The 54,921-nt window shown below is 62.1% G+C and carries 53 protein-coding genes (2 of these 53 running past the window's edge); 29 read left to right on the top strand and 24 right to left on the bottom strand.

Translation table 11 applies throughout. The features are described from left to right. Both ABWV89_RS07555 and ABWV89_RS07560 read left to right on the top strand, forming a co-directional pair. Positions 1 to 175, top strand: partial view of a zinc ribbon domain-containing protein YjdM gene (locus ABWV89_RS07555; protein ID WP_353395615.1) — the 3' portion only. 173 nt of this gene lie to the left of the window's left edge; 175 of the gene's 348 nt are visible here — the last part of the coding sequence; the start codon falls outside the window, past its left edge; the stop codon is at positions 173 to 175. Positions 176 to 302: 127 nt separating this feature from the next. Further along, positions 303 to 728: a hypothetical protein gene (locus tag ABWV89_RS07560; protein WP_353395616.1), complete on the top strand. Its 426-nt coding sequence runs from the start codon at positions 303 to 305 to the stop codon at positions 726 to 728. A gap of 3 nt (positions 729 to 731) precedes the next feature. On the opposite strand, the gene ABWV89_RS07565 is transcribed toward ABWV89_RS07560, so the two are convergent. Next, positions 732 to 1,646, bottom strand: a complete 915-nt coding sequence (locus ABWV89_RS07565) for a helix-turn-helix transcriptional regulator (protein WP_353395617.1) — start codon at positions 1,644 to 1,646, stop codon at positions 732 to 734. A 216-nt stretch (positions 1,647 to 1,862) separates the two neighbouring features. Between ABWV89_RS07565 and ABWV89_RS07570 the strand changes: the two genes are divergently transcribed. Then, positions 1,863 to 3,527: a class I adenylate-forming enzyme family protein gene (locus ABWV89_RS07570; RefSeq protein ID WP_353395618.1), complete on the top strand. Its 1,665-nt coding sequence runs from the start codon at positions 1,863 to 1,865 to the stop codon at positions 3,525 to 3,527. Here the strand turns inward: ABWV89_RS07570 and ABWV89_RS07575 are convergent. From ABWV89_RS07575 to trxB, 4 genes are all read right to left on the bottom strand, one after another. Continuing rightward, positions 3,511 to 4,065 (bottom strand): cupin domain-containing protein, encoded by a 555-nt coding sequence (locus tag ABWV89_RS07575; protein WP_353395619.1) that lies wholly within the window; start codon positions 4,063 to 4,065, stop codon positions 3,511 to 3,513. The genes ABWV89_RS07570 and ABWV89_RS07575 overlap by 17 nt on opposite strands. A 202-nt stretch (positions 4,066 to 4,267) precedes the next feature. Beyond that, positions 4,268 to 4,438, bottom strand: a complete 171-nt coding sequence (gene rpmG, locus ABWV89_RS07580; protein ID WP_353395620.1) for a 50S ribosomal protein L33 — start codon at positions 4,436 to 4,438, stop codon at positions 4,268 to 4,270. An 11-nt stretch (positions 4,439 to 4,449) separates the two neighbouring features. Then, positions 4,450 to 4,683, bottom strand: a complete 234-nt coding sequence (gene rpmB / locus ABWV89_RS07585; protein WP_353395621.1) for a 50S ribosomal protein L28 — start codon at positions 4,681 to 4,683, stop codon at positions 4,450 to 4,452. 287 nt (positions 4,684 to 4,970) lie between these two features. Continuing rightward, positions 4,971 to 5,918 (bottom strand): thioredoxin-disulfide reductase, encoded by a 948-nt coding sequence (trxB, locus tag ABWV89_RS07590; protein WP_353395622.1) that lies wholly within the window; start codon positions 5,916 to 5,918, stop codon positions 4,971 to 4,973. A gap of 170 nt (positions 5,919 to 6,088) precedes the next feature. On the opposite strand from trxB, the gene ABWV89_RS07595 reads away from it, so the two are divergent. The 9 genes from ABWV89_RS07595 (at position 6,089) to lysS (ending at position 16,812) form a co-directional block, all read left to right on the top strand. Then, a complete protein-coding gene (locus tag ABWV89_RS07595; RefSeq protein WP_353395623.1) occupies positions 6,089 to 6,763 on the top strand; it encodes a Crp/Fnr family transcriptional regulator in 675 nt (224 codons plus the stop codon). A 92-nt stretch (positions 6,764 to 6,855) separates the two neighbouring features. Next, entirely contained in the window at positions 6,856 to 9,222 is a 2,367-nt protein-coding gene (locus ABWV89_RS07600; protein ID WP_353395624.1) for a DNA translocase FtsK, read from the top strand. Positions 9,223 to 9,296: 74 nt separating this feature from the next. After that, on the top strand, positions 9,297 to 9,941 hold the full coding sequence (gene lolA / locus ABWV89_RS07605) for an outer membrane lipoprotein periplasmic chaperone LolA (RefSeq protein WP_353395626.1): 645 nt from the start codon (positions 9,297 to 9,299) through the stop codon (positions 9,939 to 9,941). 19 nt (positions 9,942 to 9,960) lie between these two features. Continuing rightward, positions 9,961 to 11,268 (top strand): replication-associated recombination protein A, encoded by a 1,308-nt coding sequence (locus ABWV89_RS07610; protein WP_353396060.1) that lies wholly within the window; start codon positions 9,961 to 9,963, stop codon positions 11,266 to 11,268. 308 nt (positions 11,269 to 11,576) lie between these two features. Next, positions 11,577 to 12,509 carry a branched-chain amino acid ABC transporter permease gene (locus ABWV89_RS07615; RefSeq protein ID WP_353395627.1) on the top strand — a complete coding sequence of 311 codons (933 nt, stop codon included), beginning with the start codon at positions 11,577 to 11,579 and terminating at the stop codon, positions 12,507 to 12,509. A gap of 19 nt (positions 12,510 to 12,528) precedes the next feature. After that, positions 12,529 to 13,614, top strand: coding sequence for a branched-chain amino acid ABC transporter permease (locus ABWV89_RS07620; protein ID WP_353395628.1), 1,086 nt, complete (start codon positions 12,529 to 12,531; stop codon positions 13,612 to 13,614). 17 nt (positions 13,615 to 13,631) lie between these two features. After that, positions 13,632 to 14,399, top strand: coding sequence for an ABC transporter ATP-binding protein (locus tag ABWV89_RS07625; RefSeq protein WP_353395629.1), 768 nt, complete (start codon positions 13,632 to 13,634; stop codon positions 14,397 to 14,399). Positions 14,400 to 14,427: 28 nt separating this feature from the next. Next, a complete protein-coding gene (locus ABWV89_RS07630) occupies positions 14,428 to 15,144 on the top strand; it encodes an ABC transporter ATP-binding protein (RefSeq protein ID WP_353395630.1) in 717 nt (238 codons plus the stop codon). 108 nt (positions 15,145 to 15,252) lie between these two features. Beyond that, a complete protein-coding gene (gene lysS, locus ABWV89_RS07635; protein ID WP_353395631.1) occupies positions 15,253 to 16,812 on the top strand; it encodes a lysine--tRNA ligase in 1,560 nt (519 codons plus the stop codon). Positions 16,813 to 16,882: 70 nt separating this feature from the next. Here lysS and ABWV89_RS07640 read toward each other — a convergent pair whose 3' ends face one another. Beyond that, positions 16,883 to 18,667, bottom strand: coding sequence for a sensor domain-containing diguanylate cyclase (locus ABWV89_RS07640; RefSeq protein WP_353395632.1), 1,785 nt, complete (start codon positions 18,665 to 18,667; stop codon positions 16,883 to 16,885). A gap of 141 nt (positions 18,668 to 18,808) precedes the next feature. Beyond that, entirely contained in the window at positions 18,809 to 19,774 is a 966-nt protein-coding gene (gene rpoH / locus ABWV89_RS07645; RefSeq protein ID WP_353395634.1) for an RNA polymerase sigma factor RpoH, read from the bottom strand. A 179-nt stretch (positions 19,775 to 19,953) separates the two neighbouring features. On the opposite strand from rpoH, the gene ABWV89_RS07650 reads away from it, so the two are divergent. The 3 genes from ABWV89_RS07650 (at position 19,954) to ABWV89_RS07660 (ending at position 21,824) form a co-directional block, all read left to right on the top strand. Then, a complete protein-coding gene (locus ABWV89_RS07650; RefSeq protein ID WP_353395635.1) occupies positions 19,954 to 20,220 on the top strand; it encodes a hypothetical protein in 267 nt (88 codons plus the stop codon). Continuing rightward, entirely contained in the window at positions 20,213 to 20,707 is a 495-nt protein-coding gene (locus ABWV89_RS07655; RefSeq protein WP_353395636.1) for an SRPBCC family protein, read from the top strand. Before ABWV89_RS07650 ends, ABWV89_RS07655 begins: the two co-directional genes overlap by 8 nt. A gap of 214 nt (positions 20,708 to 20,921) precedes the next feature. Beyond that, on the top strand, positions 20,922 to 21,824 hold the full coding sequence (locus ABWV89_RS07660; RefSeq protein WP_353395637.1) for an SDR family NAD(P)-dependent oxidoreductase: 903 nt from the start codon (positions 20,922 to 20,924) through the stop codon (positions 21,822 to 21,824). A 22-nt stretch (positions 21,825 to 21,846) separates the two neighbouring features. Here the strand turns inward: ABWV89_RS07660 and ABWV89_RS07665 are convergent, their stop codons facing one another. Further along, a complete protein-coding gene (locus tag ABWV89_RS07665; RefSeq protein WP_353395638.1) occupies positions 21,847 to 23,490 on the bottom strand; it encodes a hypothetical protein in 1,644 nt (547 codons plus the stop codon). A gap of 487 nt (positions 23,491 to 23,977) precedes the next feature. On the opposite strand from ABWV89_RS07665, the gene ABWV89_RS07670 reads away from it, so the two are divergent. Both ABWV89_RS07670 and ABWV89_RS07675 read left to right on the top strand, forming a co-directional pair. After that, positions 23,978 to 25,405 (top strand): SulP family inorganic anion transporter, encoded by a 1,428-nt coding sequence (locus ABWV89_RS07670; protein WP_353396061.1) that lies wholly within the window; start codon positions 23,978 to 23,980, stop codon positions 25,403 to 25,405. A 25-nt stretch (positions 25,406 to 25,430) separates the two neighbouring features. Then, positions 25,431 to 26,312 carry a universal stress protein gene (locus tag ABWV89_RS07675; RefSeq protein WP_353395639.1) on the top strand — a complete coding sequence of 294 codons (882 nt, stop codon included), beginning with the start codon at positions 25,431 to 25,433 and terminating at the stop codon, positions 26,310 to 26,312. Here ABWV89_RS07675 and ABWV89_RS07680 read toward each other — a convergent pair. After that, on the bottom strand, positions 26,309 to 27,241 hold the full coding sequence (locus ABWV89_RS07680) for a mechanosensitive ion channel family protein (protein ID WP_353395640.1): 933 nt from the start codon (positions 27,239 to 27,241) through the stop codon (positions 26,309 to 26,311). The genes ABWV89_RS07675 and ABWV89_RS07680 overlap by 4 nt on opposite strands. A gap of 65 nt (positions 27,242 to 27,306) precedes the next feature. Between ABWV89_RS07680 and ABWV89_RS07685 the strand changes: the two genes are divergently transcribed. The 5 genes from ABWV89_RS07685 (at position 27,307) to ABWV89_RS07705 (ending at position 31,448) form a co-directional block, all read left to right on the top strand. Then, positions 27,307 to 28,245: an NUDIX hydrolase gene (locus ABWV89_RS07685; protein ID WP_353395641.1), complete on the top strand. Its 939-nt coding sequence runs from the start codon at positions 27,307 to 27,309 to the stop codon at positions 28,243 to 28,245. A 192-nt stretch (positions 28,246 to 28,437) separates the two neighbouring features. Continuing rightward, positions 28,438 to 29,022 carry an NnrU family protein gene (locus ABWV89_RS07690; RefSeq protein ID WP_353395642.1) on the top strand — a complete coding sequence of 195 codons (585 nt, stop codon included), beginning with the start codon at positions 28,438 to 28,440 and terminating at the stop codon, positions 29,020 to 29,022. 47 nt (positions 29,023 to 29,069) lie between these two features. Then, positions 29,070 to 30,224: a PQQ-dependent sugar dehydrogenase gene (locus ABWV89_RS07695; RefSeq protein ID WP_353395643.1), complete on the top strand. Its 1,155-nt coding sequence runs from the start codon at positions 29,070 to 29,072 to the stop codon at positions 30,222 to 30,224. Continuing rightward, on the top strand, positions 30,225 to 30,866 hold the full coding sequence (locus ABWV89_RS07700; protein ID WP_353395644.1) for an FMN-binding negative transcriptional regulator: 642 nt from the start codon (positions 30,225 to 30,227) through the stop codon (positions 30,864 to 30,866). A gap of 102 nt (positions 30,867 to 30,968) precedes the next feature. Then, positions 30,969 to 31,448 carry a DUF4440 domain-containing protein gene (locus ABWV89_RS07705; protein ID WP_353395645.1) on the top strand — a complete coding sequence of 160 codons (480 nt, stop codon included), beginning with the start codon at positions 30,969 to 30,971 and terminating at the stop codon, positions 31,446 to 31,448. A 69-nt stretch (positions 31,449 to 31,517) separates the two neighbouring features. Here the strand turns inward: ABWV89_RS07705 and ABWV89_RS07710 are convergent, their stop codons facing one another. The 3 genes from ABWV89_RS07710 to ABWV89_RS07720 are packed head-to-tail and all read right to left on the bottom strand — an operon-like array spanning position 31,518 to position 35,731. Next, a complete protein-coding gene (locus ABWV89_RS07710) occupies positions 31,518 to 32,714 on the bottom strand; it encodes an FAD-dependent oxidoreductase (RefSeq protein WP_353395646.1) in 1,197 nt (398 codons plus the stop codon). A gap of 45 nt (positions 32,715 to 32,759) precedes the next feature. Then, a complete protein-coding gene (locus tag ABWV89_RS07715; protein ID WP_353395647.1) occupies positions 32,760 to 33,563 on the bottom strand; it encodes a DUF3047 domain-containing protein in 804 nt (267 codons plus the stop codon). Next, positions 33,560 to 35,731 (bottom strand): dihydrolipoyl dehydrogenase family protein, encoded by a 2,172-nt coding sequence (locus ABWV89_RS07720; protein WP_353395648.1) that lies wholly within the window; start codon positions 35,729 to 35,731, stop codon positions 33,560 to 33,562. Before ABWV89_RS07720 ends, ABWV89_RS07715 begins: the two co-directional genes overlap by 4 nt. 224 nt (positions 35,732 to 35,955) lie before the next feature. Between ABWV89_RS07720 and ABWV89_RS07725 the strand changes: the two genes are divergently transcribed. After that, positions 35,956 to 38,649 (top strand): cation-translocating P-type ATPase, encoded by a 2,694-nt coding sequence (locus ABWV89_RS07725; protein WP_353395650.1) that lies wholly within the window; start codon positions 35,956 to 35,958, stop codon positions 38,647 to 38,649. On the opposite strand, the gene ABWV89_RS07730 is transcribed toward ABWV89_RS07725, so the two are convergent. Together ABWV89_RS07730 and ABWV89_RS07735 are read right to left on the bottom strand one after the other, a co-directional pair. Then, a complete protein-coding gene (locus ABWV89_RS07730; RefSeq protein WP_353395651.1) occupies positions 38,640 to 39,566 on the bottom strand; it encodes a lysylphosphatidylglycerol synthase transmembrane domain-containing protein in 927 nt (308 codons plus the stop codon). The two genes, ABWV89_RS07725 and ABWV89_RS07730, sit on opposite strands and share 10 nt — an antisense overlap. 28 nt (positions 39,567 to 39,594) lie before the next feature. Next, entirely contained in the window at positions 39,595 to 40,035 is a 441-nt protein-coding gene (locus tag ABWV89_RS07735) for a hypothetical protein (RefSeq protein ID WP_353395652.1), read from the bottom strand. A 204-nt stretch (positions 40,036 to 40,239) separates the two neighbouring features. Here ABWV89_RS07735 and ABWV89_RS07740 point away from each other — a divergent pair, with 204 nt between their 5' ends. Together ABWV89_RS07740 and ABWV89_RS07745 are read left to right on the top strand one after the other, a co-directional pair. Then, complete coding sequence (locus ABWV89_RS07740; protein WP_353395653.1) at positions 40,240 to 40,944, top strand: response regulator transcription factor; 705 nt, start codon at positions 40,240 to 40,242, stop codon at positions 40,942 to 40,944. Positions 40,945 to 40,982: 38 nt separating this feature from the next. Beyond that, a complete protein-coding gene (locus ABWV89_RS07745; RefSeq protein ID WP_353395654.1) occupies positions 40,983 to 42,326 on the top strand; it encodes a sensor histidine kinase in 1,344 nt (447 codons plus the stop codon). Here the strand turns inward: ABWV89_RS07745 and ABWV89_RS07750 are convergent. The 9 genes from ABWV89_RS07750 to ABWV89_RS07790 form a co-directional block, all read right to left on the bottom strand. Continuing rightward, complete coding sequence (locus ABWV89_RS07750; RefSeq protein WP_353395655.1) at positions 42,318 to 42,923, bottom strand: CDP-alcohol phosphatidyltransferase family protein; 606 nt, start codon at positions 42,921 to 42,923, stop codon at positions 42,318 to 42,320. The two genes, ABWV89_RS07745 and ABWV89_RS07750, sit on opposite strands and share 9 nt — an antisense overlap. Next, positions 42,913 to 43,563 (bottom strand): ATP-binding cassette domain-containing protein, encoded by a 651-nt coding sequence (locus tag ABWV89_RS07755; protein WP_353395656.1) that lies wholly within the window; start codon positions 43,561 to 43,563, stop codon positions 42,913 to 42,915. Before ABWV89_RS07755 ends, ABWV89_RS07750 begins: the two co-directional genes overlap by 11 nt. Next, complete coding sequence (locus tag ABWV89_RS07760) at positions 43,560 to 45,191, bottom strand: ABC transporter permease (RefSeq protein ID WP_353395657.1); 1,632 nt, start codon at positions 45,189 to 45,191, stop codon at positions 43,560 to 43,562. Before ABWV89_RS07760 ends, ABWV89_RS07755 begins: the two co-directional genes overlap by 4 nt. A 23-nt stretch (positions 45,192 to 45,214) precedes the next feature. After that, positions 45,215 to 46,438, bottom strand: a complete 1,224-nt coding sequence (locus tag ABWV89_RS07765; RefSeq protein WP_353395658.1) for an ABC transporter substrate-binding protein — start codon at positions 46,436 to 46,438, stop codon at positions 45,215 to 45,217. A 91-nt stretch (positions 46,439 to 46,529) separates the two neighbouring features. Continuing rightward, positions 46,530 to 47,018: a DoxX family protein gene (locus tag ABWV89_RS07770; RefSeq protein WP_353395659.1), complete on the bottom strand. Its 489-nt coding sequence runs from the start codon at positions 47,016 to 47,018 to the stop codon at positions 46,530 to 46,532. 26 nt (positions 47,019 to 47,044) lie between these two features. Beyond that, positions 47,045 to 47,869, bottom strand: coding sequence for an HvfC/BufC family peptide modification chaperone (locus tag ABWV89_RS07775; protein WP_353395660.1), 825 nt, complete (start codon positions 47,867 to 47,869; stop codon positions 47,045 to 47,047). Next, positions 47,866 to 48,762 (bottom strand): MNIO family bufferin maturase, encoded by an 897-nt coding sequence (gene bufB, locus ABWV89_RS07780; protein WP_353395661.1) that lies wholly within the window; start codon positions 48,760 to 48,762, stop codon positions 47,866 to 47,868. The genes ABWV89_RS07775 and bufB overlap by 4 nt, the downstream gene beginning before the upstream one ends. A gap of 46 nt (positions 48,763 to 48,808) precedes the next feature. Next, complete coding sequence (locus ABWV89_RS07785; protein WP_502903170.1) at positions 48,809 to 49,090, bottom strand: BufA1 family periplasmic bufferin-type metallophore; 282 nt, start codon at positions 49,088 to 49,090, stop codon at positions 48,809 to 48,811. A 164-nt stretch (positions 49,091 to 49,254) separates the two neighbouring features. After that, on the bottom strand, positions 49,255 to 49,824 hold the full coding sequence (locus ABWV89_RS07790; RefSeq protein ID WP_353395662.1) for a TlpA family protein disulfide reductase: 570 nt from the start codon (positions 49,822 to 49,824) through the stop codon (positions 49,255 to 49,257). Between the two features lie 58 nt (positions 49,825 to 49,882). Here ABWV89_RS07790 and ABWV89_RS07795 point away from each other — a divergent pair, with 58 nt between their 5' ends. Both ABWV89_RS07795 and ABWV89_RS07800 read left to right on the top strand, forming a co-directional pair. Further along, entirely contained in the window at positions 49,883 to 50,461 is a 579-nt protein-coding gene (locus tag ABWV89_RS07795) for a sigma-70 family RNA polymerase sigma factor (RefSeq protein ID WP_353395664.1), read from the top strand. Beyond that, entirely contained in the window at positions 50,458 to 50,691 is a 234-nt protein-coding gene (locus ABWV89_RS07800) for a zf-HC2 domain-containing protein (RefSeq protein WP_353395665.1), read from the top strand. The genes ABWV89_RS07795 and ABWV89_RS07800 overlap by 4 nt, the downstream gene beginning before the upstream one ends. A 50-nt stretch (positions 50,692 to 50,741) precedes the next feature. Here ABWV89_RS07800 and ftsY read toward each other — a convergent pair whose 3' ends face one another. After that, a complete protein-coding gene (gene ftsY, locus ABWV89_RS07805) occupies positions 50,742 to 52,013 on the bottom strand; it encodes a signal recognition particle-docking protein FtsY (RefSeq protein WP_353395666.1) in 1,272 nt (423 codons plus the stop codon). Positions 52,014 to 52,042: 29 nt separating this feature from the next. Between ftsY and ABWV89_RS07810 the strand changes: the two genes are divergently transcribed. Both ABWV89_RS07810 and ABWV89_RS07815 read left to right on the top strand, forming a co-directional pair. Next, positions 52,043 to 53,536, top strand: coding sequence for a M16 family metallopeptidase (locus tag ABWV89_RS07810; protein WP_353395667.1), 1,494 nt, complete (start codon positions 52,043 to 52,045; stop codon positions 53,534 to 53,536). A 44-nt stretch (positions 53,537 to 53,580) separates the two neighbouring features. Continuing rightward, positions 53,581 to 54,921, top strand: the 5' portion of a protein-coding gene (locus ABWV89_RS07815) for a M16 family metallopeptidase (RefSeq protein ID WP_353395668.1). It continues 48 nt past the right edge of the window; 1,341 of the gene's 1,389 nt are visible here — the first part of the coding sequence; the start codon lies at positions 53,581 to 53,583; its stop codon lies off the right edge, out of view.

Consider the following 54,921-nt stretch of genomic DNA (forward strand, 5'->3'; position numbering starts at 1 on the left):
TGGGGATGACATCGTGGTCATCAAGGACCTCAAGGTCAAGGGTTCGTCACTGGTGGTGAAAATTGGCACCAAGGTCAAAGGCATTCGCCTGGTCTCGGGTGATCACAACATCGATTGCAAGGTTCCGGGCGTGGGCGCCATGAAGCTCAAATCCGAGTTCGTGAAAAAGGCCTGATCACATTTCGCTACCCCTGACGGAAGGGGGTGACGGTAAGGTCGGAGTTCCATAGCCTCAAAAGCCCACAGGTGCGAAGACGAATCCGGCCCGCTCCTGCACACTTGAATCTCCGGGGTGAATTGCCATGCAGAAAACCGTCTTGCCACTGATGTTGTCCCTGGCCATGTCGTGCTCGTCCCTGCTGATGATGGCGCGGGCCTCTGCCCAGACCGGACAACAGGAGACACAACAGCGCTTCCCCGACGTGATCGGCGTGAAGGTCAGGCCTGCTGCCGGTGGCGGCCGGCAGTTCGACTTCGATGTCACCATCTCTTCGCCCTACGACACACCAGACCGGTACGCGGATGGGTTCAGGGTCAAGGGCAAGGACGGTACCGTTTACGGTGTGCGCAAGCTCTGGCACGACCATGCGGGCGAGCAGCCGTTCACCCGGGATCTCTACGGGGTCGACATTCCGTCCGGCGTGAGCAGCGTGACCGTCGAAGCGCGCGACCAGCAGCATGGCTGGGGTGGCGAAACACTTGACGTGATCCTGCCAAAGAAGCGTTGAGCTTCAGCGCGCGCTGCTGCCCAGAGAGAGCATCCGGTAGGCCTGAGGTGGCAGGCCGGCAGCGAGTTTGAACACCCTGCTGAAATGAGCCGAGTCGGCGAAGCCACACCGGTGTGCAATGCTGGTCAGCGGCTCGTGCGTTTCGATCACGGCATCGATGCCTGCATGCAGCCGCAATGCCCGCAACAGCACTGGCCAGGTGATGCCTCGTTGCGCCAGCTTGCGCTGGAAATTGCGCGGGGACATGTGCATCATTTCTGCTGCGCGCTCGAGCCCCCAGTTGTCGTCGGGAGCTTCGCTGACACGTACGAGCAGTGGCATCAAGGGGTCCGATGCACTCAAACCATTGAGTTGCGTCAGTGCGATGGGCTGGGTGGGGCGCGCCAGCATGGCAACCCGCCCCTGTTGATCACCCGTTGATCTGTCGGTATCGGCCAATGCCTGTCCGCCCATGCGCTCAAATGCGGCAGCGATGACATGGCTGAGAAACCTCGCCACTCGGGGCGACTGGTGCGACTGGTTGGCGCCAATGCTCACGCGGATGGCGTGCGCACCGTCGAGTTGGAGTTTGGTGTGGTAGTGGCCGGGCAGGGAGTCGCTGATGAGGTTCCAGCGCCGCACAAAATCCTTCTCGTCCCGTGACGAGCCCAGCAGCCGAACCACCGGCGCCGATTCCGCCACACAGACCAGCCGCGCGGCAGCCTGCATGCCGGCGTCGCTGTCGGTCAGTCCCGGCAGCGGCGGGGCCAGGTCTTTCATGATGCGTGAGGGCTCTTGCGGCGAATGGACAGGGCTCAGTGCCTGCGTGCCCAGCCGGCACCACATGCTCAAGTCGATTGCAGCCTCTCCGTCGTCGTTAGTCGTCAACGGGTCTGCGGCCGTCCAGGGCGCCACGGCATGGAGGACGCTGTGATGCATGTCCTGCACGGCGCGGACGCGAGGGGGCTGTTGCCCTTTTGTTCGGGCAGAAGTGCTAAGGCTGGTAGGCATCAATGCGGGTTGGCGGGTTGGTTCAAGCTTGTGCCGGCATCACGTGTGAGCATAGGGCATCACGTCAAATGGCGGTCAGACTGACTGCTGTTTGGCTGTTTTTGTATTCTTTTATCTTATTCGGTGATTGTTGCGGGGGAAGGGATGCCAAGTCAACGCTGGAGACGCCGCTTTGGCCACTGGCTCGCCAAGGCCTTTCTGGCCCGGTTCAGGCTGCCAAGAGACGCCGTGCGCTGGGCGTTGCGCAGGCACGCCACCAAGCTGGCTCTCATCACACCTGATCGCAGCCTGACGTATGCCCAGCTTCAGCAGCGTGTGATGCGTCTGGCCGGAGCCCTGCAAGCTGCCGGCATCCAGCCCGGAGACAGGGTCCTGTGCCAATTGCCGGACAGCGCGGCCCTGATCGAGTTGCGCCTGGCTGCGCTGGAGATCGGTGCCGTGTTGATGACCATGCACGCGCACGCCGACAGCGAGCAGGTCTGGAAGGCCATCACGCGCGTGGGGCCCGGGCTGGTGGTAGCGGGCGAACACATGCCGCTGGCTCGTCTGGCCTTGCCTGAAGGCATCATCCGCATCGCGACAGGCGGCCCTTACGAACGATGGGTGGAAGAGGCTGAGCCACTCACTGAGCGCACGCGCTTTGAACCTGAAGCCACCGCAGCGCTGGGCATGACCTCCGGCACCACTGGCACACCCAAGCTGCTCGCTGCGACCCATCGCTCGTTGATGACCAGTCTGCAGCTGCTGATTCGTCATCTGGACCTGGAGGCGGCGACGCACGACATCGGGGTCGCGATGAGCGCCATCCCGTTGTCAGGGGCAGGTGGCGGCATGTTGCTGCCGTCCTTGTTGTCCGGGGCTTCGCTGGTGATTCCGCGCTCCTACGAAACACAGGACCTGGTCAACGCCATTGAAACCCATGGTGTCGAACGCCTGTTCCTCACCCCCAGCCAGATCAGCGATGTTCTGGACCTGTCAGCAGATGACCTGGAGCGCCTGCAATCCTTGCGCCAGATCATTTATGGCACGGAGATCATGCATTTGCCGCACCTGATCGAGGCGATACAGCTGTTCGGTCCGATTCTCCAGCAAGGCTATGGCAGCGCCGAAGTGTTGCCGCCAGTGACCTTGCTGAGCCCGACTGCACACCGCCTGGCCATGGTCAAAGGCGACTGGCATGCACTGCATTCTGTGGGCGCGGCCGTTCCCGAGGTGTCGGTGTCTGTGCGCGGGGCAAACGGACGCTCGCTGCCATCAGGACAGGTGGGCAAAGTATGGGTGACGAGCCCCACACGTTTCTCTGATCACTGGCAGACCGGCCCTGGCCAAGGCCAAGGCCATGAACCGTCAGCCGGTGGCACCATGTCGGAGCCGCTGTACATGGGCGACCTGGGCTACAAGGACGCCATGGGCCGGCTGCACATCATGGGACGGGAAGCCGATGTGATCGTCGTCGATGATGGTGCGCGTCTTTACCCGCGCGAGCTCGAAGATCACATGCTGAGCCACAGGGCCATCAAGGAAGTGGTGGTCACCCAGGGGGCGGACCGACGCGGTCCGGTGCTGGTGGTGGCAGCCTCGCTGCGGCGAAAGCACAAGGTAAAGCTGGCTGATGAGGCGCTGGCCGCTTCCTTGCGCGACCACCTCCAGACGCTCAAAGGCCTGCCACCGTGGCCGGTGGATGTCCGCTTGGTGGAGAAGCTGCCGCGATCGCCGTTGGGTAAGTTGTTGCGCAAGGATGTCCGCCAGATCGCCTTGACTGCGCCGAACGAGGCAGCTGAGTCCGGCGGCCTCAGGCTGGCGTCGTAGCAGGCACCTGGGCCTTTCCTGCGGCCTGCTCAGCCTGCGCTTCCTGTTGGGCCAGCCACAGCTGGTGGAGCAAGGGCAGGTCGATCTCTCCCACTTTCTGTCCGCTGTCGTCCAGCAGCTCGTACAGGAGCTGTCCAGGTTCCGGGCGCATGCTGAACAGCACGATGGCATCTGCGTCTTCACCGCCACCTTCCGTGTGTGGCGTGGTGTCCGCCGGCGAAACGGTGTAGCTGCCTGTGGGGCGCCGCTCCTTGACGCTGCCGTCGGCGTGATAGATCACATGGGTGCCGCGCACCACGAAGGTGTGGTTCAGGGCCATGTGGCGATGCAGGATGATGCGCTGTCCGGCATCGAAGCGAAACAGCACATCGGCAATGCCTTGTGCCAGGTCTACCTGCTGGATGTGGTAGGCGAAGTGCGGCGCGTCGCCAAACGGCTGCCACCGGATCTGGTCGGGGTTGAACCCGGGCTGTTGGTGAGCCGGAGCAGTTGTTTGTGCTTGTGTTTGTGTTTGTGTTTGTGTTTGTGTTTGGGCCATGTGTGTCTCCTCCTGGCTTTCTTGCATCCTGGCTTGTGCCGTGGACAGGGTCGGGTTGAAAAGCCCTATGCTGCCGCGAGGTCCCGCCACAGGTACAGGGCAAGCTGCCCTCGACAAGCCGGGTTCTTTGCCCGGCGCGGACATGAAAAAAGCCGTGGACCCTTTCAGGTTCACGGCTTTTTTGCCAGGAGAGAGGGCCGAATTACTTCAGCTTCACTTCCTTGTATTCCACGTGCTTGCGAGCTTTTGGATCAAACTTTTTGATCAGCATCTTCTCGGGCGTGGTCTTCTTGTTCTTGGAGGTGGTGTAGAAGTGACCGGTTCCAGCAGTGGACTCCAGCTTGATCTTCTCGCGTGCGCCTTTGGTAGCCATGTCGGTTCTCCTTATGCCTGGCCGCGAGCACGCATGTCTGCGAGCACGGCATCAATGCCCTTCTTGTCGATCAGGCGCAGAGCTGCACCCGAGACGCGCAGACGAACCCAGCGGTTCTCGCTCTCGACCCAGAAACGACGATATTGCAGGTTCGGCAGGAACCGGCGCTTGGTTTTGTTGTTGGCGTGGGAAACGTTGTTCCCGCTCATGGGCTTCTTGCCCGTTACATCACATACGCGTGCCATCAGGACACTCCGATACTTGTTTACAGCTGCCGCAGCGGGTTGAAGCCTTCGGACTTTCTTTCATCAAGAAAGCCCTGGTGTTTCCAACTGGCGGTTGAGCCTCACCTCGCCAGATTCTCAGGGTGGCGGTAACCCTTGTGTCTTTGCTGCGCTGACCGTATCCCATATGTGAAGCGGCAAAGGTGCAGCAAAGCCCACGATTGTAGCGCTTTTGACGGTGGCTTGTCACCAGTGGAGCGGCCGTTCGTCGGGCGAGGCGGCCGCCCCGGAGCCTGCCGGGTGCCTGATCAGCCCCCTTGCTGCTCCAGAAAACGCTGCGCGTCCAGTGCTGCCATGCAGCCGGTGCCGGCGCTGGTGATGGCCTGGCGGTACACGTGGTCTTGCACGTCGCCGGCTGCAAAGACGCCTTCCACGCTGGTCATGGTGGCCATGCCATTGGAGCCGGAGCGAGGCACGATGTAGCCGTCCTTCATCTCCAGCTGGCCAGTGAACAGCTCGGTGTTGGGGCTGTGACCGATGGCGATGAAGCAGCCCTGGAGCTTGAGGTCCTCGGTGGCGCCGGTCTGCACGTTCTTGATGCGGGCACCAGTCACGCCGGTCTCGTCGCCCAGCACTTCGTCGAGCACGTTGTGCACCTTGAGCTCGATCTTGCCTTCCTTGACCTTCTCCATGAGCTTGTCGACCATGATCGGCTCGGCGCGGAAAGTGTCGCGGCGGTGGACCAGACTGACTTTGCTGGCGATGTTGGAGAGGTAGAGCGCTTCTTCAACGGCGGTATTGCCACCGCCAACCACACAGACTTCCTGGCCGCGATAGAAAAAGCCGTCGCAGGTGGCGCAGGCCGAGACGCCTTTGCCCATGAAGGCCTCCTCGGATGGCAGGCCGAGGTACTTGGCGGAAGCACCGGTGGCGATGATCAGGGCATCGCAGCTGTATTCGCCGCTGTCACCTTTGAGGGTGAAGGGACGCTTGGAGAGGTCGACCTTGTTGATGTGGTCAAAAATGATCTCGGTATTGAAGCGCTCGGCGTGCTTGAGGAATCGCTGCATCAGCTCCGGACCCTGCACGCCGTCGGCGTCGGCAGGCCAGTTGTCGACCTCGGTGGTCGTCATGAGCTGCCCCCCCTGGGCAATGCCGGTGATGAGAACGGGGTTGAGGTTGGCGCGTGCGGCATACACGGCCGCCGTGTAGCCGGCAGGTCCTGAACCGAGAATGAGTACTTTGGTGTGCTTCATGACGCTTTTGCGCTGCATTGGGCGCAATCTGTGGTTTAGAGTGTATTTGCGGGCCTTTTTTGGCCCATTACGTGAAATTATTCCGCTACATTAAAGCAGTGTCACTTGGCTGACATTGCCATTCTAAGAAAAGTGCTGCTGTGAAGCAGCCGCGTTAATGGAGCCCATGCATGTCCATATTGTCGAACCTTGAACTGATTCGCCGCGTGCCTCTCTTCTCTACGTTGACGCAGCTGCAGGCCGAATCAGTGGCAGATGCGGTTGTCAAACGGCGGTTCAAGCGCGGCGAAGTCATTGTGGAACAGGGCAAGAAATCCGATTTCCTCGCCATTGTCCTGACTGGCCGTGCCCGGGTCGTGACCACTGACAGCCGCGGCCGTGAGGTCATTCTGGCCACGATGAATCCCGGCGACTACGTTGGCGAAATGAGCCTGATCGACAACCAGCCTCACTCGGCTTCCGTTCGGGCCGAAATCCAGACCGATGTCCTGATTCTCGGCCGTGCCGAGTTTGCGCGCTGCCTGCCCGAAAATACCTCCATGGCCTATGCGGTGATGCGCGGACTGGTCCAGCGCCTTCGCCAGGCCGACCGCAAGATTGAATCGCTGGCCCTGCTCGACGTGTACGGCCGCGTAGCCCGCGCCCTGCTCGAGACAGCGCGCGAAGATCCCGATGGCCGCCTGATCATTCGCGACCGAGTGTCGCGCCAGGACGTGGCCAAGATGATTGGAGCCTCCCGCGAGATGGTCAGCCGGGTCATGAAAGACCTGGAAGACCGCGGCTTCATCGAAGTCGACGAGGACGGCAACACCATCATCAAGGAACGGCTCAATTCCCTGGGCTGACGCTTTCACACGCTCTGTTACGCGTGGCTTTGTGCCACGCGTGCCGGCGTGTTCACATGCGTTAAAGTCGTTGCGGAATTGATCGCCCTTGTATGACCTATTCTCTCAACACACTGAACGCAGACCGGCGGGCCCAGGAACAGGTGCCGACCGGCGTTTCGCGCTTTGCGCACGAGATCGGCCTGGTGCTCGGCGCTGCGGTTCTGGCCTTCTGCCTGCTGGCCTTGCTGACCTACTCATCTGCCGACCCCGCGTGGAGCACTTCGGGCACCAACGACAGGGTCACCAACTGGACGGGCGCATTGGGGGCCTTGCTGGCTGATGCCGGCTACTTCATTGCGGGCTTCTCCGTCTGGTGGGTCTTCCTCGCCGGCTTGCGCGTATGGCTCTCGGCATTGGCCAAGTGGTTGCGCGGCACGCACGGCATTGCGCCAGCCTCCATCGGTGCACCCGACCCGGATGCCTCAGCGTTGCAGCGCTGGTGGCAATCGCGCTGGTCTTTCTGGATCTGCCTGACCCTTTTGCTGGTGGTGAGTGCGGCCCTGGAATGGAGCCGCCTGCACAGCTGGGACAGCGCATTGCCCGGGCATTCGGGCGGCGTGCTGGGGCAGCTGGTGGGTGAGTCTGCCTTGCGCTGGCTGGGGGTGACGGGGTCGGCGCTGGCCTTGCTGGCGCTGGCGGTGGCCGTGACGCCCCGTGTGTTCGATTTTTCCTGGGGCCATTGGGCCGAAGCCATTGGTCAGAAGCTGGTGACCTGGTTTGAAACCCGGCGCGAAAAACGCGAGGCGGTGGAAGACCAGCGCATTGGCGAACAGGCTGCACGTGAGCGGGAAGTGGACGTGGCCGTGGTGCGTGAAGAGATCGAGGATCAGCACCCGGCGCCATTCGTGATCGAGACCCCGACGCCCAAAGTGGTCAAGAGCGAGCGCGTCATCAAGGAACGTCAGAAACCCTTGTTCAAGGAGCTGCCCGACAGCAACCTGCCGCAGGTGGACCTGCTCGACAGTCCGCCAGAGATGCAGTCCACGGTGGACAGCCAGACGCTGGAGATGACCAGCCGCCTGATCGAGAAGAAGCTCAAGGATTTCGGCGTTGAGGTGCGCGTGGTGGCAGCGGCCCCTGGCCCTGTGATCACCCGCTACGAAATCGAGCCGGCCACTGGCGTGAAAGGTTCGCAAATCGTGAACCTGGCCAAGGATCTGGCGCGTTCGCTCTCGCTGGTGTCGATACGTGTGATCGAGACCATTCCGGGCAAGAACCTGATGGCGCTGGAGCTGCCCAACGCCAAACGCCAGACCATCCGCCTGAGCGAAATCCTGGGGTCGCAAACCTATAACGATGCCAAGTCGCTGCTCACCATGGGGCTGGGCAAGGACATCGGCGGTCAGCCCGTGGTGGCGGATCTGGCCAAGATGCCGCACTGCCTGGTCGCTGGTACGACCGGCTCGGGCAAGTCGGTCGGTATCAATGCCATGATCCTGTCGCTGCTGTACAAGGCTGACGCCAAGGACGTGCGCCTGCTGCTGATTGATCCGAAGATGCTGGAGATGAGCGTCTACGAGGGCATTCCGCATCTGCTGGCACCTGTGGTGACTGACATGAAGCAAGCTGGTCACGGCCTGAACTGGTGTGTGGGCGAGATGGAGCGCCGCTACAAGCTCATGAGCAAGATGGGCGTGCGCAACCTGGCAGGCTTCAACACCAAGATGGACGATGCCAAGGCCCGGGGCGAGATCATTCCGAACCCGTTCAGCCTCAACCCTGAAGAACCTGAGCCGCTGGATCGTCTGCCTTACATCGTGGTGGTCATCGACGAACTGGCCGACCTGATGATGGTGGTCGGCAAGAAGATCGAAGAACTCATCGCCCGTCTGGCGCAGAAGGCCCGCGCCGCAGGCATTCACCTCATTCTGGCGACGCAGCGCCCCAGCGTGGATGTGATCACCGGCCTGATCAAGGCCAACATCCCGACGCGCCTGTCTTTCCAGGTCAGCAGCAAGATCGACAGCCGCACCATTCTCGACCAGATGGGGGCCGAGACGCTGCTGGGCATGGGCGACATGTTGTACCTGCCCTCCGGCACGGGCTTCCCGACGCGCGTGCACGGCGCTTTCGTCAGTGACGACGAAGTGCACCGTGTGGTGGCCTATCTCAAGGAGCAGGGGGGCGAGCCCAACTATGTGGAGGGACTGCTCGAAGGCGGTGCAGGAGAAGGCGGCGCGGACATCTTCGGCGAAGGTGGTGACGGCGAAGGTGGCGAGAAGGACCCGCTGTACGACCAGGCGGTGGCCATTGTCATCAAGGACCGCAAAGCCAGCATCTCCTACGTGCAGCGCAAGCTCAAGATCGGCTACAACCGTGCGGCCCGCCTGCTCGAAGACATGGAGAACGCCGGTCTGGTCAGTGCCCTGACCTCCAGCGGCCAGCGCGACATCCTGGTGGCTTCGCGCGAAGATTGATACCGGGCGCTGTGCCGGGAAGAAACCTTGCGCAGTGCTTTGAACCAACCGCCTGCGGGCGGGTCAGACTCACCATGATCAAACTCAGACACGTTTTCATCGGAGCGGCCTTGAGCTGCACGACATGGCTTGCCCACGCGGGGGGCATCAGCGCACTGGAACAGTTCGTACAGAAAACCCGCAGCGGCGACGCGGCCTTCACGCAGACAGTGACCTCGCCGAAGCGCCAGGGTGAAGAAGTCCAGCGCCAGAAGACGTCGAGCGGGCGGTTTACCTTCTTGCGCCCAGACAGGTTCCGGTTCGTCTACGCCCGGCCCTTCGAGCAGGTGATCGTGGCCGACGGACACACACTCTGGTTTTTTGACGCCGACCTCAATCAGGTCACCAAGCGCGACCAGCAGCAGGCACTGGGCAGCACGCCGGCAGCCCTGATCGCCTCCAGCACAGACATGGGCAGCGTGCGAAAGTCGTTCGAGCTCAAGGATGTGGACGGCGGTGACGGACTGGCCTGGCTGGAAGCGAGGCCAAAGCGGCAGGACGGCCAGGTAGAGCTCGTGCGCATGGGCTTTGATGGCGACCGTCTGGCTCGCCTGGAGATCACCGACGGGCTGGGTCAGGTGTCCGTGCTGGCCTTCAGTGGGTGGAACGATGGTGCATCGTTGAAGCCCGATGATTTCCTGTTCGAGGTGCCGCAGGGTGCCGATGTGATCAGCCAGTGAGCATCCAGCCGTGACGGGAATGCACGTACCGCTGGCCGAGCGCCTTCGACCCAAGAGTCTCTCCGAGGTCATTGGTCAGCAGCAGGTGCTGGGTGAGGGCATGGCTTTGCGCCTGGCGTTTGAATCGGGCCAGCCGCACAGTTGCATTCTCTGGGGGCCGCCGGGCGTTGGCAAAACCACCATTGCACGTTTGATGGCCGACGCGTTTGACGCGCAGTTCATCACCATCAGTGCAGTCCTCGGGGGTGTCAAGGACATTCGCGAGGCCGTGGAGCAGGCGCAGGCTGCGCGCGATGGCTTGCAGGCCCAGCGCACGATCGTGTTTGTCGACGAGGTGCACCGGTTCAACAAGAGCCAGCAGGACGCCTTCCTGCCGCACGTGGAAAGTGGCCTGTTTACCTTCATCGGCGCCACCACCGAGAACCCGTCCTTTGAGGTGAATTCGGCCCTGCTCTCGCGGGCTGCGGTGTATGTGCTGCAGCCGCTGGGCAACGAGGATCTGCGTCAGCTGGTGCAGCGGGCGCAGGCCATCAAAGCCGTGCCAGCCGTGGAAGAGGCCGCCCTCGAGCGCTTGCTGGGATATGCCGACGGCGACGCACGGCGGTTGCTCAACACGCTGGAGACACTGGCGGTAGCCGCGGGCAAGGAAAAGCGTGAGCAGGTCACCGACGAGTGGCTGCTGAAGGTTCTGGGCGAGCGGATGCGTCGCTATGACAAAGGTGGCGAGCAGTTCTACGACACCATCAGTGCACTGCACAAGAGCGTTCGTGGCTCGGACCCGGACGCGGCACTGTATTGGTTTGTTCGAATGCTCGATGGCGGTGCAGACCCTCGCTATCTGGCGCGCCGTTTTGTGCGCATGGCCAGTGAAGACATCGGACTGGCCGACCCTCGGGCGCTGCGGCTGGCACTCGATGCGGCCGAAGTGTATGAGCGTCTGGGCTCACCGGAAGGAGAATTGGCCCTGGCCGAGTGCGTGGTTTATCTGGCCGTGGCGCCCAAGTCTAATGCGGTCTATGTCGCCTACAACCAGGCCAGGGCTTTTGTTCGAAAAGACGGTTCACGCCCGGTGCCCATGCATTTGCGCAATGCCCCGACCAAGCTCATGAAGGAGCTGGACTACGGCAAGAACTACCGATACGCCCACGATGAGCCAGATGGCTTTGCCGCCGGCGAGGTTTACCTGCCCGACGGCATGGTCGAGCCCGGCTTCTACCAGCCGGTGGAGAGGGGGCTCGAGATTCGCATCGCGGAAAAAATGCGCCAGTTGCGCGCACGAAACGAGGAAGCGCGCCATTCCTCGGAGACGGGCGGCCGAGCCAAATAGGTCGCTGCGGCTGCGATCTGTCTATGCGCCGGGCCCCGCTATTTCCGCTCCAAATGGTTCAATTTCGCGAATTTTGCGCACTGAGCCGCAAAAAAGTATCAGCCGCATCGGTGCTTGCACGTATTCGGTGCATGAGCGGCCGGGATAAAATGTCTGGTTACAACCCGCTGTCTGGTGTCGTCCAATCGTTCCAGGCATGGCGGGTTTTTTGCTAAGCCGAAGAATCGATAAACGCGCATCTCTCGTCCACAAGACGTGGAGCTGCAAGGGGCCAGACGGCCCCACCTTCCAACCAAACGGAGTCTTGCATGGACAGTACCCTGCTACAGCAGATCATCAACGGTCTGGTGCTTGGCAGCATGTATGCACTGGTGGCCTTGGGCTACACCATGGTGTACGGGATCATCGGCCTCATCAACTTCGCCCATGGCGAGGTCTTGATGGTAGGCGCCTTGACCAGCTGGAGCATTATCAGCCTCATGACGGATGCGGCCGTTGGCATGCCAGGGTGGTCCATCCTGCTGCTGGCGATGCTGATATCCATGTTTGTGTGTGGTGCCTTGAACTGGACCATCGAGAAGCTGGCCTACCGGCCACTGCGGAACTCGCCCAGACTGGCCCCGCTGATCACCGCGATCGGTATGTCGCTGCTGCTGCAGACGCTGGCCCAGATGATCTGGAAGCCCAACCCCAAGCCATTTCCGTCCATGCTTTCGCGCGAACCGATCGAGATCGGTGGCGCAGTGATTTCGGTGACGCAGATCACCATTCTGGCAACCACGGTGGTGTCGCTGGCCCTGCTCATGTGGATCGTCAACCGAACCAGCCTGGGCCGCGCCATGCGGGCCACGGCCGAAAACCCGCGCGTCGCTGCACTGATGGGCATCCGTCCTGACGTGGTGATTTCCGCGACCTTCATCATCGGCGCCATGCTGGCGGCGGTGGCCGGCGTGATGTGGGCGTCCAACTACGGTACGGTCCAGCACACCATGGGTTTCATGCCTGGTCTCAAGGCCTTTGTGGCCGCCGTGATGGGCGGTATTGGCAACCTCGCGGGCGCTGTGGTCGGGGGCGTGGCCCTGGGCCTGATCGAATCGCTGGGCGCTGGCTATCTTGGCGCGCTCACTGGTGGCTTCCTGGGCAGCCAGTACAGCGACATCTTTGCATTCGTGGTGCTGGCCCTGGTGCTGACCCTGCGTCCTTCGGGGCTGCTGGGTGAGCGTGTGGCTGACCGGGCTTGATGGCGAAGGAGCATCTCAAATGACTCAAAACAAATCGACCAAGCTCATCATGTTCGCCGTGGCTGCCGTGGCGCTGATGGTCTTTCCGCTGCTGCTGCAGGCCACGGGCAACAATTCCTATGCCCGTATCGTCGACCAGGCACTGCTCTATGTGCTGCTGGCGCTGGGCCTGAACATTGTGGTGGGCTACGCCGGGCTGCTCGATCTGGGCTACATCGCGTTCTATGCGGTGGGTGCCTATCTTTACGGCTTGCTGGCCTCGCCCCATCTGGTGCAGGCGTTTCCTGCCATTGCCGAGGCATTCCCGGGCGGCATGCACACCAACATCTTTCCGGTGCTGATCATTGCCGCGATTTTTGCCGGCATCGTGGGCATGATTCTGGGGGCGCCAACGCTCAAGCTGAGAGGCGACTACCTGGCCATCGTGACACTGGGCTTTGGCGAGATCATTCGCATCTTCATGCTCAACCTGGATCGTCCGATCAACATCACCAACGGCCCCAAGGGCTTGCCGCAGGTGGATGCGCCCAACGTTCTGGGCATCAGCTTCGCCAAGCGCCTGACCATAGGCGACTACACGATCGAGCCGGTGACCATGTACTACTACCTGTTCCTGGCGTTTGTGATCATGTCGGTGTTCATCTCGTATCGCCTGCAGGATTCCCGTATCGGCCGGGCCTGGATGGCGATTCGTGAAGACGAAACGGCGGCCAAGGCCATGGGTCTGAACACCCGCAACCTGAAGCTGCTGGCCTTCGGCATGGGCGCCACGTTTGGCGGCATCTCCGGTGTGCTGTTTGCGTCTTTCCAGCGTGGCGTCTATCCCGAATCCTTCATCCTGATGGAATCGGTGATGGTGGTGGCCATGGTGGTGCTGGGCGGCCTGGGCCACATCCCGGGGGTCATCCTGGGTGCGCTGCTGCTGGCCGCGCTGCCAGAGGTGCTGCGCCATTTTGCTGGCCCGCTGGGCCAGCTGACCGACGGTCGTCTGGCACCCGAGATCCTGCGTCAGCTGCTCATCGCGCTGGCGATGATTGTGGTGATGCTGGTGCGGCCGAAAGGTTTGTGGCCATCCCCAGAGCACGGCAAGTCGCTGGCACGTTGATCAAGGAGAACAGCGACATGAGTGAAACCATTCTCCGAGTGAGCGATGTCTCCAAACGCTTTGGTGGCCTGCAGGCCCTCAGCGATGTGGGACTGGAAATCCAGCGTGGCCAGGTCTATGGCCTGATCGGCCCCAATGGTGCCGGCAAGACCACCTTCTTCAACGTGCTGACCGGCCTGTACACACCGGACAGCGGATCGTTCGAACTGGCTGGCAAGCCCTATGTGCCAACGGCGGTTCACGAAGTGGCAAAGGCGGGCATTGCCCGCACTTTCCAGAACATTCGCCTCTTTCCCGAGATGACCGCGCTGGAAAACGTCATGGTGGGTCGGCACGTGCGAACCCATTCCGGGTTGATCGGTGCTGTGTTTCGCACCAGTGGCTTCCGCAAGGAAGAAGCCGAGATCCGTGCCAGAGCCGAGGAGTTGCTCAAGTACGTGGGTATCGAGCGATTTGCCGAATTCAAGTCGCGCACGCTCAGCTATGGTGACCAGCGCCGACTGGAGATTGCACGCGCTTTGGCCACCGATCCGCAGCTGATTGCACTGGACGAGCCTGCAGCGGGCATGAATGCCACTGAAAAGGTGCAGTTGCGGGAGCTGATCGACCGCATTCGCCAGGACAACCGCACCATTTTGCTCATCGAGCACGATGTGAAGCTGGTCATGGGGCTGTGCGACAAGGTGACCGTGCTGGACTACGGCAAACAGCTCTCCAGCGGTACGCCCGCAGAGGTCCAGAACGACCCCAAAGTGATCGAGGCCTACCTCGGCACCGGCAACTGAAGCAGAAGCAGAAGGCGACAAACACATCATGTCCAACACACTTCTCAAAGTCAGCGGCCTCAAGGTGTCCTATGGTGGCATCAAGGCCGTCAAAGGCATCGACCTCGAGGTTCAAGAGGGCGAACTCATTTCGCTGATCGGATCCAATGGTGCGGGCAAGACCACCACCATGAAAGCCATCACCGGCTCCCTGCAGTTCGAGGGCGGTGACATTGCCTACCTCGGCCAGAACATTCAGGGCCAGGGTGCCTGGGACCTGGTGCGCCAGGGCCTGGCCATGGTGCCTGAGGGCCGTGGCGTGTTCACCCGGATGAGCATCACGGAAAACCTGCTCATGGGTGCTTATGTGCGCTCGGACAAGGCCGAAATTGATCTGGATGTCGAGCGCATGTTCGGTATCTTTCCCAGACTCAAGGAACGCAAGGACCAGCTCGCCGGCACCATGAGCGGTGGCGAGCAGCAGATGCTGGCCATGGCCCGTGCGCTCATGAGCCGCCCCAAGCTGCTCTTGCTCGACGAGCCGTCCATGGGGCTATCGCCCATCATGGTCGACAAGGTGTTTGAGGTCGTGCAGGACGTCAAGGCACAGAACGTCACCATCCTGCTGGTGGAGCAGAACGCCCAACGCGCCCTGCAGATCGCCGATCGGGGCTACGTGATGGATTCGGGCGAAATCACCATGACCGGTACGGGCAAGGAGCTGCTGGTCGATCCGCGTGTCCGTGAGGCCTATCTGGGCCACTGATACCGGCTGCCGACCATCGGGGTCGGCAATAAATCTACAATCAAGGGTTTGGGCGTCTTCCCCAGGAGGGAGGGACGCCTTTGCCCTTTGCACTTCTCACATCCTGTCATGACCACTGCCGATCCATCCCAGGCGCCAGGCGCCGCACCCGCCGCCGACGAGAACCAGCTGATTGCCGAGCGCCGCGAGAAGCTGGGCCACCTTCGCGAGGCACAGCAGCGTGGTGAGGGCGTGGCTTTCCCGAACGACTTCAAACCGGCGGACAAGGCAGAGAACCTCTTTGCCCTGCATGGTGAGGCGACCAAGGAAGCGCTGGAGGCCAACCCGGTTCGTGCCAGCGTGGCCGGCCGCATGATGCTCAAGCGCGTGATGGGCAAGGCCAGCTTTGCCACATTGCAGGATTCGTCTTTTGGCCCGTCTGGCGGCCGGATCCAGATCTACCTGAACAATGACAGCGTCGGCGCTGATGTGCATGCCGCATTCAAGCACTGGGATCTGGGCGACATCGTGTCCGCTGAAGGCGTGCTGTTCAAGACCCGCACGGGGGAGCTGACCGTCCACGCCGACAAGATCCGGCTGCTGACCAAGAGCCTGCGCCCGCTGCCGGACAAGTTTCATGGCGTGCACGACCAGGAAATCAAATACCGCCAACGCTATGTGGACCTCATGACCGACGAGGCAGCGCGCCGCCGATTCATGGTGCGCAGCAAGGCGATGTCGGCCATGCGCGAGTTCATGGTCAGCCACGATTTCCTGGAAGTCGAAACACCCATGCTTCACCCCATTCCGGGTGGTGCCAATGCCAAGCCGTTCGAGACGCACCACAATGCGCTCGACCAGCAGATGTTCCTGCGCATTGCGCCCGAGCTTTACCTCAAGCGCCTGATTGTGGGCGGCTTTGAGCGTGTGTTCGAGATCAACCGCAATTTCCGCAACGAAGGCATTTCCGTTCGCCACAACCCCGAATTCACCATGATGGAGTTCTATGCGGCGTACTGGAACTACCAGGATCTCATGGGTTTCACCGAGCAGATGATCCGTCACGCTGTGCGTTCGGTGATGGGCGAAGGCCCGCTGACCTACCAGGGTCAGGAGATTCATGTGGAGCAGCCGTTTGAGCGCCTGACCATCCGAGAAGCCATCATCAAGTACACGCAAGCGGGCGAGCATGTGGATGACGCGCAGTGGCTGCACAATGCCCTGCGCAAGCTGGGCATGACGGAGGAAAAGGACAAGCTCAGTGGCCGCAGTCTGGCCAGCCTGCAGGTGCTGTACTTTGAAGAGACGGTGGAAGAAAAACTGATCCAGCCGACCTTCATCATGGAGCATCCCACCGAAATTTCACCGCTCGCCCGTGCCAACGACGACCGCCCTGAAGTGACGGAGCGCTTCGAGCTCTACATCACGGGTCGCGAAATCGGCAACGGTTTCTCCGAGCTGAACGACGCCGAAGATCAGGCAGCGCGATTCCACGCCCAGGTGACGCAAAAGGACGGCGGCGACGACGAGGCCATGTACTACGACGCCGACTACATCCGCGCGCTGGAGTACGGCATGCCACCCGCCGGTGGTTGTGGCATCGGCATTGACCGCCTGATGATGCTGCTGACCGACAGCCCCAGCATTCGCGACGTCATTCTCTTCCCTGCCTTGCGTCGCGAAGCCTGACAGACAGGCAGATGAGCTGACGCCCCGCCATTGACTGAGCGGGGCGCTCTTGGCGGGCCATGGCTGATGCTCAGAAGTTGAGCGCAGCGATGGCCCGTTTGTCTTCTGCCTTCAGGTCTTCCAGCGCATCCTGCAGCCAGGCCAGGTGCAGGTTGGGGTCGAGCTCGAGGGCCGGGTCCTGGTCGGGCAGCATGGCCATGACAATCTTCAGGCGCAAGGAAGTTCCTGACGGGAGGTCAGGAGCTGGTCGCAGACCATGAGCGACCAGCGACGTAGCCGTGGACACCACTTGGGAGGGCCGCACCGGACCTTCCATGAGAATGGCCAGTGTCGCGTCGTCCACGCGGGCGGTGGCGTCGACATCACGCGCCTGTGTACGTAAGAGAGAGGCGGTCAGCACCAGTGCGCGGTCGGCCACTTCGCGGCCGTACTGACTGATGAACCAATCGTGGTTGTCCAGTGTGATCAGCAGCAGGGCACAGCGGTAGCGGTAGCGGGTGGCACGCACGAGCGTGTCGTGCAGGCGAACCAGGAAGTTGTGCCGGTTGGTCAGGCCGGTCAGGGGCTCGTTGAGCGCCAGTGCGCGAGCGCGCGTCTGTGCTTCGTGCTGCTCTGCCGACTTGCGGACCAGCGCGTAGAGAAGAATGGGGCCCTGAATGACGGCGCCAATCATCATGCTGTACTGGACCAGGAAACTGTTGGACAGGATGTCCCAGTTGCGCAGCACGGGCATCACGCCGCCAACCAGTATCGGCACCATTCCGGTGGCGATGAGGCGGGCCCAGTCTTCGGGCTGATTCCACCCGAGAACGATGAGGCGGCCGGTGAGGATCAGTGTGAGCAGTCCGCCGAGGGTCAGCAGCTGAAGCGACAAGGTGCTCATGGCCGTCAGATGCCACAGCATGATGACCAGAAAGCCAGGCCCCAGCAGCAGTGCCAATCTGTCGAGCCAGCGGGACATCTTTCCCATGTACACGGCGCGGGCGAAATAGACACCGGCAGCAGCCAGAAGCGGCAGCAGGATGAACTCGGCCTGCGAGTTCCAGAACTGAGCGTGAGGCCACAGGTAGAGCCCACCCACACCGAGAGACGCCGACACCTGCAGTGTCAGGACGGTGGCGTAGAACGCAAAGGCGGTGAAGCTCCTGTCGCGGTAGAACCAGCCATTGACCAGGGTCACAACGATCAACAAAAGCGCTGTGCCGAAGTAGCCACCCAGGATGAACTGCTCGGCCATGCGACTCTCGCGCAACTCGTTCTGGTTGTGCAGTATCAGCGTGCCGGAAAAAGGCACCAGGGGGTGCTGAATACGCACCCAGTAGTGCTGTGCTTGGCCGTCCTGATATCGGGGCAGGTCAAATACGGGGAAGCGGTCGGGTGAGGGCCAGTTGGCAACGGCATAGCGGTCACCGGCGACGGCTCTTTCCCAGGTTCCGTCGGCGTTTCGCCAATAGAGGGCGATCTCGTCGGTGCCGGCCCGGTTGAGTTCGATTTGCCAGTTGGCCTGCCCGGTGTATTCCGTGACGTCAAAGCGAATCCACAGCGCCTTGTTGCCAGACAGCTTGACGCGATGGCCCTCCGGTCGAACTGCAAATGGCAGCTTGCTGAATTCTGCTTCGACTTGCTCGACGCTGCGGGAGCCTTCCGCCTCGACCCAATACAGGCTTCGCCCAGCCAGCTGTATCTCTGGCACATCTTCATTGAGCGCGAAGGGCAGGGTTGGCTGGTTTCCGCTGGTCGCTGCAATGGCCTCACCAGCCCGGGCAGGCGCATGGATAGCAGGCAGCAGGACCAGGACGAGGCCGAGAAAAAGGACTGCCGGGCGAATGATGGCCGGGCGAATGAGTGACAGCATGGCCTGCATTGTCGCCTGAAGTCAGCGGAAAGCAGTACATGGATGTGGCGTGTCTAGCACATTTGATGGAATGACAAAAAAGAAGCGGCACGTCCCTGTTGGGCGTGCCGCTGTGCTCCGGTCAGAAATGGCCGACTCGGATCAGGCGTACTCTTCCAGTGCCTTGCGCATCTTCTTCATGGCGGCCACTTCGATCTGGCGAACCCGCTCGGCGCTGATACCGTACTCGGCAGCCAGCTCGTGCAGCGTCATGCCGCCGGAGCCGTCGTCATTGACCTTCAGCCAGCGCTCGGTGACGATGCGCCGGGAGCGGTCGTCAAGCGATGCCATGGCCTGGGCAACACCTTCGGTGGCCATGTGGTCTCGCTGGGTGGATTCGAGCACCGCGGTGGGCTCGTGCGAGGCATCGGACAACCAGGAGATGGGGCCGTAGCCCTGCTCGGATGCCTCATCTGAGGGAGACGGGTCGAGAATGACATCGCCACCGGCCATGCGCGTTTCCATTTCGCGCACTTCTTCCGGTTTGACGTTCAGGTCTTCTGCCACGACCGCAATCTCTGCGTCAGACAGGCCTTCGCGGTGGGTATCGCCGTCGATGGCTTCGGCGCGAAATCCCTGCTTCTTGGAGCGCAGATTGAAGAACAGCTTGCGCTGGGCCTTGGTGGTGGCCACCTTGACCATGCGCCAGTTCTTGAGGATGTACTCGTGGATCTCGGCCTTGATCCAGTGCATGGCATAGCTGACCAGACGGACGTTCTGGTCCGGATCGAAGCGCTTGACGGCCTTCATCAGGCCGACGTTACCTTCCTGAATCAGATCGCCATGAGGCAGGCCATAGCCCAGATACTGGCGGGCGATGGAGACCACCAGACGCAGATGCGAGAGCACCAGCTTTCCGGCGGCTTCCAGGTCATTGTGATCGCGCAGACGGCGCGCAGCTGTCTGTTCTTCTTCCAGAGTGAGCATGGGCATGCGATTGACTGCCGAAATATAAGCGTCAAGATTGCCCAGCGGGGGAAGGGTGAGTGAGCGGTTGCCCCACGCGCCTGCTTCGGCAACTGCGGCGCCGGATGGGGTCACGTTGGCAAGTGCGAAGTTGTGGGTCATGGGGTCAAGCCTCCTGGAGGAGTTCATCGGTCAATATTAGCACTCTATTGGAGGGAGTGCTAAGGAAATGGTTCCCGGAAAAACAGCTCTTCTTCATATGTTGATACTTGAGTTACCAAGGTACCTTGGTATATTATTTGAAGAGTATCAACTTTTTTCGGATCCATATGGCTGAAGGTATGAAAGCCCCCCGACTGAACGTTGAGCGCGTGCAGACAGGGGTTCGGCTCGAAAAGCGCTTGCTGAAAGTGCTCAAGGCGGTGGCTGAGGTGCAGGACATGACCCTCGGGGACCTGATTGAAGGGGTTGTCTTGCACGCCTTCGAGGGCAAGTGTGCTTTCGGGCAGGACACTCTGGACAAGATTGCGAGTCTTCGGGAAATCTACGGCCTGGATTTGACGGCCAAGCACAGTCACCAGCTGCAAGACGGAGAGGGCCATGACTGAAACTGCAACAGGTATTCGCTCACCTGGCCGGTCTGTCAGCGCGACGCACTGCATTCACCTGGCACTGCCCGTGGCCCAGGCACAGCGTCTGTTCACACCCGCCGGCGAAGAGTTGTGGGTCGAGGGATGGTCACCCAGGTACCTGGAGCCGGATTCAGGAACCACGACACCGGGGATGGTGTTCCTGACCGGAGACGGGGACGACGCCACCGTGTGGACGCTGCTGCGGTTCACGCAGGCGCCGTACGAGGCCAGGTACCTGCGGGTGACGCCAGCCTCGCGTTGGGGGTATGTGGACGTGCGTTGCACACCCGGTCCGGACGGTGGCACGGACGTGCAGGTGGGCTACACGCTCACGGCCATCCATCCTGGGGGCGAGAAGGCGCTGGAAGCTTTCGAACCAGAGCCGTTTGCCCAAATGATCGAGGGCTGGCGGGAAGCCATTGAGGATCGGCTGGAGGTGCTGGCTTCAGCCGACATAAGCTGACTTTCCCTGAAGGGGGCGAACGAGAGAGCAGCGCAAGGTGTCGCGTGATTGTCCGGTCCGTAGCGGGCCACACGGTAGGGTAAAGGCTTCGCCGCCGGGTTCTGCCGGGTTTTGCGTCTGGCTGACTGGCAGGCTGTCATGTCCCTTGCTTCATTCGTAGGGGCACCCGGCGCACCCAGCGCACCCTTTTCAACGTTTCATTGAGGACAAGAGCATGCAATTCCCTCCCATCGACTTGAGTGGGCAAGTGGCCATCGTGACGGGCGCTGGCCGTGGTCTGGGGCGCTGTCATGCGCTGGCGTTGGCCAGGCGTGGCGCAAAAGTGGTGGTGTCCGATCTTGCCCCCCGCGAGGGAGCCTCTTCAGCCGAAGCCGTGGCTCAGGAAATCCGGCAGGCCGGCGGGGAAGCCATGGCCGTACATGCGTCGGTGATGGACGAGGCTCAGGTTGGCGCCATGGTTGCCGAGGTGATGGCTCAATGGGGGCGCGTCGACATCCTGATCAACAACGCCGGCTTCCTGCGTGACAAAAGTTTTGGGAAGTCAACGATCGAGGATTTTCAGGCCATCGTGGACGTTCACCTGATGGGGGCAGTGCGCTGCACCAAGGCGGTGTGGGACATCATGAAGGCGCAGAACCGTGGCCGCATTGTCTTCACCACGTCTTCCTCCGGACTGTATGGCAATTTTGGACAGACGAACTACGGCGCAGCGAAGCTGGCATTGGTCGGCTTGATGCAGACGCTGTCCATCGAAGGGCAGAAAAACGATATCAGGGTGAACTGCCTGGCACCGACGGCAGCCACAGCCATGACGGAAGGACTGATGCCCGAAGAGGTGCTGGCGGCGCTCAAACCCGAGGCGGTGAGCCCGGCGGTTGTCTACCTTTGTGGCCCCGATGCGCCGAACCGCCAGATCGTGCTGGCTGGGGCGGGCAGCTTTGCCACGGCCAACGTCACCATGACCCATGGTCTGCACCTGGGCCTGGGGGATGATGTGGCCGATCAACTCAATAACTGCCGCGAGGAGCTCGCCGACCGAGCTGGCGAGAAAGTCCCGCAAGCCGGCTCCGAACAAGGTCAACAGGAAGTGGGCATGGCCATGGCCGCACAGCGCTGAAATGCAGTGCGCAGAGGCTGGATCAGGCGACGCGGCTGGCAGCCTCTTGCACTTGCGTCTGGTCCCCTGCTTGCAAGCTGGTGTCTTCTGCTGATTTTTCGACCGCGTCAGGGCCTGCCGCCTGTTGTGCCGTGGCCAGCCATGGCTGAGCGGACTGCCCCTGGGCGGCCAGTGCCTGCAGCAGTGCCTCGTCGGTGCCATCGGTGGCGGCCAGTTGCAGCGACTCGATGCTCTTGAGCAAGTCATCGCCAGCAGGTCCGGCTTCCGCGAACCGCGCGTCGTCGGGACTCGTGAGCGGCGTTGTCTGAGGCAGCACTTCAGCGCGGTCGCCCAGCCGGTCAAGCTGCCGCACGATGCTGTCTTCGGCACCGAACTCGGTCTTGAGGGTGTTGGCGACTGCCTGCGCGGCCAGGCGCTCTTGCTCGGTGAGACCCGGGGCGTGGGCCTGGTCGTTGAGCTGGCCGTAGTAGCGGTCGTAGATCTCATTGATCAGGCTGGTGTCCGGACGCTCGCCATCCGGTGATTCGTGCAAGGCATCGAACATCTCGCCGAGCACGACGTCTTTTGCCAGCCTGCCTCCGGCAACCGGGGGGACAGGCAGAAGGAGAGACAGTGTCTTCACAAACTGGTCACGTGCTTCCTGGTGCTCGCGCAGTGTGTCGTCGAACTCCTGAAGCGCGTGAGAGGTTCCGACACCGACGGCCGTCAATGAGGCGCCGAGGACGCGTGCTGCATCGTTGCGTTCAGATAGAGGCAGGTCGGTGTCCATGGCCATCTGCATGTAGCGGTCCAGCTGGCTTTGGTAGGCCTGCGTGACGGTGTCGGTGACGGAGCGCCCATCGTCCATCTTCACGTTGGCTGCGTCCGGGTCGAACATGGTCCGGGCGAGAAACTCGGCGAGATGCTCGGTTTGCGGTGCACCGCCGTTTCGTGCCGTCATGACGTCCATGACCATGTCTGGATGGGCGGCAAAGATTCGGGTGGTCGCTCGCAAGCCCTCATGCTGGTCCCAGCCACCTGTGGGCAGGATCGCAGGGTGATTGGAGTTGTCCTGGCCTGCCGGGTAGACCATGTTGTAGTCGAGCAGTGTCATGAAGGCAGACGAGGCAGCCTCAGGACTCGAGAAATGGCGCTCCGCCAGTGACGGGGTGCTCGCCTGAGCAATCAGTGCACTTTGCTCCAGAAAGCGCGCCATGAACTCGGGGCTGTCCTCGACATAGGCTGGCAGCTCTGCCGTTCCATCCCGAAGTGCCTGTGCATGCTCTCGAGTGGCGCTCGCAAACGAGGCCACCAGCCCGTCATGGCGTGGATCGCTTCTGTCCAGTACGGCAGACACCTGTGCGCCGGGCATGAGGCGTGCCCTCATGGCCAGGTTGACCAGATCGGTGTCGTCGATGACACCAGCATCATGGGCATCGGCGATGGCCGTGCCGAAGGCGGCCTGGTGCTCCTGTGAGAACAGGCGTTGAGACCATTGGCCTTCGCCTTTCAGCAGCTCGGCGACGACCAGCCACTTGGCTTCCGTCGAGACATCGTCCCGGCCCAGAACGGTGGCTGTGGCCAGCGCCCCAGACAAGGCGCCGTTGAGAGAGCCGTGTGTGACCATGTACGCGTCCTGATCACTCAGCCCGGCCCTGAGCTCGCTGATTCGGTCTTCATTAGCCATGCTTTGCTCCCCTCCGTGTTGCCAGTCCGCGCGCACCTGCGCCTGATGAACTGCACCGGTGTATCTGCGCTTTGCCCTGAAAAACTCAGTGTAATATTTTTATATGACATTTCTGATCTGGTACTGACAAGTTCTGCAATCGCGGCTTGAGTGGGCATGCCTCACGACTGCCCTGAACCCGCTAAGGTGCAAGGGCAAAAGCGCGTTGGCAGTGCGGCCTTTACAATAGGGTTTTCCAGCACCCGTTCCCGGGCCAGTGTGGTCAAGCCATCGGCTCGCTGGTGTTCTGGATGCTTCCAGCGGTGTCCTCCTGAGCAGGGGGCGGCGAGCCAGAGCGATGGCCGTCTACCGCGTTTTGTCCACCGCCTTCCTACTTTTTCGCCAGGCCCGGTCTCCGCATGACGGGGCGCTGCGACGCATTGTTTTGCCCAAATCGTCTTTTCACACTTTCCGCCAGGAGTGGTTTTCCAACGTTCGCAACGACGTCATGGCCGGCCTGGTGGTGGCGCTTGCGCTGATTCCCGAGGCCATCGCCTTTTCCATCATTGCCGGCGTCGACCCCAAAGTTGGTCTCTATGCGTCGTTCTCGATTGCCACGATCATTGCTTTTGCCGGTGGACGGCCTGGCATGATTTCGGCCGCCACCGGCGCCATGGCGCTGGTGGCCGCTTCGCTGGTGAAGACGCACGGCGTGGAGTACCTTCTGGCCGCCACTGTGCTCACCGGTGTGCTCCAGATGGCAGCGGGCTGGCTGAAGCTGGGCGCTCTCATGCGCTTTGTTTCCCGCTCTGTGGTGACCGGGTTTGTGAACGCGTTGGCCATTCTGATCTTCATGGCGCAGTTGCCCGAGCTGATCAATGTGACCTGGCATGTGTATGCCATGACAGCGGTCGGACTGGGCATCATCTATGGGCTCCCCTATGTGACCAAGGCGGTGCCTTCTCCACTGGTGACGATTGTGCTGATCACGGCGGTGGCCATTTTCTTTGGCATAGAGGTGCGAACGGTGGGCGACATGGGCGAGTTGCCGGGCTCGCTGCCTGTCTGGCACTGGCCCCAGGTACCACTGACCTTCGAGACGCTCAAGACGGTGTTGCCGTACTCGCTGACCTTGATGGTGGTGGGTTTGCTCGAGTCCATGATGACGGCAACCATCGTCGATGACATGACCGACACCCGCAGCAACAAGAACCGTGAGTGCGTTGGTCAGGGCGTGGCCAATCTGGCGACCGGTTTCATCGGTGGCATGGCAGGCTGCGCCATGATTGGTCAGACGGTGATCAACGTGAAGTCGGGCGGCCGTGGACGCCTGTCAACACTCGTGGCAGGTGTGGGTCTGCTGATTCTGGTGGTGTTCCTCGGCGACTGGGTCAGCCGCATTCCGATGGCGGCGCTGGTGGCCGTGATGATCATGGTGTCGATTGGCACATTTGACTGGGGCAGCATCCGCAACCTGCGCGAGCATCCGAAAAGCTCGAGCGTGGTGATGATCGCCACCGTCGCGATGACCGTGGCGACACACGATCTGGCCAAGGGAGTGCTCACCGGCGTGCTGTTGTCGGGCTTTTTCTTCGCTCACAAGGTGGGACGCATCCTGCATGTCCGCTCGCAGGCTGATGAGGAAGGCCGAAGCCGTACCTATCAGGTGACCGGCCAGGTGTTCTTCGCCTCGGCAGACCGTTTCGCCAACGCGTTTGACTTCAAGGAAGTCATCGACAAGGTGGCGATTGATGTGAGCAAGGCTCATTTCTGGGACATCACGGCCGTGAGCGCGCTCGACAAGGTCGTGCTGCGTTTCCGGCGTGAGGGCACCGAGGTGGAGGTTGTGGGCATGAATGAAGCCAGTGCCACCATGGTGGACCGCTTCGGTGTGCACGACAAGGACGGTGCAGAAGACGTGTTGCTGGGCCATTGAGGCGGGATCGGAAAGCGAGAAAGACATGGTCGAGAACAACAACGACGAATTGAAAGTGCTGGCGTGTGTGGATCAGTCCGATCACGCTCAGGCAGTGGCGGATGGCGCAGCGTGGGTGTGTGCCAGGCTCAAGGCTCCGCTGGAGTTTCTTCATGTGATCGAGCGCCATCAGCCACTGGGGCCAGGCCAGGATCACAGCGGTACGCTGGGCGTGAATGCTCAGGAATCGCTGATGGCGCGCATCGCCGAGGAAGAGGGTGAGCGAAGCAAGCTGGAGCGGGAGCATGGCCGCGAGTTTCTGGCTCGCTTGCGGGAGTACACGACCACGACCCATGGGTTGGACCAGGTTGATGTACGGCAACGCCATGACGACCTGGAAGCGTCCGTGACCGATCTTCAGCCAGGTGTTCAGATGGTGGTGCTGGGTCGCAGGGGGCGCTCGGCGCAGGCGGGAAAGCACGGAGGCATGGGCAGCCACTTCGAGTGGGTGGTGCGCGCTGTCGAGAAAAACGTTCTCGCTGTGCACGATCGCTTTGTGGTGCCTCAGCGGGCCGTGATTGCCTTTGATGACAGCTCGCGCATGCGCAAGGCGGTCGAGTGGCTGGCGCAAGGTGAGCTGCTCAAGGGACTGCCAGTGGAGATCATCCTCTCGGGCAAGCCCGATGCGAAGTCGCACCTGCAGGTGGACTGGGCGGTCAAGGTGTTCGCAGACGCGGGATATGAGGCGTCTGGCGAGGTTCGACCGGGCGACCCGGAAGATGTGGTCATCAAGGCGCTATCGCCAGAGGGCAACGACTTGCTGGTCATGGGTGCCTACAGCCATTCTCCACTGCGCAGCTGGCTGTTTGGCAGCAAGACCAGCGGGCTGCTCAAGGCGGCGCCAGTGTCTGCGCTGCTGATGCGCTAAGCGCCAGCGCTGTTGTCCGGCTGTTCGCCCTTTTCCAGGCGGACATTGACTGTGCCGGATCGCCAGTGGAGGTCACGCTGCGGGAACGGGATCTCGATGTTCGCGGCATGGAGGGCATCGTCAAGCGCCCACATGAGGGTTGCGTGGGTGGCAGCCGGGGTGGTGGTCAGGCGTCTGTCGGCCCAGACGATGAGCTCATAGTTGACCGAGTTGTCACCATACTCCACCAGCCAGACAGTGGGCTCCCTGCTTTCGATCTGAAGCACACCCGGAACTGTTCTGGCGGCTGCTACGGCGGCATCACGCACCTTCTCTTTGGGTGTGCCGTAGGCCACGCCAAACGGAATGTGCATGCGTCGATAGGAATCGTCATAGGTCCAGCTCACCACCCTGTCGTTGATGAACTCGGAGTTGGGCACCAGAACGTCAAGTGCGTCATTGGTGGTGATGCGCGTGTAGCGCATGGCGATTTCACGCACATTGCCCTTGACCCCGGATTCCAGTTCCACAAAGTCGCCGACCTTGAGGCTGCGTTCGAACAGAACGATGATGCCGGCGGCAAAGTTGCTGAAGATGTTCTGCAGGCCGAACCCCAGGCCGACGGCAAATGCGCTGCCAAGCAGTGCGACATTGCTCAGGTCGATGCCGAGGTAGTTCAGGCCAAAGAGTGTGCCGAAGACCCAGACGGAGTAGCGAACAATGCGTGTGAGCAGGTGTGTGGCCGCCACGGCGCCTGGCTCGTGCTTGCGTCGCTCCGACAGGCGCAGCAAGGCGCGCTCGAGCAGGACGGACAGCCACCAGATGATGACGAGCAGCAGGAGCAACACGATCAAGGTGGCCGCAGAGTACGGTTTTCCGTCAATGACAAACAGCGCACGGGTCATCCATCCGGGCAACCACTGGGCCAGCAACTGATGTGTCTCTGTCATGACGTCTGTCTCTCCTGATTCGTGGTGTTTCCCGGCATGATAGCTGTCTGCCGGCGATTGCCCTCATGTATGACAATGGAGGCGGAGAACAGAACCGGACAAGCGAGAAGACAGACATGGCGATTGAAGTGCATTCAGAGGTGATAGACCAGGTGCCCGTGGCCTCGGCGACCGTCATGGTCGTGCGTGATGGTCCCGGCGGCCTGGAAGTCCTGATGGTCCGGCGCAGCGGGCAGGCTGGCGTACTCGGCGGCGCCTATGTGTTTCCCGGTGGCAAGCTGGATGAGTCGGATGGGCAGGTGTCGCCACAATGGATTGACCTGTCTTTGCAGCAGTGTCGGGAGCGGCTGGGCGAAGACGGTGCGACGGCAGAAGATGCTGTGGGTCTGCATGTCGCGGCTTTGCGGGAGACCTTCGAAGAGTGCGGCCTGTTGCTCGGGCTGCCTGGCAAGGATGAGCTGGTGCCATTGGTACAAGCCGCCACGGCAGCTGGGCAGGGTTTTGGCGACGCGGTGCATGCATTGGGTTCGTCACTGGCGGTGTCGTCGGTGGTGCCCTGGTCGCGCTGGATCACGCCTCGCATGGCGTCCATGACCCGAAAGCGATTTGACACCCGGTTCTTCGTGGCTGCGGCACCAGAAGGGCAGGAAGCAGTGCATGACAACCACGAAGCCACGGAGGCGGTGTGGCTGACGCCCCGGGCCGCCATGGAGCGGTACTGGGACGGCGGTATGGACATGGCGCCACCGCAGCTCATGAGCCTGTGCGAACTGGGGGCAATGGATTCGGTGTCGCAGGTGATGGCGTTCGCGCGGGGGCGGCTGCCGATCCAGATCGAGCCACATCCTTTCGACGAGGACGGCTGCCGGGTGATCTGCTACCCAGGCGACCCTGCACACCCTCAGGCTCAGCCGGTGTGGAAAGGGCCAACGCGTGTGACTCACCGCAATCGCCGCTTCGAGCCTGAGGGTGGGCTCGAAGCCTTGCTGTCTCGTACCGGGTGACACCGGTGTGGTGGCGGATGCAGTGTGGCGTCCACAGGGCTTTTGGCGGTGGCGCAGGCAATCTGGCACCAACTGTGCTGGAATGGCCATGATGGCAGGTCCGAGCAGGTCTTGCAGTCGAACGACCAATCGGTCAGTCGGTAAATCGGTCAATCGGTCAATCGGTCAAACGTAATCGGATGGAGGTGAGCAATGTGGGCACTGGTCCTGGGTCTGGTGATTTTTCTGGGCGCGCACTCTGTGGCGATCGTTGCACCTGAGTGGCGCCTCAGGCAGATGGAGCTTCGTGGAGAGCGCGGCTGGAAAAGCTTGTTTTCAGTGGTCTCGTTTGTAGGACTGGGCCTGATCATCTGGGGCTATGGACAGGCGCGCCTGGATCCGGTCGCGGTTTTTTCTCCGCCAGTGGCCATGCGGCATGTAGCGGCATTGCTGATGGCCCCTGTGTTTGTTCTGCTGGCAGCGGCCCATTTGCCGGGCAGAATCAGCGCGATCATCCAGCACCCCATGCTGACAGCGGTGAAGTTCTGGGCATTGGCTCACTTGCTCGCCAACGGGATGCTGGCCGATTTGCTGCTGTTCGGCGGCTTTCTCGCCTGGGCGGTGGCAGACCGGATTTCAGTCAAACGGCGTGCGAGGCTGGAGATTGACGGCGCAGCGCCGGTGCGACAGGGCAAACCCGTCAACGATGTGCTGGCTGTGGCCCTGGGGCTTGTGGTTTATGTGGTGTTTGCCCTGTGGCTGCATGGCCCCCTGATGGGTGTTCGGCCATTCGGATGATCTTTTCGTAGTTTGTTGATTGATGGCTTGACGATCAGGATGTTTCAATGATGCGCGTGGCTTCAACCGCTTTCCTGGCGACGGTGTGTGTCGTGGCGACAGCTCTTGTCCAGCCTTCTGCCGTGTTGGCTGAGGAGGAAAAGCCGGCTGACGCGCTGGAGACCGAGGTGGTCGCCGAGGGGTTGGACCACCCATGGGGCGTGGCCTTCATTGAAGGAGGGCGCTTTCTGGTGACGCAACGATCCGGGCAGATGCGGGTCGTGGAAGCCGACGGTCGAGTGGGCCCACCGCTCGAAGGCCTTCCGGGCATCGAGGTGGTGGGTCAGGGCGGCCTGCTGGACGTCGTGACAGACAGTGGTTTTGCCAGCAACCGGGTCATCTACTTCTGCTATGCCGAGGCTGACCCTGATGGAGGCAATGGCAACTCCACGGCGATGGCATCGGCCAAGTTGTCCGAGGACCGGGCACGGCTTATCGACGTCAAAGTGTTGTTTCGGCAAGCGCCCAAATACAAGAGCCGGGCGCACTTTGGCTGCCGGATTGTCGAGAGTCCGAAGGGCTTGCTCTTTCTGACCCTGGGTGACCGCTACAGCCGCATGGACGATGCACAGACGCTGGATACCCACCACGGCAAGGTGGTACGGCTGACGAAATCGGGCGGCATCCCCGGTGGCAACCCGTTTGTGGCGCGCTCTGGGGCCCTGCCGGAGATATGGAGCTTTGGACACCGGAACCTGCAGGGAGCCACCTGGGGGCCGGGCGATCGGCTGTGGACGGTGGAGCATGGCCCACAAGGAGGCGATGAACTCAATCATCCACAAGCTGGCCGAAACTATGGCTGGCCGGTCATCACCTATGGCGAGCAGTATGGTGGTGGCGCGATCGGTGAGGGCATTACCCAGAAGGCCGGCATGGAGCAACCGGTGCACTACTGGGTGCCGTCCATCGCGCCGTCCGGCCTGGCCTACATCACTTCCGACCGCTACGGCGAGGCCATGAAGGGGCGACTGCTGACCGGCTCCCTGAAGTTTCGCTACCTGGCGCGCCTGACCCTTGAAGGGGACCGCGTGGTGGCGGAGGAGAAGCTGCTGCCCCGTCTGGGCCAGCGTGTACGTGACGTCCGTCAGGGACCGGATGGCCTGATTTACCTGCTGACTGACCATGGGCGAGGACAATTGCTGAGGATCCGGCCCTTGCGTTGAATGGATGGGAGAAACCCCTTGTATTGCCCCAGAACATTTGAAGAAGAGCGAACCGAGTCGATTCTTGACTTGATCGCCAGCCACCCTTTGGCCACCATTGTGACCGCCGGCTCCGGTGGCATGACAGCCGAACACGTGCCATTGATCCATGAGCCGGAAGAATCGGGTTGGGGAACATTGGTCGGGCATGTCGCACGAGCGAACCCTGTATGGCGTTCGGAGGAGTCTCGCCATCTGCTGGTGTTTCAGGGGCCGCAAGCCTATGTCTCTCCAGGCTGGTATCCCACCAAGCAGGTGGATCCGCGGGTTGTGCCGACCTGGAACTATGCCGTTGTGCACGTGACGGCGTCCATGACCACCTTCGACGAGCCCGAGGCACTTCTCTCTCTCGTGCGGCAGCTCAGCGACCGACATGAAGCGGCCATGCCGCAGCCCTGGTCGGTGGACGACGCACCTGCGGACTACATCGAGAAAATGTGCCGGGCGATCGTGGGAGTTCGCTTTCGCGTCATTGATCTGAAGGCCAAGTTCAAACTGAGCCAGAACCAGAGCGATGCCAACCGGAGCGGCGTGCTTGAGGGACTGGGCCAAGCACCAGCTGCCGCATTCATGCGCCAGTGGGCATCGGGCCCGAAGGTCTGACTTGGCGGTCTGGCTCGGCGATATACTGAGCCCGTGGCCGAGATGCATGACGGCCTGATGACAATGTAGCTAGCGGGGGAGCGAATGGTGGACGTGGTTCGGATGATGAAGTTCTGGTTGCTGGCCGGGTTGATGGCGGCAGGCGCGGCATGGGGGCAGAGTGGCAGTCTTTCCCGGTATGCGTTGCAGCAAATCGTGGACAGGGTTGACCAGGCCATCGTCGAGCGTGACGTGAAAGGCATTGGCAGCCTGCTCACGCCTCGTGCCGAAATTTCGATCATTGTCCCCACGCCCAATGGCAAGCGGCGCATGAAGATGAGCAAGGCTCAGTACATCAGTGCGCTCGAGCAGTCCTGGGCTGTGGCCAACGACTACCGCTACGCGCGCAGCGGGCTGGAGTTCGAGCTCAATGGCGATGCAGCGGTGATCCGGTCTGTGGTGACCGAGGCGATGGTGGTCAACGGCCGGCAGATCTCGCTGAGCACGCGGGAAGAGACTTATGTTCAGGTGATCGACGGGCGGGCGATGATTGTTGGCGTGCGTGGCGAGCCGATCAAGAACCGTCCACCTGAGAGCAACTGAGCGAGCTCGTTTGCACCAGAAGAAAAGGCCCGCGAAGGGCCTTTTTTCTTGCGTTGGGAGCACCTGCTCTCACGACTCTTCGCCGCCTTGCTCGGCAGGCTCAGGAGGGAGGTGCTTCTCCAGCGTATAGCGCTCCATGAAAGCGCGGTCGATGTGGTCTTTCCACAACCAGGCCCATCCGCCTTCGGCATGGAAGGGGCCATAGCTGGCAATGGCATGCCCCGCACCGCATGAAATGAGGTTGAGAGAGTGCTTCTGGGGCTGGTAAGCCTTCAGCGGCGTGCCTTCGTGCGCTGCCATGAGGTTCTGGTGCAGCGGAGGCCCGGCTCTCACGGCAAACACCCCACTGCGAGGGTGTTGCACATCCACCCGGTGGCTCACGTCGCCAACGGCAAAAATGTTGGGGTGACTGACACTTTGCTGGAATTCGTTGACTTGCACCAGGCCGTTGTCGGTCAGGGCGAGGTCGGTCTCTCGCAGCCATCCGGGGGCATGTGTGGGCACTGCCAGGACCGGCGCGTCGCAGGCGAGCGAAGCCCCTCCCGAGAGCTGGATCTGCCCAGCGGAAATGGCGGTACAGGCTTCGCGCAGGACGGTGATGCCACGCGAGCGAAGCCGCCTGAGGATTCGTTTGCGCACCCCGGCTGGGTAGTGCTCTGCCACTTCGCCGCCGCCGGTAACCAGGGTGAAGCGTGAACCGGGGTGCAGGGTTTGCCGAAAGCGCTGTTCAGCGGCGAAAACCAGTTCGATGCCGGCTGCGCCAGCGCCGATGACAGCCAGCGAGACAGGTTTCTCCTGGCCCAGCTCGACCACTTTGGGCCATAGCGTGGCGAACACCTCGATGGGGCGGACCAGCAAGGCATGGGAGGCAGCGCCCGGAATGGTCTGCTCCAGGCGATCGCGTTCCATCACGCCACCGATGTCGAGCGAGAGACGGTCGTAGTAGAGCGCATGCTCTTCGGGCGAATGAGCCGGGCCGGTTTCGACCCTGACCGCCTGGCTTTGGGCATCGATACCCGTGACCCTGCCGGGTAGCCAGCGCGCGCCCGCTGCCTTGACGAGTGGCTCGAGCGGAATCTGGCATTCGTGCGCTTCGTAGCGGCCCGCAACAAAGCCCGGCACCATGCCGCTGTAGGTTTGCCACGGATAGGGCGAGGCCAGGATCACGTCCAGATCGGCCGGCCGTTGCTCGGCCAGCTGCGACAGGACATGAACGTGCGCGTGGCCGCCTCCCGCGAGTATGAGTTTTTTAATCCCCGATTGCATGGGGCTCTATGTTACGGGCTTTGTGGTCCGGAATTCCGGCAGCACTCAGCGAGGTGCCTCCGGCGCCGGGACAGTGGCCCATTGCAGTTGCTTGATCCAGCCCAGGCTCTGGCTGCCGGTGTTGTCACTGTCTGCGCCGACGGCGATGTGACTGATGGGGGGCAGCGGCTCGCCATCCGGTGGGAGCTCGTCGGCAAAGCGCTCGCGGAAGTCGGCTTCGATGTCGCGCTCTTCAGGCTGCCATGTGCCGACCGGCGCGCTCTTGCCCTTGGCCACCACGTAGCGCACCCGCCGCGAATACGGGTTCTCTCCCCTCAGTCCTGCCGCATAGGTGCTGTCCCATATGTAGCAAAGGGTCGCGGCCGGCAGTTCTTTTCCGCTGACGCTGCGGGCAAAGCGGAGCAAGGTGCGTTCGCCAAATGACATCCGGTCGAGTGGCTGGTCAAACATGACGCAAACCTTGAGTGCAGCGTCATCCCCAGGCTTGGTTTTGAGGTCGGGCGGCGCTTTGCCACCTGAGAGAGGCTTGTCCAGACGCCATTGCCAGCGCAGCCGCCTCCCCTCGGGTGGCCCTTGCCATGGATGGATGAGCGTACCGTAAGACGCATTGGTGAGCAGCCGCAGCGCCGGCTGTCCTTCCAGATCGGCAACTGCGATGTCACTGGGGGGAATGGACTTTTTCTCCTGGTCGGGCAGGCCCTGGTACGCCCACGGTGGAGGGAGTTGTCCGATGCCCGCAGACGTGACGGGCACCAACCTTGGCTGGGTGGCAGCCGTTTGCGCCTGAACGTTGGCGCTGGCCAATGCCATCAGCACCCAGGCAGGGAAAAGGGATCTGAAGGGCTTCATCCTCGTCTCCAGTCGTGAAACTTCTGCACCCACCGCAGCACGTCCTCGGGTGCGTGAGCACGCTTCCACTCGCCCGCTGCATACTTGTTGGCCTCCGCCATGGTGGGGTAGGCATGAATGGTGCCCAGTATTTTGTTCAGGCCCAGGCCGTGCTTCATCGCAAGCACGTACTCGGCGAGCAATTCGCCCGCCTGGGCACCGACGATGGTCACGCCCAGAATGGTGTCTTTCCCGGGTGGTGTGACCACCTGGACGAAACCCCTGGCCTGACCATCGGCGATGGCGCGGTCGAGATCGTCGATGCCGTAGCGGGTGACCTCCACGGCCAGACCCTCCATGTCGGCCTGCTCCGGCGAGAGGCCAACGCTGGCCACCTCGGGGTCGGTGAAGGTGACGCGAGGAATCACGCGGTAGTCCGCTTTGAAGCGCTTGAAATCGCCGAACAGGGCGTTGACCGCGGCATACCAGGCCTGGTGGGCGGCGGCATGTGTGAGCTGGAAGGGGCCGGTCACATCGCCCACTGCGTAGATGTTGGGGTAGAGGGTTTGCAGGTATTCGTTGGTTTCGATGGTGCCGCCCCTTTGCCGGGTGGGGATGCCCAGGGTCTCCAGCCCATAGCCCTCGAGTCGGGGCTGGCGGCCCACCGCGATGAGGAGTTCGTCGTAGGGAAGAGCCTGCTCGCGACCGGCGTGTTCCACCACCAGCCGAGAGCCGCCATTTCTTGTTTCACAACGCAGCGCCTTGTGCGCTGTGAGCAACTCGACGCCGTCTGCCAGCAACGAGGCTTTGACCATGTCGGCGGCCTCTTGGGTCTCTCTGGCCAGCACGCGGTCACCCATTTCGATGATGGTGACGCTGGATCCGAGCCGCGCAAAAGACTGGGCAAGCTCGCAGCCGATGGGGCCACCGCCGAGGACCAGCAGACGCTCAGGTGCAGCTTCGCGCTGGCTGAAACGCTCCCAGATGGTGTCGCTGGTGACGTAGCCGGATTCCTCCAGGCCTGGCAGGGGAGGGACAAACGGACGGGCGCCGGTGGCCAGCACGATGCTGCGGGTTGTGAGGGTTTGCTTTTTGCCGTCGTCCCCGTCTATCTCGACTGTCCATGGGTTGACGAGCCGGGCGTAGCCATTGACGACATCGACACCCAGGCCTGTGTAGCGCTCCACGCTGTCGTGCGGCTCGATGTCGGCGATGACGTTTGCCACGCGCTCCATGACGGCGGGGAAGTTCACTTTGGGGGGGGACTCGTGCAAGCCCCATTGGGCGGCATGCTGCATCTGATGCGCCAGTTTGGCGCTGCGGATCAGGGCCTTGCTGGGGACGCAGCCGTAGTTCAGGCAGTCACCTCCCATCTTCCCGGCCTCGACCAGGGTGACTTTGGCTTTCACGGTGGCGGCGATATAGGCGCTGACGAGGCCGCCAGCACCGGCGCCGATGACGACAAGGTTGCGGTCGAACTGTCTGGGCCGTTGGCCGCTCCAGTCGCGCAGGGCACGGCGTTCCGTGAACTTGTCGAGCACCTTCTTGGCAATGATCGGGAACACGCCCAGGAGCACAAAGCTGGCCAGCAGGCCGGGGCTGAGGATGTCCTTGAGGGAGTCGATGCGTGCGAGCTGTGTGCCTGCGTTCACATAAACCAGCGTGCCAGCGAGCATGCCGATCTGACTGACCCAGAAGAAAGTCAGCGTACGCATGCGGGTCAGGCCCATGACCAGGTTGATGACAAAGAAGGGCACGACGGGGATCAGGCGAAGGCTGAAGAGGTAGAAGGCTCCTTCCTTTTCGATGCCCTTGTGAACTTCCTTGAGTCGGCTGCCAAAACGCTGCTCCACTGCGTCACGCAGGATGAAGCGTGACACCAGGAACGCCAGGGTGGCGCCGGTGGTGGAAGCGAATGAGACGAGCAAGGTGCCCCACCAAAGACCGAAAACAGCTCCGCCGGCCAGTGTGATGATGGTTGCACCCGGGATGGAAAGGGCCGTGATCAGCACATAAACGGCGAAATAGGCCAGCGCCAGCGCCAGCGGGCGCTCTGCGTGCCAGCGGGCAAAGGTGGCCTGGCTTTCCCTGAGCTGCTCCAGTGTGAAGAAGCGGCCCAGGTCGAACGCAAAAAACGCTGCCACAGCGGCAAACAGTACGAGCAGCAGGACGAGGCGGGAAGCTTTCATGGGCAGGTGTCGGTTTTGGTGTGGTGTGCCATTTCGTCGCCAGAGAGGCCCCATTCTTACAGTTGGCGTGAAATTCGGCCAACGACCCGTCATTGCGGGACTTGGGCGGTACGGGCTTGCCTGTGACCGGTCCGGTTTGATCATGCGCAAGGTCTTGGTGTTCTTTTGCCCTTTCCTGACTCGCCTGATGAGGCAATTTGCCGGCTTTGCGCTATCGTTTGACCATGAGTGAAACAGAGCGACATGCGAAACAGCCTTGGCATGCCATGCGCATCGACGACGTGGCGCATTCGCTCGAGACTTCGCCTGACGGGCTGAGCCGCCAGGAGGCAGCCGATCGCCTGAGCCGCTATGGGCCAAACGCGTTGGCGCAAGAGACTGGCACCAGCGCCTTCAGGCGCTTTCTGCTGCAGTTTCACAATCTGCTGATCTACGTGTTGCTGGCGGCCGGTCTGGTCACCGTCTGGCTGCAGGACTATGTGGACGCCGCCGTGATCTTTGGCGTGGTACTGATCAATGCGGTGATCGGTTTTGTTCAGGAGGGCAAGGCGGAGCATGCACTGGAAGCGGTGCGGGCGATGCTGGCCAGCCACGCGAACGTGTTGCGTGATGGTCAGCGAGCAGCCATCGACGCGGCCGACCTCGTGCCAGGTGATCTGGTCCTGATCGAGTCCGGAGACCGTGTGCCGGCCGACTTGCGCCTGATCCAGACGCGCAACCTGAACATCGACGAGGCGGCATTGACAGGCGAGTCGCTGCCCGTGGCCAAGCAGGTGGAGAAGGCCGATTCGGCGGCAGCGCTTGGCGACCGGCATTGCATGGCCTATGCAGGAACGGTCGTGGAAGTGGGGCAGGCACTTGGCTGGGTGGTGGCCACTGGCGTGGCATCCGAGATGGGGCAGATCGGACAATTGGTCAAGCGTGTGGGCGTGGTCGATACGCCGCTGACGCGACGTCTGGCGCAACTGGCCAGGCAGGTGACGCTGTTCATCCTGGTGGTGTGTGCGCTGACGTTTGCCTATGGGTGGTGGGCGGCAACCATGGGGCCGCTGGAGATGTTCCTGGCGGTGGTCGGGCTGGCGGTATCGGCGATTCCGGAAGGGCTGCCGGCAGTGGTCACCATCACGCTGGCCATTGGCACCGCCGCCATGGCTTCGCGGCAGGCGGTGGTGAGGCGCTTGCCCTCGGTGGAAAGCCTGGGTTCTGTCAGTGTCATCTGTACCGACAAGACGGGGACGCTGACGCGCAATGAAATGACGGTGGTTCAGCTGCTATTGCCTGACGGCGATGCAAGCGTCAGCGGGGTGGGTTACGAGCCACAAGGCCAGATTGAGCTGGAGAACAGGCCTGCATTGTCCGAACAGACTGCAGCGTTGGCGCGATGCGCAGCCCTGTGCAACGACGCACAGTTGCAGGAAATGGCTGGAGGCCTCTGGTCGGTGGCCGGTGATCCTACGGAAGGCGCGTTGCTGACGCTGGCGCTCAAGGCCGGGGTGTCGCTGGAGAAGATTCGCCATGAATGGAGTCGGGTCGACAATATTCCGTTCGAGAGTGAGCGCCAATATATGGCAACCCTCCATCGCGTGCCCGGTGCAGACCATGCGATCGTGATGCTCAAAGGCTCTCCAGAGCGCATCATGGCCATGTGCGAGACGCAGGCTGGTGGCGCCCCGCTTGAACGCGAGCAGTGGTTGCGCCGCATGGACGAAGCGGCTTCAGAGGGGTGGCGTGTGCTGGCCCTGGCGCAGGCCCGGGTGCCGGCTTCCCAGGCGGATATCAGTGCTGAGAGTCTGGGGCAGTCCTTCGAATTGTTGGGAATGGCGGCCATGATGGACCCTCCAAGGCCTGAGGCCATGATTGCGGTGGCTGAGTCGCTCTCGGCGGGCGTGCGGGTGGTGATGATCACTGGCGACCATGCGGTCACGGCCGCTGCCATCGGGCGCCGGATGGGGCTGCGCGCAGGCGAGGTTCTGTCCGGGGTGGAAATCGATTCCCTCGATGAGCGCCAGCTCAAGGAGAGACTGGCTCGCACCGACGTGGTGGCGCGGGCCAGTCCGGAGCACAAGCTGCGACTGATCTCGGCCTTGCAGTCACAAGGAAGGCTGGTTGCCATGACGGGCGATGGTGTGAACGATGCTCCAGCGCTCAAGGCGGCCGATGTCGGGGTGGCCATGGGTTTGCGAGGCACGGATGCGGCGCGAGAAGCGGCGGATCTGGTGCTGACCGACGACAACTTCGCCTCCATTACCTCGGCAGTGAGGGAGGGTCGCCGTGTTTTCGACAACATCAAGAAGACGCTGCTGTTCATCCTGCCAACCAACGGTGGGGAGGCGGGGCTGATCCTGCTGGCCGTGTTTGCCGGGTGGGCCATGCCCATGACGGCAGGTCAGATCCTGTGGATCAACATGGTGACCAGTGTGACGCTGGATCTTTCCCTGGCCTTCGAGAAGGCGGAGCACGGCATCATGCGTCGCCCGCCCAGGCCAGCGCGCGAATCGCTGATCACACCGCTGCTGTTCGGTCGACTGGCCTATGTGACAGGGTTGATGCTGGCGGCCACCTGGATCGTGTTCGAGTACGAGATGTCGCGCCACAATGATCTGGCTGTGGCCCGCACGGCGGTGGTCAACATGCTCGCCGTCAGCGAGATGTTCTATCTGTTCAACGTGCGTCGGTTCACAGCCAGCGGGTTGACCTGGGAAACGCTGTACGGCAACCGCATGGCCGTGTGGGCCTGTCTGGTCACCCTGGTCTTGCAGCTGCTGTTCACCTATGCACCTCCGATGCAGGCATTGTTTGGCAGTGCGCCGCTGGACTGGGACAGCTGGGGATTGATTCTGGGTCTGGCAGTGTTGAAGTTTCTGGCGGTGGAGGCGGAGAAAGCCGTGCTGCGCTGGCGTGGTGTTCACTACCTGTGAGCGCTTCGGCCACCCCCCAGCCAGGCCAGGCAGCACAGGCCGACGAACACACTCCACCACAGCGACGCGCCGCGGCTCACGACTGCTGCCGCCACGGCAGAAGCCAGTGAGATGCCCTGGTGGGTCAGCAGCCAGGTCATGGCCGCTTCGGTCGCGCCCAGGCCGCCCGGTATGAAGCTGGCCGCGCCAGCGAGCAATGCCATGGCGTAGCTGGGCATGGCATCCATGATGGGCAGAGGCTCGCCGATGGCGACCAGGGTGAACCAAAGAGAAGAAGTGAAACTCAGCCAGGTGGCCAGGCTCAGGCCCAGACCCATGAGCAATATGCGACCTCGAACGAGTGTCAGCCCGGCAAGCAGGCTCTCGCGTACCGGGGTGAGACGCTGCCATCGGCAAACCGCATTGACCAGCTGCAGTGCCCAGGGCGTTTGCAGCAATGCGAGCCCTGCGGCCATGATGGCAAGCGCCTGCCAAAACCAGTCAGAGCGGCCCGCGATAAGCTCGAGCGCCCCCAGCGCAATGATCGTGACGGCGATCAGGTCGTACAGGCGATCCGCGCCGAAAGCCGCCAGGCTGTGGGCGTATTTCACGCCATGCTGTTTGAGGTAGGGCGAGCGAATCGATTCGCCCAGCTTGCCCGGCGTAAGGGCCATGGCAAAGCCGGCCAGGTAGATGACGGTCTGGCGTGTGTAGCTCAGGTCAGGGCCGAACCGGCGTATCAACAGATGCCAGCGCAGCGTTCGCATCGCGGTGCCAAACATCCATGCGGCCAGCAGCTTCAGCCACAGCGTGGCTGGCAGACCGGCGATGGATTGCACCAGCCGGCGAAGGCTTTCGGGGCGCGCCAGCAGCAGGTACAGCAGCACCGCCGCAATGGCCAGCCAGGCAAGGGCGCGCAGAACATTTCGAATCGTCACGCCCCGATTGTCGCCTGAGTGGGAAGGCTCAGGGCTGACGTGTGGTCTGGCGGGTATAGGTCTGGCCATTGGGACCGATGACCGTGACGTTGGTTTCGGTGGCACTGCGGTCGACATCGCGCGTGGTCACCCCGCCGTTGGGTCCTGTGATGTTGCTGTCGACGTTTCCTGCGTGGCGGTTGGCTTCCCGTGTGATGGTGTTGCCGCGAAAGCCGGTGGCAGTTGCGCTGGTGTGGCCTTCGCTTCTGGTGACATTGCGCGAGGCTGTATTGCCTCGAAAACCAGTGGTGGTGCTGGAGACATTGCCAGCTGAACGACTGACGCTGCGCGTCGCTGTGTTGCCGCGCGGACCGGTGACCGATGTGCTGCGATCCCGGGCGTAGCCGGGTGTCGCCATGGTGGTGAGCGTGACGGCAAACAAGCTCAAGCCCAGGGCAGTGGCGAGTGGAAGGCGTTGAGACAGTTTCATGGGATGCTCCTTTGAACGGACGGCCGGTCAGGTGGACCACCGGCGAAGGCCCAGAGCCCCGATCGCCGGGGCCATGGGTGCATTACAGGCGGCAAGCGCGCTTCTGTGGATGACAGTACACAGCGATTTGTTTCCGTTTTGAAATATGGGGTGTGCGAGCGTTCATCCCTGTTTACACTGACCAGCATGCGACCTTCTGCCCCCATGGCATCACCCAGTGCCATCCGTGTCCTCATGATCGATGATGATGTCGAGCTCTCGGGCATGGTGGCCGAGTGGCTCGAAAGAGAGGGCATGACGGTGGTCCTGGCGCACACCGGTAAGGACGGCTGGAGCAGCGCCATCCGTGAATCGCCCGATGTCTTGCTGCTGGACCTGATGCTGCCTGACATGAACGGGCTGGACCTCTGCCGCCGTTTGCGGGCGGAAGGGCAGTCGTGGCCAGTGCTAATGCTCACCGCCAAGGGAGATCCCATTGATCGGGTCCTCGGGCTGGAGCTCGGTGCAGATGACTACCTGGGAAAGCCGTTCGAGCCTCGGGAACTCGTGGCACGTGTTCGGGCCCTTGCCCGGCGCATGCAAACCGCGCACTCGCATGCGGTTTGGCGCTTTGGCGAGCTGGTGCTGGATCTGGTGGCGCGGCGGGTCACTTGTGGCGGGCAGGCGGTTTCGCTGACATCTTCGGAGTTCAAGCTGCTGGCAGCACTGGCCAACCGGCCCGGCGTGTGCGTGGATCGGCAGGCCTTGTCGGCGGCGGTGCAGCCGGGTAACTATGCGCCTCTGGAGCGTTCGGTGGATGTGCAGGTAGCCCGTCTGCGCAAAAAGCTGGCTGCAGCGCCCGGCGGTTGGGACTGGATCACCACGGTGCGCGGTGAGGGCTATGTGTTCACCGTGCCGGTGGACCGCTAGTCTGGCAGACCTGTCGGCGAAGTTCTCAGAGCTTTGACATGCGCTGGACCCAAAGCCTTTTTGCCCGTGTTTTCCTCTTGCAGGTGGCTGTTGCGGTGGTGCTGGCTGTTCTGCTGGCGCTGGTGTTTCTGGTCGGACAGCCACGGGTGATCGCGCGATCCATTGCACCGGTCTGGGCAGAGCAGCTGCGCGCTTCTGCCATGGCCATGGAACACGGCGTCGCACCGGGAACGGAGGTCAAGGCCAGCGTCCATACATCGGTGACCTCCTTTGCCGGACCGCCACCAGCCGATGCCCGGTATTTGCCCAGAAGACCGCTGGCACCGCGTTACCGCGTTGTGTTGCGCGCGTTGCGGGAAGAGGGTGTGATCGTGCAGCAGATTGCCCTGAGCAATGGGGGCGAGGATGGCATTACCTGGTTGCAGGTGTCGCTGCCAGGCCAGCAGCAGCCCCAATGGGTGGGGATCGACGGAGCGCTGGAGGACCCAACCGTGCGGTGGCGCAGCTGGCTGGTCATGGGTGTTGCGGTGTGCGTCTTCTTGCTGGCGGCAGCCTGGCTGAGCCGGCGGGTGGTCCGACCGTTGACGGAGCTTCAGTCTGCCATGGCGCAATACGCAGCCACTGGGCAGGAGCCAGATGGCGTTTCGCCATCTGCGCCGTCCGAAGTGCGTGCCCTGTCTGACCAGTTCGGGCGTTTTGCGAGAGAGCGCAACGAGCGAGATGCGGAGCGAGACACCATGCTGGCTGGCCTCTCTCACGATTTGCGCACACCGCTGGGCCGAATCCGGATGGCAGCAGCGTTGCTGCCCGACACACCTGAAGTGAACAAGCGCCGCGAGAGCATCGAGCGCAATGCCGGCATTGCAGATGCCATGGTCGAGTCCTTTCTGGCGCTCAATCGCTCGGCGGTGGAGCCGTTGGACACTCGAGTGTATTTGCCGGATTTGCTCAAACAGTTGCGCGAGAGCGGAGACCATGACGATGTGCAATGGCACGTTGACGATGGCGTGGAACGTTGGCTCGCCCCTGCGTCCGAGAGCGGGCTGGAGCGAGCGTTGGTCAACCTGCTGGACAATGCGCGCAAGTACGGTCGGGCGCCCATTGAGGTGACACTTCGGCAGGATGTGAAGTCGGTCTGGCTGTCGGTACGAGACCATGGTTCGGGCATCCCGGCAGGTCAGCGGGAGCGCTTGCTTAAACCGTTTTACCGCGGCGCTTCAGACCGGGGCCTGCCGGGTTCAGGACTCGGCCTGGCGATGGTCGAGCGCGTCGCACGTCGCCATGGCGCGAGCTTGGAGCTGGATGACGCGGAGCCGGGTTTGCGGGTGAGTATGCGCTGGCCAGTCGCTGATTTGGTCGACGAGGCCAGACGATCAGCTTAGCCGCCTCCAGCCCCACCAGATGCGCATCGCCGTCGTGATGGCGCACAGGGCTGCGAAGCCGTAGGCCAGTTTGGCGAAGTGCTGTGGCAGCAGGCACATGAGCACAAACACTGTGATGGTTTCCGTGGCCTCTGTCAGGCCGCCGAGAAAGTAAAAACTCTTGTCCGGAAACGCAGTCGAGCTCAACTGGCGCTTCTCCGCTGCGATGGCGAAGGCCAGAAAGCTCGAGCCTGTGCCGATGAAACTGGCCAGCAAAACGGCTGCTGGCAGTCCATTTCGGCCTGGATCAGCCACAGCGAAGGCCAGTGGAATGGCCGCATAGAAAACGAAATCGAGGGTGATGTCCAGAAAGCCGCCACGATCTGTTGGAGTGGTTGCTCGCGCCACGGCTCCGTCCAGGCCATCCATCAGGCGCGAGAACAGCAACAGGCCCATGCCGGTGAGAAACCAGCCCGAAGCAATGGCACCCGCCGCCGCCAGCCCGGAAGTGAAGCCGACCCAAGTCACGGCATCGGCAGAAAGCCCCAAACCTGCAGCTGCGCGTGCCAGACGTGTCATGACCGGCTTGATGCTGCGCTGAATGCGATCATCCATCATGGGTCATCTCCAGCAAACGGTTGGGCTCGGCGATATCTTCCCGGTCGTGCGTGACCAACAGTGCCGGGATATTGCGGGCGCGAACATGCTCAAAGACCAACGCCCGGAACCGGGCTCGCAGGTGCGCATCGAGCCGTGAGAACGGCTCGTCCAGCAGCAGTGCCCTGGGCTGTGCAAGCAATGCACGCATGAGTGCCACCCGTGCTCGCTGCCCTCCCGAGAGCGTGGCGGGGTCACGCGCTCCCATCTCCGCCAGATCGGCTGTCTCCAGCGCTGCTGTGACCTGCGCTTCGCGTTCGCTGCTTTTGCCGGGCGGAATGGCGAACAACAGGTTTTCGCGAACAGTCATGTGGCCAAACAGCATCGGGTCCTGAAACAGCAGGCCAATTCCGCGCCGATGAGGCGCCAGGCCATCCAGGTGCTGGCCGTTCAGTACCACCTCACCTTCGAACTTCAGCGGCCTGCCATCACCTGACATGGCTTCAAGCGTGCCGGCAATGGCCGAAAGGACCGAGCTTTTGCCGCAACCGCTGGGCCCCATCAGTGTCAGCACGTGGCCTGGAGGAACTTCGAAATGCACGTTCTTCACCAGTGCCTGGCGGTCATGTCCAAGGTGTCGTATGTGGACCTGCAGTGTCATGTCGCGGATGCGAACCGGCGTTGGCGTCCCCACCAGGTGGCAAAGGCAAAACCGAGAACGGGGATGGAAAAGAGCAACCAGGCATAGGCGCTGGCCAGGGCGGGTTGTCCGCCGGATGCCAGGGCCACGGCTTCAGTCGTGATCGTATTGTGCCTGCCGGCCCCCAGGTACAGCGTGGGCAGATACTGCGCCACACTGACGGCGAACCCCACAGCGGCACCAGAGGACAGCGAGGCACGCAACAGCGGCCATTTGACCCTGAGCAGGTGTTGCCAAGGCGGCTTGCCCAGTGCCGCTGTCACGGCGGCGTAGCGTCGGTCATAGCCACTGTAGGCGGGACTGAGAGTGAGCAGGACATATGGCAGAACCATCAGCACATGGCCGAGCAATACAGCCAGCCAGTGGCCTTCCATTTGCCAGCGAAGTACGATGTCATAGAGTCCGATCACCCACAGCACAGCAGGCACAGCCAGTGGCGCGTAGAGCAAAGGGCGCGCCCACCGGTCCCACTGGCCAGGCGCCAGCTCGAGCCATGCCATGCACCACAGCAAACTGATCAGGGTCGACGCTCCAGCGAAGGCAAGTGTGGCCCAGATGGTTTGCCTGCTGTCGAAGACGCTGTTCCAGGCGAAACTGCTCCATTGCTGTGGCCATACTTCGGGAAACGGCCACCATCCGGCAGCACTTTGTACGGCGAGAACGCATAGCGCCAGAGCATAGGCGATGGCCAGCGCTGCCATTGGCCAGCCAGGTCTGCTGACGCGTGAGTCGCCATTTCTGCGCAGGCCAGAAGGTGCTCCGACGCCCTGCCGCAACCACACCGACGCAGCCAGTGCTGCCAGTGCGACGACCAGTGACATGGCGCCGGCTGCTGCTGCTCCCATCGCATTGGTTGCCAAACTGGCGTCGCGCAACCAGCCCCAGGCCAGAGCTGCCAGTGTGGGCGGCGATGTCGGGCCGATGACCAGGGCGACATCCACCACCGTGAGCCCATACGTCAGCACGGCCGCCAACGGCCAGAAAAGACGCCTGGCCAACTGCGGCCACACAACCTCATGCCAAGCCTGTTCGCCGCCGTACCCCATGGACATGGCCAAGGCGTGTTCGGCACGCCATTGGCGGGAACGGTCTTCCCGGTACAGCTCTGTTGCAGAAGCAAACATCAGGAACGGTGTTTCCTTGAGGGCGAGTGATGCGATCAGGCCCAGTCCCCATGGGTCTTGCGTGGTGGGCCATGGAGGTGGCAGGTCCAGGCCTGTCGCCCAGGGAGACGCCCAGCGCAGCAGCCAGCCGCTGGGCGCGATGAGCAGGCCAAGACCGATGGCAAATGCTGCGTGCGGCGTGGCGAGCATGGGAGGCAGCCAGTACAGAAGGCGGGAAGTGCTGCGATGCACAAACAATTGCCCCATGATCCAGCGACACGTCAGCCAGGCCAGTGCCGTGGAGGCCAGGCCGGTCCAGAGGCTGAGAGTGAAGGCGCTCCAGAACTGCGGATGGGCGAACAGTGCTTGCCATGCCGCCGCATTGGCCGTGGCCAGCAAGGCTGCGCCCATGCTGACCGCAACGGGAAGGCCTGCTGCCAGAAGCAGTGCACTGGTCAGTAGAAGGCGTGTCGGCCTGGTGGGCATGATCACAGCCCCCGTCCCGTGATTTACTGGCCGTAGCGCTTGACCCAGGCCGTCTCCAGCGCCTCGACCCATGAGGCATGGGGTTCGGGCAGCGTGGGGCCGGGTTTTTCCACGGACCCCGGAGGCAGACTTTGCCCAAAGGCGGAGCGTTCGGCTTTTGGCAAGCGTTCGACTGCCAGGACGGTCGGGTCACCCCAGTACTGGATATCGGCTTTGCGCGCTTGCGCCTGCGGTGAAAGCAGGAAGTTGGCAAATACCTGCGCGCCTTCGGGCGCTTTGGCGTTGAAGGGAATGGCCACAAAGTGGGTGTTGCCTATGGTGCCGCCCGGGAACTGCCAGCTGTAGGTTGTTGGCGCCATGCGGCCCGCCGCGACCTCGCTGGCGGCCTCGTTGGGGTTGAAGGTCAGACCCATGATCAATTCGCCGTTGGCCATCAGGGCGCGCACATCGCTTGCGCTCTTGGTGAACTGCTCGCCTTTGCGCCAGAGGAGCGGGTGAAGTGCGTCCAGAAATGCCCAGAGTTTCGTCGTCTGGGTCTTGAAGATGGCGGGCGTGACGGGCTGGCGAAGTGTCTTCGGGTCTGCTGCCAGCTCATACAAAGCCTGCTTGATGAAGGTGGTGCCATGAAACGACGGAGGCGCCGGATATGTGATGCGCCCGGGCTGGCTCTGCGCCAGATCCATCAGGCCGACGATGCTGTCTGGCGGCGACGGCAGTCGCGCCTTGTCTGCATAAAATGTGAGCTGGGCCATGCCCCAAGGTGCTTCGAGGCCGTCAGTGGATTCAGAAAAGTCGAGGCGTGTGGTCGGCTTGCCTTCCGTGTCTACCCACTTCCAGTTGGGTAGCTGCTCGGCAAACGGGCCGAAGAGCAAACCTTCGCGTTTCATGGCGGCAAAGTTCTCACCGTTGATCCAGATGAGATCCACTGTTCCCTCGCCTGGCCCGCGGCCTGCCGCTTTCTCCGCGCGCACGCGCTTGACCACATCGGCGGCATCCGAGATTTTCACGTGCTCCACCTTGACGCCGTGGGCCTGCTCACAGGCTTTTGCTGCCCACTGGATGTAGGCATTGATCTTGGCATCGCCTGCCCAGGCATTGAAATACACCGTCTGGCCTTTGGCAGCTTGAAGTGTCTTCTCCCAGGTGGGTGCGCCCTTTGCTGCCCATGCTGCACCTGGTAGCACGGCAGCTCCGGCAACAGTCGCCAGGGTTTGCACGAAATCTCTGCGAAGGATGGAGCGGGTCATGTGAGGCTGGTCTCCTGTGACGGTACTTGCGGTCGATGTTTGACGTTGACCCAGAGCTTAATCCATTCGTTCCAGGAACGTATGCGGCGCATCACCGTTGGCGCCAGGCCCGCAGGATCCGGTCGACCGACCATGCACCCGAACCGTACAAGGCGAGTGCTGCCAGCAGAACCCCCCAGGTCACGTGCAGTTGCAGGGCGGCAGGGGCAATGTCTTCCAGGCTGAGGACGGCAACGATGTTGACCACACTCAGGCCAAGTGCTCCGATTCGGCCACCAAGGCCGAGCACCAGCAGCACAGGCAACACCAATTCGCCGGCAGTGCCCATCACCGCAGCGACCGACGGGGACAGCAGTGGCACCTGATACTCATGGGTAAACAGCAGCATCGTGGTTTCCCAGTCGCGGATCTTGGTCAGACCGGCAAGAAAGAACGCGTGTGCGACATAAGCGCGCGCGGCCAGCGCACCCAGGGGCTGCAGGCGGTCGAGGGTGCGGCTGAGCAGGCAAAGGCCGCTTCGGATCAGCCCTGTCGGGCCAGTCATGTCTGCGTTGGTATGAGTGGCGGTAGCGGTGTTCATGTTGTCTCTCCTGTGTGTGGTGTGTGTCAGTGCCGGGGTGTTGAAGAATGCATGGCGAGGCCTCCCGCGGGCGACAGCCCCAGCACCAGCCCATCTGCCACGGCGGCAGACAGCCATTGCGAAAAATCGAAATCCTTGTCTTCGGCGGTGGCAACGGCCAACGCTTCATTCAGGGTGTCTCCTCTTGCCAGCGCTGTCAGGCAGGCAAACTCTGCGGGGCAATGAACAAGTTTCAGCCGTGGCTGCCAGTGCTGGCGCCACAGCAACACATACTCAGTGCCGGTGGCTTCAAGCCGTTGTCGAAGTGCGCTCCAGTCTGGCCTGCTTTCCTGGTGCACCTGCACGACTGAACCCGCAGCGCACGACAGGGCCATTGGCTGGAAGCCTGAGGCCATGAGCAAGGTGTGGCTGTCAGCCGTGCCAGGGTTCTGAGAGAGAAGCGCAAAGGTCTCGGGCGCGGGCGTGGTGTCTGCGTCGAACTGCATGCGATGCAAAGCCCATTCGATGCGCGCCACGTCTTCAAGGTAAGGCAGCTCTTGCAATTGTGTGTCCTGGTCCAGCCAGGCCGGCAGCTCTGCGCCCCAATGGGCCAGATCGCCACGCGTGGGCGGACACGCATGCCAGTGCGCGATGGCCATGGCGGAAAAAGCGACTTCGCCCAATATGCGCTGCACGATGGGGTAGGCCGCGGCGAGTGAGCGGTGCGCGCTGGCATGGGCGTTGGCCCGGTAGGCTTGCAGTCCCCTGCGGCCTTGCGGATGGACCTGAGTTGCCCAGGCGGTATCCGCTTCGCCGGGGTGGACGTCGAATACACAGCGGAGCAGGGCTTGCTGTTGATCAGCCAACGTCATGCCACGGCCTCCTCGAGGCCTAGCGTCTGCAATGCACAAGTGCGAGCAGCCTCAGCCTCTTGCAGCAAGGTCTCAAGTGATGGAATGTCGGTGTCCCATTCGATCAGTGTGGGCACAGCGCCAAAGTGGGCAACGGCCGACTCATAGAGCGACCAGACCGCAGGCTTGACGCGGCTGCCATGGTCGTCGATCACGATGTCGCCGCAGTCGACGTGTCCGGCCAGGTGAATTTCAGCGACCAGGTCGGGCGCAATGCCAAGCAGCCACCGTCTGCACAAGTCCATCGCATTGGTGGACTCATCTCGCTTGTGTTCATTGCATGCATTGACATAGATGTTGTTCACATCTACCAGTAGCTGGCATCCACTGGTCTTGGCCAATGCCGTGAGAAATTCGGTTTCGCTCATGTCGGCTTCTGACCACTGGACATAGGCAGACAGGTTTTCCACCGCGATCGGGCGCCGAAGCCGGTCCTGTACCTGCGTGACATTGCTCGACATGACGGCCAGAGCCTCGCGTGTCATGGGCACTGGAAGCAGGTCGGCCGCATGCACACCGGTGTGATGGAGCAGGCCGCGCGCAAAGCTGGCGTGGTCACTGACGCGGACAGGGTCAATTCGTTCGATGAGGTGGGCGAGCTGCTCCAGGTGCCATGTGTCGATGCCCTCTGTGGAGCCCAGCGAAAGCCCCACACCATGCAAGCTGACGGGATAGTGGGAGCTGCCTTGTTCGAGCACGGACAGTGCAGCACCGCCATGGCCAAAGAAATTCTCGGAATGGACTTCAAGGAAATCCAGCTTTGGCCGCTCGGTGAGCAATTGTTGGTAGTGTGGGTGCCGCCAGCCAATGCCCACTTCCGGCAAGCCGTTCGGTTGTGCTGTGATGATGGTCATGGCTGGCAGCGTCCCTGGAGAATTTCAGTCAGTGTGCGCTGAAGGCTCAGCTCTTCATCTCGGCCTTGGCCTCAGCCTTGGTCAGGCCACCCATTTGCTTGCAGGTGCCTTCGGCCACGTACTTCCATTCGCCCTTGTCGTTGTCGACTTTGGACTGGCCGGCGCAAGAGTGGGTGCCTGCCAGATTGGCGCAATCGTTCTGACCAGCTTTGGCCACCCCATAGCATTTTTCCTTGGCGCCTTCTGCCATCGCAGGCGCGGCTGCCAGCGCGAGAGACATCAGTGAAGCGGCGGCAGTGGCGGTGAAGAGAGTGTTTTGGGCTTTCATGGGTTGAGCTCCTGTTGTGAAGTGATAGTGAAAGTGAATGAATGGTTAAAACTTCGATGGCCGGTGCCGGGAGACCCGTCATGTGTCCGGTTGAGAGTGAGTCGGAGAAGAATCTTTGTTCTTACAGCTCAGGGAAATTTTTTTCGTTCCCGCTTCATCACGGTTCAGATCAGGTCGGCAATATCGTCCCAGGCTTGCGCAGGGATACGCCCCTCGTAGCGACGAACCACGCGTCCTTCCTTGTCGATCAGCAAGGCGGTGGGCAAGTGCTCTGCTGTCGGCTGGAATGACAGAACCTCGGTCCCCGGCCCCCAGATGCTCGGGATGCGCTGGTCTGGTGGCAATGTCGTCGCCGAGACCTGTTCGTACCGCTCCCAGTCGGCGCGTCGCTTGTCGAGGTTGATCCCGACAACGGCAAAGGGCATGCCTTTCCAGCCGGCCGCGTTGGCCCGCAGCTCGGGCAGTTTGTCCAGGCACACGGCACAGTCTGTCGACCAGTAAAGCACCAGCACGACGCGGCCGCGGTACCGAGCAAGGTCCAGCGGTTGGCCGGATGCGGTCACGCCCTTGGCTGCGAAGATCGGTGCCACCTGTGGCGCGGGCCGGGCAGAATCCTGTGCCTGAGCAGAGGGCATGCCTGCGGCAAGCCAGGCCGTGCCCAGAAGCAAGGTCAGAAGCCGGCTTGCCATGCGGCGACGCAGGGCACTGGAGGGAAGCTGGGTGTGGTATTTCATGCCGTTTTGTCCACGCCGCCCGAGATTCCTTACACTTGACGCCTGAAACGGCAGACATATGTCACAGATTTCCCAAGACTTCGAACAACAGTTGGTCGCACTGCGCGACTATTTGCTGCGCTTTGCGCTGCTGCAGCTGCGCAATGAGGCGTGGGCCGAAGATGCGGTCTCTGAGACCATCCTCGCAGCGCTGGCCAAACCGCAGGCCTTCGAGCGCCGGTCCCAGCTCAAGACCTGGCTGGTCGGCATTCTCAAGCACAAGATCGTCGACACCATCCGCCATCGGCAACGGGAGTTGCTGGTCGGTGGCGATGCTTCGGACGATGGCGCTGACCCTCTGGCGCACATGGCATTCAAGTCCGATGGACACTATGCCGAAGCCCCCGCCGACTGGGGAGATCCCGATCAGGATCTTCAGAGCCAGCAGTTTTTTGCCGTTCTGGAGATCTGTACCGAAAAGCTGCCACCCGTCCAGGGCAGACTGTTTCTCATGAGAGAGTGGCTCGAGCTTTCCAGCGAAGAAATCTGTAAGGAACTGTCTCTTACGCCGACCAACCTGTATGTTCAGTTGCACCGGGCGCGCCTGCGCTTGCGTGAATGCCTCGAGCTCAACTGGTTCGCCAACGCCGCCGCATGATGATGATTTCTTATCCGTTTCGCCGAACCTGCAAGGAAGTCTCCGCGCTCCTGATTGCGCGCGAAGACCGTCATCTTGCCTGGCCGGATCGCGTGGCATTGCGGGTGCACATGGCCATGTGTGAAGCCTGCCCCAAGTTTGAGCGGCAGGTCCTGACCATGCGAAATGCCATGCGCCAGTGGCGCAACTACACAGGCGAAGAGCCTGCTCCGGGCGATACCCAGCAGTGAAAAGGGCCGCTTCAGGCGGCCCTTTGGGGTAGAAGAAGAGGGGGCGAGGGTCAGCCCAGCAATGCCTGGGCAAACTCCCGTGCATTGAACGTCTGCAGATCTTCCAGCTGCTCGCCAACGCCGACGAAATACACCGGGACCGGGCGCTCCTGCGCAATGGCACAGATCACACCGCCTTTGGCCGTTCCGTCGAGTTTGGTGATGACCAGTCCGGTGAGATTCAGCGCGTCGTCGAACGCCTTGACCTGGGCCAGTGCGTTCTGGCCGGTGTTGCCGTCGATGACCAACAGCACTTCGTGCGGGCATCCATCTCCGCCTGCCTTGGCAATCGTTCGCTTGATCTTGCGCAGCTCTTCCATCAGGTGCAGCTGCGTGGGCAGGCGGCCGGCTGTGTCGACCAGCACCACATCCCGTCCGCGGGAGCGGCCCGCTGTCACGGCGTCAAAGCTCACTGCGGCCGGATCGCCTCCTTCCTGCGTGACGATCTCTACCGTATTGCGGTTGGCCCATACTGCCAGTTGCTCGCGCGCGGCCGCACGGAAAGTGTCGGCTGCCGCCAGAAGGACAGAAGCGCCCGCTTCGGCCAGGTGCCGGGTGAGCTTGCCAATGGACGTGGTCTTGCCCGCCCCATTGACGCCAGCGACCATGATCACGGTTGGTTTGTGCTCGCCAATGATCAGCCCTTTCTCCAGCGGCTTGAGCATGTCTGTCATGGCCTCAGCCAGGAGCCCCTTGACTGCTGCCGGATCGGTGGCGCGGGCCTCTTTGACCCTGCGGCGCAGGTCGCTGAGCAAGGCTTCGGTGGCCTTGACGCCTGTGTCCGCCATCAGCAGGGCATCTTCCAGCTCCTCGTAAAGGGCTTCGTCGATCTTGGTACCAGTGAAAACGGTGGCGATGCTGCCCCCCGTCTTGCGCAGGCCGGCGCTCAGACGTTTCAACCAGCCTTGCCGAGGAGCGGCCGGCTTGGACGCGGGCTCAGCCGGCACATCCAGTCCACCATCAAGAGGTGCAGCATCAGGAGGCGCTGCTTCTTTGGTTGTCCGGATGGCGGGCGGCGTGTCTGCCTCCGGGGCAGGAGACGGGACCGTCAAGTCAGGCAGGGGTAGAGGTGGCGTTGGCTGGGAAGCGGGCGTCGTCACCTCGCCAACGTCCTGAGGGACTGGGCGGTCAGGCTCAGGCGAGGCGGGCAAGGCCGTCTGCGCAGCCTGGGCGGTTTCAAGCGCGTCTGGTGGCGTTTCGACGGCTTCAGGCGCGACTTCTACCTGATTTTCGGGGGGATTTTTGTCCGCTTTGGCGAACTTCTTACGGAAGAACGAGAACATATGGGAATCTCTAGTATCTTCATGATTCTATGAAAACACGATTCTCCCTCGTCCAGACCCTGATTCCCGCTCCATGGCGCCTGTTGGCTCCAGTGGTTCTTGGGTGCGTTTGTGTTGCGCTGAACGTTCCGTCAGCCCATGCCCGGTCCTCCGAAGGCGACGCAGCGGCTGTAGCGGCTGAAAGCGACGTTCGCCAGTACACACTGGACAACGGCATGACGCTCATCGTCAAGCCCGATCACCGGGCGCCGACCGTGGTCCACATGGTGTGGGTGCGCGTGGGGGCCATGGATGAGGTGGACGGCACCTCGGGCGTGGCCCATGTGCTGGAGCACATGCTGTTCAAAGGCACCAAAACCATGGGACCAGGTGATTACTCCAAGCGCATGGCGGCGCTTGGCGCTCAGGAAAACGCCTTTACCTCTCGCGACACCACTGCCTACCACGCGCAACTGCCTGTCGAGCACCTGGAAACGGTCATGGCGATGGAGGCGGACCGGTTTGCCAACAACCAGTGGGCAGACGAAGAGTTCAAGCGTGAGCTGGAGGTTGTCAAGGAAGAGCGCCGTCAGCGCACGGAAGAGTCACCCCAGGCGCAGATGATCGAACAGTTCTACGCCGCCGCGTTCATGGCCAGCCCTTATCGGCGCCCCATCGTCGGCTGGATGAGCGACCTCGATGCCATGACGCCTGACGATGCGCGCCAGTTCTACCAGCGATGGTATGTGCCGGCCAACGCTGCCGTGGTCATCGTTGGGGATGTTCAGCCTGACGCGGTGCTGGCCCTGGCCAAAAAAACCTATGGCCAGATCCCTGCACGTGCCGTCCCTGTGCGTAAACCGCGGGAGGAGCCGACACAGGAAGGGCCCCGCCGCATCGAACTGCGCGCCGCCACCGAACAGCCCTGGGTTCTGCTCAGCTGGAAGGTGCCGCGCCTGGAGCGGCTGAACAATCTGGACGCCGCCCAGCGCGACACATTGGCCTTGACCATGCTGGCTGCCGTGATGGATGGCTACCCCAGTGCCCGGCTGATTCGCTCGCTGGTGCAAGGCGAGGGCAAGGACAAACGCCTGGCCGACTCCGTCAGTGCCTCGAACGGACTGACAGGGCGCGGACCTCAGCTGTTCACCATGTCCATCATTCCGGCTGCCGGTGTCGACCCTGGCGAGGCAGCACAGGCCTTGAAGGACGAGCTGGCGCGCGTGGCCCGCGATGGTATCGATGCCAAGGAGTTGCAGCGGGTCAAGACCCAGTGGGCGGCATCCGAGGTGTACAAGCGGGATTCCGTCATGGGTCAGGCGCATGAGCTGGGCTCGAACTGGCTCCTGGGTATGGAGCTGGATGCCAGCGAACGCTTGCTGGCACTGCTCAAGACCATCACTCCTGAAGAAGTGCAGTCGGTGGCACAGCGCTATTTCTCCGACGAGACGCTCACCACGGGTGTCTTGCTGCCTGATGCAGACAAGCTGGCGGCCAAGGCCAAAGCGCCCAAGCCTGCCAGCCGTCCGGCCATCCGCCATTGAGGTCGGTTCGGTCGATCGACTTGTTTCCAGATTTGGAAGTCCAGATGTTCTCCTTTGCCTCACTTCAAACTGCTTTTCCACGCTGGCGCCGCCTTTCCGGTTCGGGTCGCCAGTTTGGGTGGTTGCTGGCCTCAGCCATGTCACTGGCGGCGTCGACCGCGCAAGCCGCCATTCCCATCGAGCACTGGACGCACGGATCGGGTGCCAAGGTGTACTTCGTCAACAGCCCGACCATTCCCATGCTCGACGTACAGGTCGATTTCGATGGAGGTACGCGGCGAGACCCCGCTGACAAAGCCGGGCTGGCCGACGTGACTGCAGGCATGCTGTCGTCTGGCGTGAAGGCCTGGAAAGGGCGTGCGGCGCTTGACGAAAACGGATTGAGCGAAGCATGGGTCGACCTGGGGGCCCAGTTCGAAGCCAGCGCGAGTGTGGAGCGATTCACCTTCTCCTTGCGCACACTGACCGACCCCGACCTGCTCTCCCGCTCTGTCAGCCTGGCTGCGCACGAAATGGCAGCGCCCAGTTTCGATGCCAGGATCTGGGCCCGCGACCGCGACCGCATGCGCGCTTCGCTCAGAGAGGCGGAGACCCAGCCCGGCACCCATGCGCAGCGGGCGTTCTTCAGCATCGTGTACCGGGACCACCCGTATTCGCGCTATGCCACCGAGGCATCGCTGGACGCCATCACTCCGGCTGACATGGAAGGCTTTTACGCCCGTCACGTGGTGCCTTGCCGTGCCAAGGTCACGCTGGTAGGTGCCATCGACCGCGCCAAGGCCGACACCATCGTGGGTGAGCTCATGGGCGCGATCGGCGGTCAAGCCTGCGCGCCTCTGTCCGCAGTGGCCGAAGTGCAGGCACTGGAAAAGGCCGAAGCCGTGCGCATGCCGTTTCAGGCCGCACAGGCGCAGATTTTTGTTGGCCAGCCAGGCATCAAACGCGACGACCCGGATTTCCTGCCGCTGTACGTGGGCAATTACATCCTGGGCGGGGGTGGTTTTGTCTCCCGCCTCATGAAGGCTGTTCGAGAAGAGCGAGGGTTGAGCTACAGCGTCTACAGCTATTTCCCCGCTGGTCTGCATGCCGGCGCTTTCCGCGTCGGTCTGACCACACGCCCTGATCAGGCCAAAGAGGCTCTCAAGGTATCCCAGGACGTGGTGGCGGAGTTTGTGGACAAGGGGCCGACAGCCCAAGAGCTGGAGGCCGCCAAGTCCTTTCTGGTCAACGGGTTCGCCTTGCGCATCGACAGCAACCGAAAACTGCTGGGCAATGTGGCCAATATTGCCTGGTATGACCTCCCCCTGAACCACCTGGACACCTGGGTCGAGAGCATACAGGCCGTCAGCCTGCAGCAGATACACGATGCTTTTCAGCGCAAACTG

It is taken from the genome of Hydrogenophaga sp. 5NK40-0174, assembly GCF_040372165.1.
Lineage (GTDB): Bacteria > Pseudomonadota > Gammaproteobacteria > Burkholderiales > Burkholderiaceae_C > Hydrogenophaga.

Bases quoted from the DNA above. Each gene is read 5' to 3' on its own strand.
- ABWV89_RS07565 (WP_353395617.1), bottom strand. From the start codon at position 1,646: ATGCATCACAGCGTCCTCCATGCCGTGGCGCCCTGGACGGCCGCAGAC.
- ABWV89_RS07575 (WP_353395619.1), bottom strand. From the start codon at position 4,065: ATGGCCCAAACACAAACACAAACACAAACACAAACACAAGCACAAACA.
- ABWV89_RS07785 (WP_502903170.1), bottom strand. From the start codon at position 49,090: ATGAAAGCCCAAAACACTCTCTTCACCGCCACTGCCGCCGCTTCACTG.
- ABWV89_RS07625 (WP_353395629.1), top strand. From the start codon at position 13,632: ATGAGTGAAACCATTCTCCGAGTGAGCGATGTCTCCAAACGCTTTGGT.
- ABWV89_RS07685 (WP_353395641.1), top strand. From the start codon at position 27,307: ATGTATGACAATGGAGGCGGAGAACAGAACCGGACAAGCGAGAAGACA.
- ABWV89_RS07660 (WP_353395637.1), top strand. From the start codon at position 20,922: ATGCAATTCCCTCCCATCGACTTGAGTGGGCAAGTGGCCATCGTGACG.
- ABWV89_RS07765 (WP_353395658.1), bottom strand. From the start codon at position 46,438: ATGACCCGCTCCATCCTTCGCAGAGATTTCGTGCAAACCCTGGCGACT.
- rpoH (WP_353395634.1), bottom strand. From the start codon at position 19,774: ATGACCCACAACTTCGCACTTGCCAACGTGACCCCATCCGGCGCCGCA.
- ABWV89_RS07810 (WP_353395667.1), top strand. From the start codon at position 52,043: ATGAAAACACGATTCTCCCTCGTCCAGACCCTGATTCCCGCTCCATGG.
- ABWV89_RS07560 (WP_353395616.1), top strand. From the start codon at position 303: ATGCAGAAAACCGTCTTGCCACTGATGTTGTCCCTGGCCATGTCGTGC.
- ABWV89_RS07595 (WP_353395623.1), top strand. From the start codon at position 6,089: ATGTCCATATTGTCGAACCTTGAACTGATTCGCCGCGTGCCTCTCTTC.
- ABWV89_RS07755 (WP_353395656.1), bottom strand. From the start codon at position 43,563: ATGACACTGCAGGTCCACATACGACACCTTGGACATGACCGCCAGGCA.
- ABWV89_RS07770 (WP_353395659.1), bottom strand. From the start codon at position 47,018: ATGAACACCGCTACCGCCACTCATACCAACGCAGACATGACTGGCCCG.
- ABWV89_RS07610 (WP_353396060.1), top strand. From the start codon at position 9,961: ATGCACGTACCGCTGGCCGAGCGCCTTCGACCCAAGAGTCTCTCCGAG.
- lolA (WP_353395626.1), top strand. From the start codon at position 9,297: ATGATCAAACTCAGACACGTTTTCATCGGAGCGGCCTTGAGCTGCACG.
- rpmB (WP_353395621.1), bottom strand. From the start codon at position 4,683: ATGGCACGCGTATGTGATGTAACGGGCAAGAAGCCCATGAGCGGGAAC.
- ABWV89_RS07655 (WP_353395636.1), top strand. From the start codon at position 20,213: ATGACTGAAACTGCAACAGGTATTCGCTCACCTGGCCGGTCTGTCAGC.
- ABWV89_RS07710 (WP_353395646.1), bottom strand. From the start codon at position 32,714: ATGCAATCGGGGATTAAAAAACTCATACTCGCGGGAGGCGGCCACGCG.
- ABWV89_RS07570 (WP_353395618.1), top strand. From the start codon at position 1,863: ATGCCAAGTCAACGCTGGAGACGCCGCTTTGGCCACTGGCTCGCCAAG.
- ABWV89_RS07630 (WP_353395630.1), top strand. From the start codon at position 14,428: ATGTCCAACACACTTCTCAAAGTCAGCGGCCTCAAGGTGTCCTATGGT.
- trxB (WP_353395622.1), bottom strand. From the start codon at position 5,918: ATGAAGCACACCAAAGTACTCATTCTCGGTTCAGGACCTGCCGGCTAC.
- ABWV89_RS07600 (WP_353395624.1), top strand. From the start codon at position 6,856: ATGACCTATTCTCTCAACACACTGAACGCAGACCGGCGGGCCCAGGAA.
- ABWV89_RS07650 (WP_353395635.1), top strand. From the start codon at position 19,954: ATGAAAGCCCCCCGACTGAACGTTGAGCGCGTGCAGACAGGGGTTCGG.
- ABWV89_RS07675 (WP_353395639.1), top strand. From the start codon at position 25,431: ATGGTCGAGAACAACAACGACGAATTGAAAGTGCTGGCGTGTGTGGAT.
- ABWV89_RS07745 (WP_353395654.1), top strand. From the start codon at position 40,983: ATGCGCTGGACCCAAAGCCTTTTTGCCCGTGTTTTCCTCTTGCAGGTG.
- ABWV89_RS07735 (WP_353395652.1), bottom strand. From the start codon at position 40,035: ATGAAACTGTCTCAACGCCTTCCACTCGCCACTGCCCTGGGCTTGAGC.
- ABWV89_RS07800 (WP_353395665.1), top strand. From the start codon at position 50,458: ATGATGATGATTTCTTATCCGTTTCGCCGAACCTGCAAGGAAGTCTCC.
- ABWV89_RS07760 (WP_353395657.1), bottom strand. From the start codon at position 45,191: ATGCCCACCAGGCCGACACGCCTTCTACTGACCAGTGCACTGCTTCTG.
- bufB (WP_353395661.1), bottom strand. From the start codon at position 48,762: ATGACCATCATCACAGCACAACCGAACGGCTTGCCGGAAGTGGGCATT.
- ABWV89_RS07620 (WP_353395628.1), top strand. From the start codon at position 12,529: ATGACTCAAAACAAATCGACCAAGCTCATCATGTTCGCCGTGGCTGCC.
- ABWV89_RS07720 (WP_353395648.1), bottom strand. From the start codon at position 35,731: ATGAAAGCTTCCCGCCTCGTCCTGCTGCTCGTACTGTTTGCCGCTGTG.
- ABWV89_RS07680 (WP_353395640.1), bottom strand. From the start codon at position 27,241: ATGACAGAGACACATCAGTTGCTGGCCCAGTGGTTGCCCGGATGGATG.
- ABWV89_RS07750 (WP_353395655.1), bottom strand. From the start codon at position 42,923: ATGATGGATGATCGCATTCAGCGCAGCATCAAGCCGGTCATGACACGT.
- ABWV89_RS07790 (WP_353395662.1), bottom strand. From the start codon at position 49,824: ATGAAATACCACACCCAGCTTCCCTCCAGTGCCCTGCGTCGCCGCATG.
- ABWV89_RS07615 (WP_353395627.1), top strand. From the start codon at position 11,577: ATGGACAGTACCCTGCTACAGCAGATCATCAACGGTCTGGTGCTTGGC.
- ABWV89_RS07715 (WP_353395647.1), bottom strand. From the start codon at position 33,563: ATGAAGCCCTTCAGATCCCTTTTCCCTGCCTGGGTGCTGATGGCATTG.
- ABWV89_RS07695 (WP_353395643.1), top strand. From the start codon at position 29,070: ATGATGCGCGTGGCTTCAACCGCTTTCCTGGCGACGGTGTGTGTCGTG.
- rpmG (WP_353395620.1), bottom strand. From the start codon at position 4,438: ATGGCTACCAAAGGCGCACGCGAGAAGATCAAGCTGGAGTCCACTGCT.
- ABWV89_RS07795 (WP_353395664.1), top strand. From the start codon at position 49,883: ATGTCACAGATTTCCCAAGACTTCGAACAACAGTTGGTCGCACTGCGC.
- ABWV89_RS07775 (WP_353395660.1), bottom strand. From the start codon at position 47,869: ATGACGTTGGCTGATCAACAGCAAGCCCTGCTCCGCTGTGTATTCGAC.
- ABWV89_RS07705 (WP_353395645.1), top strand. From the start codon at position 30,969: ATGATGAAGTTCTGGTTGCTGGCCGGGTTGATGGCGGCAGGCGCGGCA.
- lysS (WP_353395631.1), top strand. From the start codon at position 15,253: ATGACCACTGCCGATCCATCCCAGGCGCCAGGCGCCGCACCCGCCGCC.
- ABWV89_RS07690 (WP_353395642.1), top strand. From the start codon at position 28,438: ATGTGGGCACTGGTCCTGGGTCTGGTGATTTTTCTGGGCGCGCACTCT.
- ABWV89_RS07665 (WP_353395638.1), bottom strand. From the start codon at position 23,490: ATGGCTAATGAAGACCGAATCAGCGAGCTCAGGGCCGGGCTGAGTGAT.
- ABWV89_RS07640 (WP_353395632.1), bottom strand. From the start codon at position 18,667: ATGCTGTCACTCATTCGCCCGGCCATCATTCGCCCGGCAGTCCTTTTT.
- ABWV89_RS07670 (WP_353396061.1), top strand. From the start codon at position 23,978: ATGGCCGGCCTGGTGGTGGCGCTTGCGCTGATTCCCGAGGCCATCGCC.
- ABWV89_RS07740 (WP_353395653.1), top strand. From the start codon at position 40,240: ATGGCATCACCCAGTGCCATCCGTGTCCTCATGATCGATGATGATGTC.
- ftsY (WP_353395666.1), bottom strand. From the start codon at position 52,013: ATGTTCTCGTTCTTCCGTAAGAAGTTCGCCAAAGCGGACAAAAATCCC.
- ABWV89_RS07725 (WP_353395650.1), top strand. From the start codon at position 35,956: ATGAGTGAAACAGAGCGACATGCGAAACAGCCTTGGCATGCCATGCGC.
- ABWV89_RS07700 (WP_353395644.1), top strand. From the start codon at position 30,225: ATGGATGGGAGAAACCCCTTGTATTGCCCCAGAACATTTGAAGAAGAG.